Origin of the sequence: Rhizobium sp. YTUHZ045 (assembly GCF_051124255.1) — a bacterium.
Classification (GTDB): domain Bacteria; phylum Pseudomonadota; class Alphaproteobacteria; order Rhizobiales; family Rhizobiaceae; genus Rhizobium.
The window spans coordinates 4,094,645-4,152,315 of the sequence record NZ_CP101432.1 but is presented as its reverse complement, the minus strand read 5'-3'; the positions used below and the strand labels follow the sequence as shown (position 1 = coordinate 4,152,315).

Genomic DNA, 57,671 nt, shown 5'->3' with positions numbered 1-57,671 from the left:
TCGGTCTCTTCGGCAATGATGTCGAGACGGCTTGCGACCTCGCTCGCCAATGCCTGCGCTCTTGCCTGATCGCTGACGAACTCGGCATTGAGCGCGCCGGCGATCGCCGCCTGTTCGACGACGGCGCGATTGTAGCGCGAATGGAGATTGTCGAGCAGGGCGCGCATACGCAGCGCATCGAGGATGACTTCGCGCAGGTCCTGTCCGGTGCGGACCTCACCGCTGCCGAGCCTCAACGCGGCATCCTCCAGACCCTGGGCGATGAGATATTCCTCGAGCGCCTTCTCATCCTTCAGATACTGCACCGACTTGCCGCGCGCGACCTTATAGAGCGGCGGCTGAGCGATGTAGAGATGGCCGCGCTCGATCAGTTCCGGCATCTGGCGGAAGAAGAAGGTGAGCAGCAGGGTGCGGATGTGGGCGCCGTCGACATCGGCGTCCGTCATGATGATGATCTTGTGATATCGCAGCTTTTCGGCGTTGAACTCGTCCTTGCCGATGCCGGTGCCGAGCGCGGTGATCAGCGTGCCGATTTCCTGGCTCGACAGCATCTTGTCGAAACGGGCCCGTTCCACATTCAGGATCTTGCCGCGCAGCGGCAGGATCGCCTGGTTTTCGCGCGACCGGCCCTGCTTGGCCGACCCGCCGGCGGAATCGCCCTCGACCAGGAAGACTTCGGATTTGGCCGGATCGCGTTCGGAGCAGTCGGCGAGCTTGCCCGGTAGTGAGGCAATATCGAGCGCACCCTTGCGGCGGGTCAATTCACGGGCCTTGCGGGCCGCTTCGCGCGCAGCTGCCGCCTCGACGACCTTGCCGACAAGGATCTTGGCTTCGCTCGGATGCTCCTCGAACCAGGTGTTCAGCGCCTCATTAACGAGGCTTTCGACGACAGGGCGGACTTCCGAAGAAACGAGCTTGTCCTTCGTCTGCGACGAGAATTTCGGATCGGGCACCTTGACCGACAGCACCGCGGTCAAGCCTTCGCGGCAGTCTTCGCCCTGCAGCGTCACTTTTTCCTTTTTGGTGATGCCGGAATTGTCGGCATAGGAAACCACCTGACGGGTCAAGGCCGCGCGGAAGCCGGCCATATGGGTGCCGCCGTCACGCTGGGGAATGTTATTGGTGAAGCAGAGCACGTTCTCGTGATAGCTGTCGTTCCACCACATCGCCACTTCGACGGTGATGCCGTCCTTCTCGCCGCGGATGGCGACCGGTTTGTCGACGAGCGGCTTCTTGGCGCGGTCGAGATAGGAGACGAAGGCCTCGAGGCCGCCGTCATAGCGCATTTCTTCCTGCTTGATATCGGAATGACGCTTGTCGCTCAAAAGGATGCGCACGCCCGAATTCAGGAAGGCGAGTTCGCGCAGGCGGTGCTCCAGCGTACCGTAATCGAATTCGGTCATGGTGAAGGTTTCGCTGCTCGGCATAAAGCTGACTTCCGTGCCGGTCGAATCGGGGGCATCGCCCGTGACCTTCAGCGGTGCGTCGGCCACGCCATGGGTGAAGCTCATTTCATGGATCTTGCCATGGCGTCGGATCTTCAGCTTCAGCCAGACAGAGAGGGCGTTGACGACGGAAACGCCGACGCCATGCAGACCGCCTGAGACCTTGTAGGAATTCTGGTCGAATTTGCCGCCGGCATGCAGCTGCGTCATGATGACTTCGGCGGCCGACACGCCTTCGCCGCTATGAATGTCCGTTGGGATGCCGCGGCCGTTATCGGTGACCGTTACCGATCCATCCGGATTGAGGGTGACGGTGACGATGTCGGCATGACCGGCCAGCGCTTCGTCGATCGCGTTGTCGACGACCTCATAGACCATGTGATGCAGGCCGGAGCCGTCGTCGGTATCGCCGATATACATGCCGGGGCGCTTGCGCACGGCATCGAGGCCCTTCAGGACCTTGATGGAATCTGCGCCATATTCGGTGCTTACGCCGTTTTCCGTCGCGGATGTATCGCTCATTCTGTCGAGATTTTCCCTGTTGTCGTAAAGCGGCGGCGCGCCTTGCGAATCACCGGCTTTCTTTACTCTCGTATATAGGTTTTTTGAGCCCGGTTCCCAATGGCAAGTCCCCTGAACAAGCCATAAAACAGGGGATTATGACGCTTTTCCGTCACCTTTGCCGCCATTTTCGAGAACAGCCGATAACCGGGCGATCTCGGAGCTGTCAAGGTCGCGGATCCGCCGGGCCAGCCGGTTGGCCAATTCGGTGTATTCCTGCGGCAGGCCCGACGTGTCGATGACAACGCGCGGGTCAGAGGAACGGGCAAGCAGGAACAGTTCCTCGGCTTCGTCCCAGATGATGTTGAAGTAGCCGGCGATGCGCTGCAGCAGGTCGAATGTCGGCAGGCCGCGCTTGCCATGTTCGAGCGCCGAGAGATAGGCGGGGGAGACGTTCAGTGCTTGCGCCATCTCCTTCTGCGAGACGCCCTTTCGCGCCCTCAGCCTGCGAACCGCCTCTCCAAAGGGTGTCATGGCTTTTCCCCATGCCGCCGCGACAACCGGATATAGAGCGCTCCCTCACCGCCATGATGCTGTGCGGCTGGCTCATAGGAGGAGATCAGGTAGCGGAATTCCGGCTTCGAGAACCACAGGGGAACCGCTCTTTTCAAGGCACCTTCGCTCCCCAGCGAGCTGCCCTTACCGGTGATGACAAGCACATGGCGCATGCCGCGTTCGTGGGCGCGGATTAAAAAATCGAGCAGGATGACATGGGCCTCGCTCTGCACCAGGCCATGCAGGTCGATGCGCGCCTCGAGCGCCAGCCGGCCTTTGGCGATTTTGCGCTTCACCGGTCTTTCCAGCGGATGGTGCACCTTCGCCGGCTGTCTCGGCGTCGACGGTGGGGTCGGCTGTGCTGCCGTCGGCGCAACGGAGGTCTGCTTTTCGGCTGTCTGCCGTTCTGCCGCCGCTTCCGCTTCGGCCAGAAAGGCGTCAAGCTCGGTCAACTCGTTCGCTTTTCCGGGCATCGGCCGCGTGCTGCGCGCCACCTTGCCCCACAGGATCCTCTCATCGGCGCTGAGCTTGCGATCCCTGGCCATCAGTCGAAACGTCCGGCGGCGGCTTTGGGAATGAGGATGACGAAATCGGCATCGTTGCGGACGGCGCCGGCGCGCTCTCCGGCCAAGTCCCCCGAACCGGCGAAGATATCGCCGCGCGCCGGCCCGACGATCGCCGAGCCGGTGTCGAGCGCCAGCATCAGCCGGCGGAACGGGCGGCCTTGATCAAGATGGGTGAGGCTGTCGGCGCGGATGAAAATGGGGAAACCGAAGGTATGGATCAGCCGGTCGACCGCGAGCGAGCGCCCGGCGAGAAGCGGCACCTTGGCGGCGGCAATCGGACCCGCTTCAGGATCGGCAACCGCCGCTTCCCGGAAGAAAATATAGGAGCGGTTGTGCCATAGCACCTGGTCCACCCGCTCGGGATTGCGGGCTAGCCAGGCGCGGATCGACTGCATGGAAATCTCGGCGCGGTCGATCTCACCGCGGTCGATCAAGAGCTTGCCGATCGCCGAGAAGGGATGCCCTGCCTTTGCCGCGTAAGTGATGCGGCCGATACGCCCGTCGCGATAACGCAGGCGCGCGGCACCCTGCACATGCACGAAGAAGACATCGACCTTCGATTTCGCCCAGGCGATTTCCAGGCCGCGACCGGCGAGAAAGCCTTGATCGATCTCGCGGCGATCCGGATAAGCGCCAATGCGGCCATCATCATGCAAGCGGCCGAAAACATAGGATCCATCCAGTTCGGCCGGGCGATTGCCGTCATCGAGATCGATCAGATCGTTCGGGCGGCTGTAGAAGGGAAAACGGAAGAGCTCGTTTTGCCGATCCGATACCTCGACCTCCGGCTCGTAAAAGGCGGTGACGAAACCGGACTTGCCGTCCTTGCGGCGGATCAGAAATGGCCGGCAACGCGTCTCGAAAAAGGCGCGCGCCGCTGCAGGCGACGACGGCGTAAAATTTTCAGCGTCCAGCAGAAGTGGAAGCAGGTCCTCGGCGCTCAGGCCGAGCGAGCCAGTACGGTAGGGCTTTACGTCGGTGATCTGCCGGCGGCAGCGCCCCATCACTTCAAAAAGGCCGGAGGGATCATCATCCTTCCAGCCTTCCAAATTATCGAAGCTGATGGCCTGCAGGACGAAGTCCGATGCCTGATCACTCATGTTCCGATTCGGTCGCCACAAGTTTCCAGTTCGGATCACGCGAGCGGGTGTCGCGGGCGAAGGTCCAGAGATCGTTGACTTCGGCGACGTTTTCGGCGTCGCCCTCGATCAGGACGTCAGCCTTGTCGTAAGTCGCCGAGATCAGCTGGCTGACGATGCGCACGGTGATCTGCGCTTCGCTGCCCTTCGTCTCGGCATGGGTGATTTCGGCCTTGTCGATGCCGACGAAGGTGGACTTGACCTTTTCGCCGCGGGCTTCGCGCTCGGCAATCGCCGCCTCGAATCCGTCATAAACCTCACGGGACAAAAGGTTCTTAAGGGTTTTGCGATCGCCATCGGCATAGGCCATGACGATCATTTCGTAGGCCATGCGGGCACCGTTCAGAAACTCCTTCGGGCTGAAGGAGGAATCGGCCTTATTCAGGGCGCGCAGCGATTCGTTGAGCGGGGTCCCCGGCGCGGCAAAGGCGTCGATGGCAGAGAAGCGCTCATCGTCCTCGGCCGTCGCATCACGGCGCGGCAGCGTCACGACCTTGCCGGCGTCGGCAGCCTCAGCCGGAGCAGCATCCCTTGGCCTATAGAGATCGCGGGGCGGCTTCTCATTTCCTGTGCGGCGCCCGAGCACGGAGCGGAGCTGAAAGAAGATCAGCACCGCCGCCACCAGGAAGAATAATGTGATGAAGTCGTTCGAACTCATATCCTGTCGCAACCGCCGTTAACATCTCTGATTTGTACTCCCATATAGTCCGCCTATACAGATGATTCAAATGATGGCTGGCATCTTCGCCGGCGCCACGAGGAGACCGGCAAAAGCCGGGACATGACGACCATGCGTTTTTCAATTCTGCCGGCTTTCATTCTGTTGCTGCCGCTTGGCGAAATTGCCGGCTTCGTCATTGTCGGTCGCGCAATCGGCCTGGCGCTGACGCTTGCGCTCGTCATGGCGAGCCTCATCTTCGGCGTGGTCCTGCTGCGCCGGCAGGGGATCGGCATCCTGCGCCGGATGTCGAGCGAAGGGCGGAACGGCGTGATGCCCGGACGTGATCTGCTGAAGCCGGCAATGACGGTGATTGCCGCGCTGCTGCTGATCATTCCCGGTTTCCTCACGGATATCATCGCCATCCTCATTCTCATTCCGCCGGTGCGCGATCTCCTCTGGCGGTCGATCGCCAAACGCTTCGTCGTCGTCAACGCCACAAGCGGCTTTTCCAATGGCGCGAAACCCGACTTCCGCGATCGCAATTCAAATTCGAAGGTGGTCGATCTCGACGAGGAGGACTATCATAGGGAGCCGGATCGCAACTCGCCATGGTCCGGCAAACATCTCGGGGACTGAGGCTTTGCCGGTGATCGGGTGCGGCTTGCGCCCAGGGTTGTAAGCCCCTCCCCGAAATGTTAGATGGCGGCACCATTCCCATGCCCTTCGAGGAAAAGCCAATGGCAGACGATAACAACAGCAACGGTGCGACCAATCCGACCCTTTCGATCCTTGCGCAATATACCAAGGACCTCTCCTTCGAAAATCCGGGTGCGCCGCGTTCGCTGCAGGCCCGCGACAAGGCGCCAACGATCAACATCAATGTGAACGTCAACGCCAATCCGCTTTCCGACACGGATTTCGATGTCGTGCTGTCGCTGAATGCCGAAGCCAAGGATGGCGACAAGACGGTGTTCCATACGGAACTCGTCTATGGTGGCGTCTTCCGCGTTGCCGGTTTCCCGCAGGAGCACATGCTGCCGGTGCTCTTCATCGAGTGCCCGCGCATGCTCTTCCCCTTCGCCCGGCAGATCATCGCCGACGTGACCCGTAACGGCGGTTTCCCGCCGCTGATGATCGATCCGATCGACTTCACGCAGATGTTCGCTCAGCGCGTTGCCGAAGAACAGGCCCGCGCCAAGGTTCAGGCCGTTCCGAACTGATCGAATTCTTTGGATTCTGACATGCGGATGCCCGGGCCGGTCCCGGGCATTTTCAATTCGGGCGGGCGTATTTCGCCCAGATGCCCTTTTCGCCGAGCTTGGCGACCAGCGCCTCATGCGCCTGCGCTTCGGACTGGCTGAGCCGGGAGCCAAGCGGACGAGGGCGTTCGAGCGCCGCGGCAAACGCCATATCATCTTCCACGGCCATTTCACCGCGGGCCGCCTGGCCCGGCTGGCCCGATATGCTCAGGCCGAACGCAGCCTGTCTGCCGCCGATCATCTCAATATAGACTTCGGCCAATAGTTCGGAGTCGAGCAGCGCCCCGTGTTTGGTACGGTGCGAGTTGTCGATGCCGTAACGCCGGCAGAGCGCGTCGAGCGAATTCGGTCCCATCGGGTGCTTGCGCCGCGCCATCGACAGCGTATCGATGACCTTGTCCGGCAGGATCGGCGGCAAACCAATGCGCGCGAATTCAGCGTTGATGAAGCCCATATCGAAAGTGGCGTTATGGGCGATCCATTTGCCGTCGCCGAAGAAGGCGAGGATTTCCTCGGCCACCTCGGCGAAAGGCTTCTTGTCCTTCAGGAATTCATCGGTGATTCCGTGCACCGCAAGTGCATCCGGATGAACCTTCTGATCTCCCGGATTGATGTAGATATGCAGCGTGTTGCCGGTCGGAAAATGGTTGAAGAGCTCGATGCCGCCGATTTCGATGATACGGTCGGCGCGGTTGTCGAGGCCGGTGGTTTCCGTATCGAAGATGATCTCACGCATTCCGGAAATCTCCATTGGCAATCCGCATTTTCAGCTCGGCGACGATCTCAAGCACCCGCGCCCTGGTCTCCGCAATGCTGTGGCTGGTGTCGACCAGATAATCGGCGCGGCGCCGTTTTTCCGCATCCGGCGTCTGGCGAGAGAGAATCATATCGAATTTTTCTTCCGTCATGTCGTCGCGCGCAAGCACCCTCTGACGCTGAATCTGTGGATCGGTGCTGACGACAACGATGACGTCCACTCTCTCCCAGGCGCCGGTTTCGAAGAGCAGCGGAATATCGAGCAGGACCATATCGGCGCCGGCTGCCTGCTGCCGCTCCAGAAATTCCGTTTCCCGTTTGCGCACCAGCGGATGGACGATCCCTTCGAGGCGCTTGAAACCTTCGGGATCGAGCGCGAGCTGGCGGCCCAGCTCCTGCCGGTCAACCGCTCCATCCTTCATCGTGCCGGGGAAAGCGGCATCCACAAGCGGTGCTGCCTCGCCGGCGTAGAGGTCATGGACCACGGCGTCGGAGTCATTCAAGGGGATTCCGGCCTCGGCGAAGAGTTTGCCGACCGTCGATTTTCCCATTCCGATTGAGCCGGTGAGTCCGATCTTCAGCATCAATGGACTTCCATGTCGGCGATAATCAAAGCGCGCAGCGCCGCGTCGACGACCGGACGCTTGCCGAACCATTTTTCGAAACCGGGAACAGCCTGGTGCAGCAGCATGCCGAGACCGTCGACGACCGACAGTCCCTGCTCTTCCGCCTGTCTCAGGATCGGTGTCTTCAAGGGGATGTAGACGATATCGGTGACGACGGCACCCGTTGCGAGCGGCGCAAAATCGATCGACGGCGCCGCTTCGCCATCCATGCCGAGCGAGGTCGTGTTGATGAAGAGGCCAGCACCATGCATGACTTCGGCAAGCGCGCCCACCGGATGGGCTCGAACTCTCGGACCGAAGCGATCGGCCAGCTCTCGCGCACGTTCGACGGTGCGGTTGACGACGTGGATTTCCCTGAAGCCACGGTCGCGGACGGCTTGGATGATCGCCCGACTCGCGCCGCCGGCACCGAAGACCACGGCCGTATCATGACGGTCCCAGCCGGAATGGCGCTCGTCGAGATTGGCGGTGAAGCCGCGGCCGTCGGTATTGGTGGCATGCAGGAGACCATCCTCCAACCAGAGCGTATTCGAGGCGCCGAGTTCATGCGCCAGATCGTCCGGCTTGTCGGCGAGCCGGAAGGCAAGTTCCTTGTGGGGGATGGTGACATTGCCTCCGATAAAGCCGGAGCTGCCATCCTTCAGCGAGGCAATGAAATCGGGAAAGGCATCGGGTGTCACCTCGTGGGCGCGATAGCTGCCCGGGAGGCCAAGCGTCTTCAGCCAGTATCCATGTATCAGCGGTGAGCGCGAATGCTTGATGGGAAAGCCCGTGACAAATGCATTCGGCCCCAGTGTTTCACGTGAATCATCCATCGATCGCCCCGAATTCTCGCAATTTTCCCAGGAGCGGAAGCATCGGCAGCCCGAGTATGGTGAAATAGTCGCCCTCGATCTTCTCGAAGAGTTGAACGCCCTCACCTTCCAGCTGATAGGCGCCGACGCTGGAAAGCGCCCGTTTGCCCACCCGCGCCAGGTGTCTGGCGATGAAATCTTCCGTCAAGGATCGCATTGTCAGTTCGGCATGGCCGATATGCTCCCACAAGACGGCGCCGTCGCGGACGATCGCGATGGCGCTGTTCAGCCGGTGGGTGGTGCCCGACAGAGCGCGAAGGTGGTTCGCGGCGTCGGCCATGTCCTTCGGTTTGTGAAAAACGCGGTCGCCGAGCGACATCGTCTGATCCGAACCGATGACGAGAGCCTCGGGGAAACGGGCGCTGACATCTTCGGCTTTAGCCTTGGCCAGGATGCAGGCGACGGTGTCCGGCTTCGCACCGGCTTTTTCGAGCGGCGCCTCAACCGCCCTTTCGTCGATCTCCGCGGGATGTGCCTCAAAGGAGAGACCGGCATTTTCCATCAGCATCCGCCGAAAAGGGCTCGACGATGCAAGGATGAGTTTCGGTGTCATGGTTTCTCCCACTCGCGGCTTTTTGTCAGCGCTTAACGCAGCTTCGGGCGGAGGGCAACAATGGCGGCCGCCGTTTCCTCGATTGAGCGGCGCGTAACGTCGATCAGCGGCCATCCGTGGCGGGCGCAGAGGGAGCGGGCATATTTCAGCTCTTCCGAGATCGTGGCTCGATCGGTGTAGTGCTCGCGGTCGAAACCTTGCGTCGTCCCGAGCACCCGATTTTCCCGGACTTGGGAAATGCGGTCGGTGGTGGCGATCAGGCAGACGATCAGCGGTTTTGTCGCTACGAGCAGGCTCTCCGGCAGGGGCACGCCGTAGACGATCGGGATGTTCGCCGTCTTGATGCCGCGATTGGCGAGATAGATGCTGGTCGGCGTCTTCGATGTCCGGCTGATGCCGATGATGACAACATCCGCGTCGTTGTAATCGTCCGGCATCTGGCCGTCGTCATGATCCATGGTGAAGTTCAACGCCTCGATGCGGGCGAAGTAGCCGGCATTCATCACATGCTGGGCCCCGACCCGGCGGCGAGACGGGGCGCCCAGATAGATCTGGAACGCATTCATGACCGGCTCCAGCACATTGACCGAGGCGACACCCATCTCGACGCAGCGTTCGTCGATCAGGTTCGCCAGATCGCGGTCGACAATGGTGTAGAGCACGATCCCCGGCGCGTCATCGATCGCCTGCAAAACCGGCAGCAGCTGTTTGCGATTGCGGATCAGCGGATAGACATGTTCGATCGGCTGGGCGGATCTGAACTGCGCCGAAGCGGCGCGACCGGCGGAGATGAGAGTCTCTCCGGTCGAGTCAGAAATCAGGTGCAGATGAAAGAAGTTCGTTCTGTTCTCCACGTTATTTTCCGCTGCCTGTTGAAAAGACTGGATGATGGAGAGCTAAGGCGGTGAGGCTGTCTCGGGCAAGGGAAAACATGCCTGCTTATCCACATTTCGAATTTTCCGGACCGGTTTCGGCCGCTTCTGTGGAGGCTGGGGATGAAATCGACTTGTCGTCCAGCGGCCCACAGTCTATCCACAGGCACGAAAAAAATCGTCCTCTGGCAAGGATTTGGAATCGCTTTCGGATTCGGATTCTCCCCGGAATTTGACAGGAATGGAGAAATTCTTTCGAGTTCGTCGTCGAACGCGCGACAAATGGCATCGGCGGTGGATGGATTTTAATCCTTGATAGACACCGACTCTAAGAAATAGAAACCTTTTAAAATATCTTTGATTTTTTATAGGGAAGACGCGCTTGAGCGATAGGCGGCGAAAGATCATGAGGGTTCTCGACGGCGAAAGCGTTTTTCCTCCTCCTCTCTGGCTGATGAGACAGGCAGGACGCTATCTGCCGGAATATAGGGAGACCCGGGCAAAGGCCGGAAGCTTCCTCGATCTCTGCTACACGCCCGATCACGCCGTCGAAGTGACATTGCAGCCGATCCGCCGCTATGGCTTTGATGCAGCGATCCTGTTTTCCGACATCCTCGTCATTCCCGACGCGATGAAGCGGAATGTTCGTTTCACTGAAGGCCATGGACCGGAAATGGATCCGATCGATGAAGCAGGCATCGGCAGATTGAATGGCGACGAGGTTGTCGATTACCTCAGACCGGTGCTGGAAACGGTACGGCGGTTGCGGGAGGAATTGCCTGAAGAGACGACTCTGCTCGGTTTCTGTGGCGCGCCTTGGACGGTTGCGACCTATATGATCGCCGGCCATGGCACCCCGGATCAGGCCCCTGCCCGTCTCTTCGCCTATAAACATCCCCGCGCCTTCGAGCAGCTGCTGATGCTGCTTGCCGACGTTTCGGCCGATTATCTCGTGGCGCAGATCGATGCCGGCGCCGATGCCGTGCAGATTTTCGATTCCTGGGCGGGTGTTCTCGGCGAGAAAGAGTTCGACGCCTTCGCTGTCAAGCCGGTTGCACGGATGATTGCCTCGATCAAGGCGCGGCGGCCGCAGGCGCGCATCATCGCCTTCGCCAAGGGTGCGGGCTATCAGTTGAAAACCTATCGTCAGAAGACCGGAGCGGATGCGATCGGTCTCGACTGGTCGGTCCCATTGGCCTTTGCGGCCGAACTTCAGAAGGATGGTCCGGTTCAGGGCAATCTCGACCCGATGCGCGTCGTTGCCGGCGGCCGGGCGCTGGAAGAGGGTATCGACGATATTCTGAATCATCTCGGCAATGGGCCGCTTATCTTCAATCTCGGTCACGGCATCACGCCGCAGGCCGACCCTGAACATGTGCGTTTGCTGGTTGAACGCGTGCGGGGTTCACGGATGGCCCAGACGTGACGATGGAAAAACAGACGGACCGTAGAGCCGGCGCTTACGCACGGCGCCGCGCGCATTTTGCGCTGGTCTTCTTCGCGCTGATCGCGGTTGGGCTGTTCGCCTGGAATCCCGACAATCTCTATCTCTGGATCAAGGCGCTTCATATCATCGCGGTCATCTCCTGGATGGCAGGACTGTTCTATATGCCGCGGTTGTTCATCTACCATACCGACGCCGAACCAGGCTCGGTGCAGTCGGAAACCTTCAAGGTAATGGAGCGCCGGCTGCTTCGCATCATCATGACGCCGGCGATGATGCTGACCTGGATCTTCGGTCTATATCTCGCCTGGTCGGTCTACGGGTTCCAGGGCGGCTGGCTGCATGCAAAAATCGGGCTTGTCGTGCTGCTGACCGGGATCCATATGTTCTTCAGCAGCGCCGTGCGCGCCTTCGAGCGGGACGAAAATCACCGTTCCGCGCGCTACTGGAGGTTCATGAACGAGGCGCCGACTTTGCTGATGATCGCGATCGTGATCCTCGTCGTGGTGAAGCCATTCTGACGAGAAATCCTCCCTCAGGTTAAATTTGCTTCATTTTAAGCAGCCCCCTTGCGGCGGCGATAACGAGTCGCTATTTTCCGCGCATCTCATCTACGTGGCATGTGTGTAGATTTCAGTCGTCTGCGAGCCCCTTTCGCAGTACCGAATACGACCCAACATCGCCTTTCCCCTTCGAAATTGAAAAGAGTATTGGTCACTTCATGGCTGAAATGAAGCTTCAGGAACTTAAGAGCAAATCCCCGACGGATCTTCTGGCTTTCGCCGAATCGCTCGAGGTCGAGAATGCAAGCACGATGCGCAAGCAGGAGCTGATGTTTGCGATCCTCAAAATGCTTGCCAGCCAGGATGTGGAAATCATCGGCGAAGGGGTCGTCGAGGTGCTGCAGGACGGCTTCGGCTTCCTGCGTTCGGCGAATGCAAACTACCTGCCCGGTCCCGACGACATCTACATCTCGCCGTCACAGATCCGCCGTTTCTCGTTGAAAACCGGCGACACGGTCGAGGGACCGATCCGCGGGCCAAAGGAAGGCGAGCGTTATTTCGCGCTGCTCAAGGTCAACACCATCAATTTCGACGATCCGGAAAAGATTCGTCATAAGGTTCATTTCGACAACCTGACGCCGCTCTACCCGAATGAGCGCTTCAAGATGGAACTCGAGATCCCGACCTCCAAGGATCTGTCGCCGCGTGTGATCGACTTGGTGGCGCCGCTCGGCAAGGGCCAGCGCGGACTGATCGTCGCGCCTCCGCGCACCGGTAAGACCGTGCTTCTCCAGAACATCGCCCATTCGATCACGGCCAACCATCCGGAATGTTATCTCATCGTTCTTCTGATCGACGAGCGTCCCGAGGAAGTGACCGACATGCAGCGCTCGGTCCGCGGCGAGGTTATCTCCTCGACCTTCGACGAACCGGCAGTGCGTCACGTCCAGGTGGCCGAAATGGTCATCGAAAAAGCAAAGCGTCTGGTCGAGCACGGGCGCGACGTCGTCATCCTGCTCGATTCGATTACACGCCTTGGCCGCGCCTATAACACGGTCGTTCCCTCCTCCGGCAAGGTTCTGACGGGCGGCGTGGACGCCAACGCGCTGCAGCGGCCTAAGCGCTTCTTCGGCGCCGCGCGCAATATCGAGGAAGGCGGTTCCCTGACGATCATCGCGACTGCGTTGATCGATACCGGCAGCCGCATGGACGAAGTCATCTTTGAAGAGTTCAAGGGTACCGGCAACTCCGAAATCGTCCTTGACCGCAAGGTTGCCGACAAGCGCATCTTCCCGGCGATGGATATTCTGAAGTCCGGCACGCGTAAGGAAGACCTTCTTGTTCCGCGCCAGGATCTGCAGAAGATCTTCGTTCTGCGTCGTATTCTCGCGCCGATGGGCACTACCGACGCGATCGAATTCCTGATCGACAAACTCAAACAGACTAAGAACAATTCGGACTTCTTCGACTCGATGAACACCTGATCCTTAGCCGGATTCCGCTGATGAGAGCTGGCGCATCGTCTCGATGTCGCCAGCTTTTTGTTTAAGGGACTCGATTCGGACTCGAACAGAAAAACCGGACCGCATGGCCATGTCGAATGATACAATCTATGCGCTTTCGAGCGGTCCTCCGCCCTCGGGTGTTTCGGTCGTCCGCATCAGCGGTCCGCTGACCAGAGATATATTGATCCGGCTGGCTGGACCCGTACCGGTTGACCGAGCGGCGTCCTACCGAACGATTCGGACTCGTAACAACGAACCGATCGACAATGGCCTAGTGCTGTTTTTTCCCGCCCCGCATTCTTTCACCGGCGACGATGTGGCCGAGTTGCAGATCCACGGCAGTAAGGCCGTGTTGGCGGCATTGTTCTCCGAACTTGGCGGTATTCCAGGTGTTCGTATGGCCCATGAAGGCGAGTTTTCGCGGCGGGCCTTCGAAAATGGTAAGCTTGATCTTGTCGAGGTTGAGGGGCTCGCCGATTTGATCGGCGCCGAAACCGAGATGCAGCGCCGTCTTGCCGTGGAGCAGAGCGCCGGCGGCGTCTCGGCGATTTACGATTCGTGGGCGGAACGATTAACCCGGGCTCGGGCCCTGATCGAGGCGGAGCTCGATTTTCCCGACGAAGACGACGTTCCAGGCTCCGTCTCGGACATGGTGTGGGCCGATATGAAGGTGCTTCGCGACGATATCGGCCTTCATCTCAAATCGGCCTCAGCGGGCGAAATCATCAGGGACGGCTTTAAAGTGGTGATCGCGGGCGCTCCGAATGCCGGAAAATCAAGCCTGTTGAACGCCTTGGCCCGGCGTGACGTTGCGATCGTCACCGACATTGCCGGAACGACCCGCGATGTGCTGCAGGTCGATCTCGATATTGACGGCTATCTTGTCAAACTCTATGACACCGCCGGTCTGCGCCAGGCGGACGACCGGGTGGAAATGGAGGGCGTGCGGCGCGCGCGTGTTGCGCTTCGTGATGCCGATCTTGCGCTGCTGTTGGTCGACATGAGCAATCCGACGATTCCCGGCGACTTGGAGCAGACTTTGCCCCATGTTACTGTCGGAACGAAGAAGGATCTCGTTGAGACTGGGTCGGATCGCTATGACCTGCAGATTTCGACGCTGACCGGTGACGGTCTGTCGGAGTTGCGCCAGCTGATCGGCCGCATTGTCGCCGAGCGTTTCAGTGGTCTGTCTCTGGCCATCCCCAGCCGGCAGCGGCATAGGGATTCGCTGACGAAATGTTTGGCAGCACTCGACGCGGCAATCTCGGAGATTGACGCAGACCTTGAACTGCGCACCGAACAGCTTCGGCTTGCGGCTGAATACCTGGGACGAATTACCGGGCGGGTGGACGTCGAACAGCTGCTCGACGTGATCTTCTCGGAGTTTTGCATCGGCAAGTGATTCACGTGAAACCTTTACCGGCGGCGCGCCCTCAGGTTCACGTGAAGTCTTGCTGTTTTGGAGTTTTGATATGACCGACAGTGGCTATGATGTGATCGTCATCGGCGGCGGCCATGCAGGGACCGAGGCGGCCAGCGCGGCTGCGCGCCTCGGTGCGAAAACTGCGCTCGTTACCCATAGGCGAGACACGATTGGGGTCATGTCCTGCAATCCGGCGATCGGGGGGCTCGGAAAGGGACATTTGGTTCGTGAGATCGACGCGATGGATGGCCTAATGGGCCGGATTGCCGATGTTGCTGGCATCCAGTTCCGAATGCTGAACCGCAAAAAGGGTGCGGCCGTGCGGGGTCCACGGACCCAGGCAGATCGAAAGCTTTACCGGCTGGCGATGCTCGCCGCAATCGAAGCGACGGCAGGCTTGGACATTATCGAGGGCGACGCATTTGATCTCGATGTGTTCGATGGCCGTGTTGCTGGGGTCATCATGAAAGACGGCCGACGGCTGCAGGCGCCGGCCGTGGTCCTGACAACCGGCACCTTCCTGCGCGGCCTCATTCATATCGGCTCTGAAAAGACGCCCGCTGGTCGTGTCGGCGAAGCGCCGTCGATCGGCCTGTCTGCCACCCTGGCGCGGTTGGGGCTCCGGCTCGGACGGCTGAAAACCGGAACGCCGGCCCGGCTGGATGGCAAGACGATCGACTGGCAATCCGTCGGCCGACAGGGTGCGGATGAGGAACTTGTGCCTTTTTCCTTCATGACCGATACGATCACCACACGGCAGGTTGAATGCGGTGTCACCAGGACCACCGAGGCGACACACCGCATCATTGTCGAAAATATCGAGCGCTCGGCGATGTATTCCGGCCAGATTGAAGGCGTCGGTCCACGTTACTGCCCGTCGATCGAAGACAAGCTTGTGAAGTTCGGAGAGCGCGACGGGCATCAGATCTTTCTTGAACCGGAAGGGCTGGATGACGACACCGTTTATCCGAACGGCATTTCGACGTCGCTGCCGGCCGAAGTTCAAGCCGCTTTTATCAAGACCATTCCGGGCCTCGAAGCGGCTAGGATACTGCAGCCAGGTTATGCCATCGAGTATGATCACGTCGATCCAAGAGAGCTTACTCCGTCCCTTGAGGTCAAGCGACTGCGAGGCCTGTTCCTCGCGGGACAGATCAATGGCACCACCGGTTATGAAGAGGCAGCGGCCCAGGGATTGGCAGCCGGATTGAATGCCGCCTTGCGGAGTTCCGATTCGGAACCGTTCCATTTTAGCCGCACAAGCTCCTATATCGGCGTGATGATCGACGACCTGACGTCGCGTGGTGTTACGGAACCGTATCGAATGTTTACGTCGCGTGCAGAGTATCGCCTGACCTTGCGTGCCGACAACGCCGATATGCGGCTGACACCACTGGCTATGGAGCTTGGATGTGTGGGCGCCGAGCGCGCCGAGCGCTTCACGGCCTATCAGTCTGAGATTGACGCTGGTCGCGACCGGCTGATGGCGCTGACGCTGACGCCAAATGAGGCGAGACGGGCGGGCTTGAACATCAACCTCGATGGCCAGCGCCGGACGGCCTACGATCTCTTGTCCTATCCGGCCTATGATTTCGCCGCGCTTCGACAGGTCTGGCCGGAGGATCTAGATAGGCTCCGGCCAAAAGTCGCGGAGGCGCTCGAAATTGAGGCGGGCTACTCGGTCTACCTCGATCGGCAGGCGGCGGCGATTGCTGATCAGCAGCGCGACGAGGAGCGGCTAATACCAGCGAATTTTGATTATGATGCGCTCTCGGGCCTTTCGAACGAACTAAAGGCGAAGCTCAGCGCTGCTCGTCCGTTTAACGTTGCGCAGGCAGCAATTGTCGAGGGTATGACACCCGCCGCCATCGCGCTGCTGCTCGTGCACCTGCGTCGGCAACACGGAATCGCGCGGCAGAGCGCCTGACCCAAGATTTGAAAGTCCCTGAGAATGGAACTGAACGGTTTGCGTGTTTCACGTGAAACACAGGAACGACTTCAACATTTCGCGACGCTATTTCAGAAATGGGCAAAAGCGATCAATCTGGTGGCGCCATCAACACTCGATGCGCTGTGGCGCCGCCATATTGCCGACAGCAGTCAGATCTTTCAGATCTACCCGCAGCCCGTCACTTGGGTCGACCTCGGCAGTGGTGGCGGCTTTCCCGGCGTTATCACCGCCATCTTTCTGGCAGAACTGCAAGCGGGATGGGTACATCTTGTCGAGAGCAATCATAAGAAGGCTGCGTTTTTGCGAACGGCCCTGCGGGAAACAGATGCCCGAGGGAGCGTTCACGCCAGTCGAATCGAAGACGCTTATAGCGAGATCGGCGATTGCGACGCGATTTCGGCGCGAGCTCTTGCCGATCTTGATGGGCTGATCGGCTATTCGGCCCCTTGGATGCTCGACAAAGAAAATTGTCGGAGCTTTTTTCACAAAGGCCGGGATTACCTGAGGGAAATAGCCGAAGCCCGTGGCCGGTGGCAATTCGATCTGGTAGAACACAAGAGCGCCGTTGAGCAAGAATCTGTGATTTTGGAAATATCGAATCTCCGGCGCTTGGTTTAACAGATCGGATATTGCAGCAATGGCTGGCGAACGACATCGGATAATAACCATCGCAAATCAGAAAGGTGGCGTTGGCAAGACGACCACGGCAATCAATCTGGCAACGGCGCTGGCCGCTATTGGCGAGCGGGTTCTGATCGTCGATCTGGATCCTCAGGGCAATGCCAGCACCGGCCTCGGTATCGACCGCCGCGATCGAAAGCTCTCCTCCTACGATCTGATGGTCGGTGAGCGCGGGATCAGCGACGTGACGCTGGAAACAGCCGTTCCCAACCTCTTCATCGTTCCTTCGACCATGGATCTGCTCGGTATCGAGATGGAAATCTCGCAGCAGAGCGATCGGGTTTTTAAATTGCGGAAGGCCCTGTCATCTCCCGAGGCTATGGCATTCTCCTATATTCTTCTCGATTGCCCGCCCTCTTTCAATCTGCTGACGATGAATGCCATGGCTGCCGCCCATTCGGTGCTGGTGCCGCTGCAATGCGAATTCTTCGCGTTGGAGGGGTTGAGCCAGCTGCTCGAAACCGTCAGCCAGGTTCGTCGGACAGTAAATCCGCGGCTGGATATCCAGGGCATCGTCCTGACGATGTTCGATGCGCGCAACAATTTGGCCCAGCAGGTGGTGAATGATGTGCGGACGCATCTCGGGGAAAAGGTTTATCATACGTTAATCCCCCGAAACGTCCGGGTGTCCGAGGCGCCGTCTTACGGCAAGCCCGCTATTCTCTATGATCTGAAATGCGCGGGTAGCCAGGCCTATCTGCAACTGGCCTCCGAGGTCATTCAGCGTGAGCGGCAGAGATTGGCCGCGTAAGATCATTTCCGGGGTGTAGGTGAGTGTAGATTATGAATGACGATGTATCGAAAAGACGACTGGGTCGCGGCCTTGCAGCATTGATTGGTGAAATGGATCAGCCTGTTCCGGTTGAAGCTGAACGCACTGTCAGCGCCGACCGAATGATTCCGATCGAATTCGTCAGCCGTAACCCGCGCAATCCGCGCCGTTTCTTCGATGACACCGAACTGCACGATCTTGCGAGTTCCATCCGTCAGCACGGTATCGTTCAGCCGATCGTGGTGCGGACGATGTCACAAGACAGATATGAAATCATCGCCGGGGAGCGGCGCTGGCGGGCGGCGCAACTCGCTGGCCTGATCGAAATCCCGGTCATTATTCGTGACGTTGACGACAAGACCGCCCTTGAGATTGCGATCGTCGAAAACGTGCAGCGAGCGGATCTCAATCCTCTCGAAGAGGCGTTGGGCTATGAGCAGCTGATCGCCGAATATGGCTACACGCAAAATGATCTTGGCGAGATCATCGGTAAAAGCCGCAGTCATGTCGCCAACTCGCTGCGTTTGCTGAAATTGCCCGATCCGGTTCGCGATCTTCTTGCCGCCGGCAGTCTTTCCGCCGGTCATGCACGCGCACTTGTTTCGACGCCCGATCCGGCAAGCCTTGCCCGCACCATCGTCGCCAAGGGCATGTCGGTGCGTGATGCCGAGAAGTTGGCGCAGAACAATATCAAGGCGCAATCGGAGCCGCAGCAGCCGGCCTTGCGTCGCGATCAGAAGGATTCCGATACGCTGGCGCTGGAGCGCACGCTTTCCGATGCCCTCGGTCTTGATGTTTCAATCAATCACAAGAACGGCGGCGGCCAGATCAAAATATCGTATAAGTCGCTGGAACAGCTCGAGGAAATCTGCCGCCTGCTGGAAAGGCGATGATCAGCCGGATTTGCGGCCGGATTGTAGAGTGGTGGAGAGAAGTGTTTGCATCGCAACGCTGTCTTCCAGCACCTGCCGTCGCCGGCTCTGGAGGATCGCTGCCTGCAGGCGATTAGATTCACGCGCGATGCTGTCCGCCGACCAGTGGCGGAGCGCCTGCTCGATGATCGGCTTGCGGCGAAAATGCAGATGCCGACCCATCGTCTGCATGACCTGAGGCGCCTGCACCCTTTTTTCTTCCATTTCGGCGAGCATCATGTCCAGAAGCTGGAATTGCTTCAGGCAGGCCTGCAGCACCAGAAAGATAGCGGTTTTTGAACTGCTGATCTTTTGCATGGCATGCAGGAATCCGTTGAGGTCACCGCTGAGGATGGCATCGACGGCGTCATCGACGGAGATCGCGCTGGCGTCGCCAATTATTTCGGCAACGTGATGTTCCTCAACCGTATTGAGTCCGCTGCAATAAAGGGCGAGCTTGCGCACTTCGTTACGGGAAGCGATGCGATCACCGCCGATCAGTGAGATCAGCGCCTGACGGGCCGCCGGGGTAATGCCAAGCTTCTCCGCGCCGAGTTCAGCATCGATCAAGCCGTTCAGAGCGCGGCTGTCGTCGGCGTAGGAGGGGATCGTCATGACGGATCGTGCGGCTTCCGCGGTCTTGCGAAGCAGGGATCCTTTTTTCAGATCGCCGGCCTCGACGATCAGGTAGGCGGCTTCGAGCGGTTTTTCGGCCAGCACCGCCAGGGAATCGACGAGGTATTTTTCGTTGGCTGCACCGCGGATCCAGATGAGTTTCTCGCCGCCGAACAACCCGATAGACTGAGCCTCGTCAACCAAGCGTCCGGGATCCTTCTGCAGATCCCCGATGTCGAGTTTGGTCAGGGAGAAAGGATCGTCGGTCGCGACGCCGGTCTTGCCGGCGATCTGGCCGGCCCGTTCGGAAACCAGGCCGCGATCCGGCCCGTAAATGACGAAAATCCGGTAGTTCCCCGCCGATTTGTGCAGGAAAGTCTCGAATTCATGGGACTTGATTTCGGCCACCTCCCCGGCCCTCAGCGGCTGAGGGCAGCGGCGAGATCGGCTCCTACGAATTCTGCCGCCTGATCCGCCGCGCGGTTCTCGGCATCGCGGATCGCCCTTTGCTTGGCAAACTCCTGCTCGGAGAAATCCACCAGAGCAGTCGCTTGTCGGCTACCGGCCTTGATCACGTGACCGTCGGCTACGGCGCTCAGAGTATAGGTTACGGTGACAGTGACGCGGCCTGCGCGCGATGTATCGCCGGATTGACGCAGCAGCGTATCGGCGACGCTCGAGGTAGCGCGCATTTGGACGTGATATTGTGGATTTGTCGCTTCGCCGGCGCCGCGCGATGCCAAGAAGATCAGGCGATTGCGCACCTGCTGTTCGACGCGGCCTGATGCATCGGAAAAGCCGACCGACGACAACTTTTCGACGACGCCGGAACTCTCGGAATAAAGCGGCCGGACCTGGCAGGCCGAAAGAAATGCCGAGGCGGCAAGGATCATGGCGATGCCGGCGTTGCGGATGATATCAGACGACAATGTTCACAATCCTTTGGGGAACCACGATGATCTTCTTCGGCGCCTGACCGTTCAGCACGTTCTTCACCGCATCCAGTTCCAGCACGGCGTTGGTGACGGCATTCTGATCCGCATCGCGAGAAATTGTCAATTCGGCGCGCTTCTTGCCGTTGACCTGCACGGGCAGAACGACGTCATTCTCCATGACCAGCGCTTCCACGTAACGCGGCCAGTCCGTGCGGGCGAGCAGCCCGGCATTGCCGAGCGTAGCCCAGCACTCCTCGGCAAGATGCGGTGTCATCGGTGCGACGAGCTGGATCAGGATCTCGGCAGCGTCACGCACGGCGGCACGATAGGCGATGTCGCCTTCACCCGCCGCAACCCTCGTCAGCGGCGCGGCGAGGGCATTGACGAGCTCGTAGATGCGGGCTACGGCCTTGTTGAACCACAGCTTGTCGTAGTCGTTCTGAACGGCCTTCAGCGTCTTGTGCGCCGCCTGCGAGATTGCCAGAGCCTCCCCTTCGCTTGCCGGTGCGGGGGCAACGGTCGACAGGCCGCCGGCCGCTTCGGAAATCAGCCGCCATAGGCGCTGAGTGAAACGATGGGCACCTTCGACGCCGGCTTCCGACCAGATGACGTCACGCTCCGGCGGGGAGTCGGAGAGAACGAAGAAACGCGCGGTATCGGCGCCATAGGAGGCGATAATATCGTCCGGATCGACAACGTTCTTCTTTGATTTCGACATCTTCTCGATCGAGCCGATGGCGATTTCTTCATCTGACGCCAGCAAGAAGGCACGGCGTTTACCGTCGATCTCTTCGATGCGGATATCGGCGGGAGCCACCCACTCGCGGCCGGCGCCGGAACCGCGGCTGTAGGTTTCATGGACCACCATGCCCTGGGTAAAAAGACCCTTGAAGGGTTCGGTGGCCGCGACATGGCCGGTCTCGCGCATGGCGCGGGTGAAAAAACGGGAATAAAGCAGATGCAAAATCGCGTGCTCGATGCCGCCAATATATTGATCGACCGGCAGCCAGCGATTAGCCGCCTCAGGATCGGTCGGCTTGGCTTCCCAAGGCGCGGTAAAGCGAGTGAAATACCAGCTTGAATCGACGAAGGTGTCCATCGTATCCGTCTCGCGGCGTGCGTCCTTGCCGCAGTTCGGGCAGGCGACATGCCGCCAGGTCGGATGACGATCGAGCGGATTGCCGGGCTGGTCGAAGGTTACATCCTCCGGCAGCTTGACCGGCAGGTCCTTCTTCGGCACCGGCACAACGCCGCAGGCGTCGCAATGGATGACCGGGATCGGGCAGCCCCAATAGCGCTGGCGCGAAATGCCCCAGTCGCGCAGGCGAAAATTGATCTTCCGCTCGCCCTGCGGCGCATTGCCGAGGGAAGCCGCCGACAGCCGGTCGGCAACGATATTGAAGGCTTCCTCCGTCGTCTTGCCGTCGAGGAAACGCGAATTGATCATCACTCCGTCGCCGTCATAGGCGGTGTCGCCGACGGAAAAGCTTGCGGCGTCACCATCCCGCGGCATGACGACCGGCACAACCGGCAAGCCATATTTCCGGGCAAAGTCGAGGTCGCGCTGGTCCCCCGACGGGCAGCCGAAGATCGCACCCGTGCCGTAATCCATCAAAACGAAATTGGCGATGTAGACAGGCAGTTCCCAGGAGGGATCGAGCGGATGCCTGACGCGGATGCCGGTATCCATGCCCTTCTTTTCGGCGGTCTCGAGCGCGGCAAGTGAGGTGCCGGCGCGGCGGCACTCCTCACAGAAGGCTTCGATCTCAACATTCTTCGCGGCCGCATCCTTGGCCAGCGGATGATCGGCTGAGATCGCCAGGAAGGAGGCGCCGAACAACGTGTCTGGACGTGTCGTATAGACCGTGATTTCGGTCTCGCCGGCAGGCGCTGTCTCCGGCACGATCTCCCAGCGGACCGTCAGGCCCTCGGAACGGCCGATCCAGTTCTTTTGCATCAGGCGCACTTTTTCCGGCCACTGGTCGAGCGTATCCAGCGCGTCCAGCAGGTCCTGGCTGAAATCGGTGATCTTGAAGAACCATTGCGTCAGTTCGCGCTGTTCGACCAGCGCACCGGAGCGCCAGCCGCGGCCGTCGATCACCTGTTCGTTGGCAAGAACGGTATTGTCGACCGGATCCCAGTTTACCTTCGACTGCTTGCGGTAGACCAGACCCTTTTCCAGGAAGTCCAGGAACAGGTGCTGCTGGTGCTGATAATAGTCGACGTCGCAGGTGGCGAATTCGCGGCTCCAATCCAGCGACAGCCCCATCGCCTTCAGCTGCGATTTCATCGAAGCGATGTTCTGGTAGGTCCAGGATGCGGGGTGGACACCGCGCTCCATGGCGGCGTTTTCCGCCGGCATGCCGAAGGCGTCCCAGCCCATCGGATGCAGAACGTTATAACCGCGGGCGCGCTTGTAACGGGCAACCACGTCGCCCATGGCGTAATTGCGGACATGGCCCATATGAATGCGCCCCGAGGGATAGGGAAACATTTCGAGGACATAATATTTTTCGCGCGGATCCGAATTGTCGGTCTCGAAGACCTTGTCTTCGTTCCATTTCTGCTGCCAGCGGGGCTCGGCGTCGCGCGGATTATAACGTTCGGTGGCCATGGTATTCGAAATTCCGGAAAATCAGGGGAGTTGGCCGAGACCTTCACCATGAAACCACGATAGCGTCAAGTTTTGCGGGCGCTGCAAGCGTCCGATCTTCATGCCGCCGAAGCGATTTCGCCGGTGCGGGTCTTGGCAAGCACGGAATGGCTGGCTAGTTCATGCCAATTCTTTTCACGTTGATATGTCGAGGCAGAACGATGGAACTTCAAGAGCGGTTGAACGACGTGCGCTCGCGGATCGCGGCGGCGGAACGCCAGGCAGGTCGTCCGGCCGGTTCCGTTCAGCTCATCGCCGTATCGAAGACGTTCGAGGCGCATGCGATCCGTCCGGCTATCGACGCGGGGCAGCGGGTGTTCGGCGAGAACCGGGTACAGGAAAGCCAAGGCAAATGGCCCGATCTGAAGGCCGAGTATCCTGAGATCGAACTGCATCTGATCGGGCCGCTGCAATCGAATAAGGCGGCGGATGCGGTGGCGCTCTTCGATGTCATCGAGACGGTGGACCGCGAAAAGATCGCCCGCGCCCTCGCCGAGGAGATGAAGCGGCACGGCAGGACGCCGCGGCTCTACGTCCAGGTCAATACCGGGCTGGAACCGCAGAAGGCCGGCATCCCTCCCCAGGATGCGCCTGATTTCGTCGCCCTCTGCCGCGATCAACTCGGCCTGTGCATCGAGGGGTTGATGTGCATCCCGCCGGCCGAGGAAAATCCCGGGCCGCATTTCGCCCTGCTCGCAAAGCTCGCCGCCAAATGCAGCGTCGAAAAACTTTCCATGGGCATGTCGGGTGATTACGAGACGGCGATTGCTTTCGGCGCCACCAGTGTGCGCGTCGGATCGGCGATTTTCGGCGCGCGCTGATACCTGCTTTCGTCGGGCTTTCCGTCCTCCTCGGCCCGGCCTAAATTGATATCGAGGCTTGCATGTCCTGGGGAGGAGCAGATGCAAAACGGCTATCATCAGGTCTATGCGGCCTGGAAAAAGGATCCCGAAGGCTTCTGGAGCGAAGCCGCCGCCGATATCGACTGGTTCAAGCCTCCGGAGCGGATCTTTTCACCCGATAATGGCGTCTATGGCCGGTGGTTTTCAGGGGCAGAGACCAATACTTGCCACAATTGCCTGGATCGACATGTCGCAGCTGGACGCGGTGGCGAGACGGCGATCCTCTTCGACAGCGCCATGACCGGCGAGAAGCGCCGTTTCACCTATGATGAGGCGCTTGGTGAGGTGAAGGCGATCGCAGCAACACTGCTCGAGATCGGCATCGGCAAAGGCGACCGCGTGATCCTTTATATGCCGATGGTGCCGGAGGCGGTGTTTTCCATGCTCGCCTGCGCTCGCATCGGTGCGGTTCATTCCGTCGTTTTCGGCGGCTTTGCCGCCAGCGAACTTGCCGCGCGCATCGACGACAGCGGCGCCAAGCTGGTGATCACCGCAAGCTGCGGCCTCGAGCCCGGTCGCGTCATCGCCTATAAGCCGCTGGTCGATCAAGCCATCGAGCTTGCGCGGATGAAGCCGGAGCGCTGCCTGGTGCTGCAGCGGCCGCAGCTTCCGGCAGAGCTCGCCGGTGGCCGCGACCAGGATTTCGAGGCGGCGGTGGCGGCCCATCGCAGCGCAGAGGTGGCCTGTGTTCCCGTCAAGGCGACCGATCCGCTCTATATCCTCTACACCTCGGGCACCACGGGCCAACCGAAGGGCGTAGTCCGCGACAATGGCGGCCATATGGTCGCGCTTAACTGGTCGATGCGGAATGTCTACGGCCTGAAGCCGGGCGAGGTGTTCTGGACGGCGTCCGATATCGGCTGGGTCGTCGGCCATTCCTATATCGTCTATGCCCCGCTGATCGCGGGCGTGACCACGCTGATCTATGAGGGAAAGCCGGTCGGCACCCCGGATGCCGGCGTCTTCTGGCGGATCGTCTCGGAATACAAGGTGCGTGTGCTTTTCACGGCGCCGACCGCATTCCGCGCCATCCGGCGGGAGGATGGTGAGGGCGAACTGCTGCGCAAATATCCGATGCCGGATTTCCGGGCGCTGTTTCTGGCTGGAGAGAGGGCGGACCCTGAAACGCTGAAATGGGCGGAGCGCATGTTCGGCGTGCCGGTCATCGATCACTGGTGGCAGACGGAGACCGGCTGGCCGATCGCCGCCAATCCCCTTGGTCTTGGCGCCCTCCCCGTCAAGCATGGCTCACCGACATTGCCGATGCCCGGTTATGACATCGCGGTGCTCGACGATGCCGGTCACCCGGTCGAGGCGGGAACGCTCGGCAATATCGTCATAAAGCTGCCCTTGCCGCCGGGTTGCCTGCCGACCCTCTGGAAGGCCGACGATCGCTTCCGGTCGGCTTACCTCGATGAATTTCCTGGCTACTACAAGACCGCCGATGCCGGCTGTGTCGACGAGGACGGTTATCTTTTCGTCATGTCGCGCACTGATGACATCATCAATTGCGCTGGTCACCGGCTTTCCACCGGGGCGATGGAGGAGGTCTGCGCGCGCCATCCCGATGTCGCCGAGTGCGCGGTCATCGGTGTGACCGATGCGGTGAAGGGTCAGGTTCCCTGTGGTTTCCTGGTGCTGAAACGCGATGTTTCCCGTGAAACGCCGGCGATCGAATCGGAGGTCGTGGCGATGATCCGCCAGTCGATCGGCCCAGTCGCGGCCTTCAAAACGGCCATCACCGTTAACCGATTGCCGAAAACGCGCTCCGGCAAAATCCTGCGCGGAACCATGCAGAAGATCGCTGACGGCATACCCTGGAAAATGCCGGCAACCATCGATGATCCGGCGATACTGGAAGAGATCGCAGAGGCACTGCGAAAGCGTGGTTTTGGCTCCCTGCCGATGTGAAATCAGCGGGAAGGCTGCCGGAAGGTCAGCATATTGCTCGGCCTTGTGTGAGATGCTCTACAGCAACGCCAATGAAAAACCCCGCCTTTTCGGCGGGGTTTTTGCATGAGAAGGCTGATGTCTCAGTACTGCTCGTCCTCGTCTTCGTCCTTCGGGGCCGAGCGCAGCGAGCTCAGCTTGCGGAAAACGGCGTCGGCGTCGATTTCCTTTTCCTCTTCGCGCTCGTAGCTCGGGGTCAGGCGCTCGGTCTCCTGCGCCGATTGCAGCGTTGCGCCCAGCTCGGCGGCGGTCGGCAGGGGACGACCCTTGGCGGCCTTTTCCACTTCCATGTCGAGGTCGATCTGGCTGCAGAGGCCGAGCGTGACCGGATCCATCGGCGCCAGGTTGGCGGAGTTCCAGTGGGTGCGCTCGCGGATCTGCTCGATCGTCGATTTCGTCGTGCCGACGAGGCGCGAAATCTGCGCGTCCTTCAGCTCCGGATGGTTGCGGACGAGCCAGAGAATGGCGTTCGGGCGGTCTTGACGCTTGGAGACCGGCGTGTAACGCGGGCCGCGGCGCTTGGATTCCGGCACGCGCACCTTCGGTTCGGAAAGCTTCAGCTTGTGGTTCGGGTTGGCTTCGGCACGAGCAATCTCATCGCGGGAAAGCTGTCCCGTCGAGATCGGGTCGAGACCCTTGATGCCCTGCGCGGCTTCGCCGTCGGCGATGGCTTTGACTTCGAGCGGGTGCAGTTTGCAGAACTGCGCGATCTGATCGAAAGACAGCGCCGTGTTGTCGACAAGCCAGATGGCAGTCGCCTTCGGCATGAGCAATGTTTGAGCCATGGATATAGTCCTTCTATCGTCCGCGCCGGTCGCGGTCCGTGGATTGTCACCACAATGTCCGGGAAATATGGCGCTATATAACCGGACTGTCGCAGAATTGCAATTCTTCCGAAATCAAATGACCTTTGTCTAATTGCCGTGGCGATGCGAACTGCTATGAATCGCCGTGATTTGAAGTTCGGGCCCAGATAGCTCGCGGTCCGTCGCATGTCCCATGAGGAGGAGTACCATGTCGGAGAAGATCTATCCGGTCACGAAGCCGGTGAAGGCGCGCGCCCTGATCGATAAGGATAAGTACCTGAAATGGTACGAGGAAAGCATCGAAAATCCAGATAAGTTCTGGGGCAAGCACGGCAAGCGGATCGACTGGTTCAAACCTTATACCAAGGTCAAGAACACCTCCTTCACCGGCAAGGTCTCGATCAAATGGTTCGAAGACGGCCAGACGAACGTCTCCTACAATTGTATCGACCGCCATTTGAAGACGAATGGCGACCAGGTGGCGATCATCTGGGAAGGGGACAATCCCTATATCGACAAGAAGGTCACCTATAACGAACTCTACGAGCATGTTTGCCGCACAGCGAACGTGTTGAAGAAGCATGGTGTCAAGAAGGGCGATCGCGTCACCATCTACATGCCGATGATCCCCGAAGCAGCCTATGCGATGCTCGCCTGCGCCCGCATCGGCGCGGTGCATTCCGTCGTCTTCGGCGGCTTCTCGCCAGAGGCGCTGGCAGGGCGCATCGTCGATTGCGAATCCACCTTCGTCATCACCTGCGACGAAGGCGTGCGCGGCGGCAAGCCGGTACCGTTGAAGGATAATACCGATACGGCGATCCATATCGCCGCCCGTCAGCACGTCACTGTCAGCAAGGTGCTGGTCGTGCGCCGCACCGGCGGCAAGACCGGCTGGGCGCCCGGCCGCGACCTCTGGTATCACCAGGAGACCGCTACGGTGAAGCCGGAATGCCCGCCGGTGAAGATGAAGGCGGAAGATCCGCTGTTCATCCTCTACACCTCAGGTTCGACCGGCAAGCCGAAGGGCGTGCTGCACACGACCGGCGGTTACCTCGTCTATGCATCGATGACGCATGAATATGTCTTCGACTATCATCACGGCGATGTCTACTGGTGCACGGCCGATGTCGGCTGGGTCACCGGTCACTCCTATATTGTCTATGGGCCGCTCGCCAACTGCGCGACGACGCTGATGTTCGAGGGCGTGCCGAATTTCCCGGATCAGGGCCGTTTCTGGGAAGTGATCGACAAGCACAAGGTCAACATCTTCTACACGGCGCCGACGGCGATCCGCTCGCTGATGGGCGCCGGCGACGAATTCGTCACGCGCTCGTCGCGCTCCTCATTGCGCCTGCTCGGCACGGTCGGCGAGCCGATCAATCCCGAAGCCTGGGAATGGTATTACAATGTCGTCGGCGACAAGCGCTGCCCGGTGATCGATACCTGGTGGCAGACGGAAACCGGCGGCCACATGATCACGCCGCTGCCGGGCGCGACCGACCTCAAGCCGGGTTCGGCGACGACGCCGTTCTTCGGCGTCAAGCCTGAGCTGGTCGACAACGAAGGCAAGGTGCTGGAAGGAGCTGCCGACGGCAATCTCTGCATCGCCGATAGCTGGCCGGGCCAGATGCGCACGGTCTATGGCGACCATGACCGCTTCATCCAGACATATTTCTCCACCTACAAGGGCAAGTACTTCACCGGTGACGGCTGCCGGCGCGATGCGGACGGCTATTATTGGATCACCGGCCGCGTCGATGACGTGCTCAACGTCTCCGGCCACCGGCTCGGAACGGCGGAGGTTGAGTCTGCCCTCGTCTCGCACAATTTGGTTTCGGAAGCGGCGGTCGTCGGCTATCCCCATGCGATCAAGGGCCAGGGCATCTATTGCTATGTGACGCTGATGGCCGGTCACGATGGTTCGGACACGCTTCGCCAGGAACTGGTGAAACATGTGCGCGCCGAAATCGGCCCGATCGCCGCGCCCGACAAGATCCAGTTCGCGCCCGGCCTGCCGAAGACCCGCTCCGGCAAGATCATGCGCCGCATCCTGCGCAAGATCGCCGAGGACGATTTCGGTGCCCTCGGCGACACTTCGACGCTTGCCGATCCCGCCGTCGTCGACGATCTGATCGCCAACCGGCAGAACAAGGCGACCGCCTGATATAAAGAGCCGCTCCATCCGAGTCCCGGGGCGGCTCACTTTACTTGGCTGGCGAATTTGGACGGCCTGCACGAGGCCGGGATTCAGGCCCGATCTTAAAAATCGATCGCCCGGCCGTTGATCTCGTAATCGCCGAAGCGCGCAGGCTCGGCGCCGCCGCGGCCGCCGATCTCAGGTGGCAGCTCCAGCGGCTTCCGGTTCTTCCGTCGTTCTTCAGCCTCGGCAAGCGCACGTTGGGCCGCCGGGGACAGCACCTTGCGCGGCGGCTCCGATCCCTCGGCCGTCGGCGTTTGGCTATTGTCGTTATCGGCTTCCTGCATAGCCTTCTCCTGCCGGAAATATTGAAAATGGCGGGTGGATAACCAAATCATAATGCGCGGTCGCCGGGATTGAAAGCTTGCGACGCCGAAATCGGAGTTGGAGATTCGCAATGAACCTCGTTCGCACTGCCATGTTGCTTGCCTTCATGACGGCGCTTTTCATGTTTGTCGGCTTTCTGATCGGCGGTCGGGGCGGCATGATGATCGCCTTTCTCATTGCCGCCGGCATGAATTTTTTCTCCTATTGGAACTCCGACCGCATGGTGCTTGCGGCTTATCGCGCGCAGGAGATCGATGAACGGAACGCACCGGAATTCTTTGCGATCGTGCGCGATCTCGCCCGTAATGCCGGCCTGCCGATGCCGAAGGTCTATCTCTACGACAGCCCGCAACCGAATGCCTTCGCCACCGGCCGCAATCCCGAAAATGCCGCCGTCGCCGCCTCGACCGGCCTGCTTGCTGCCTTGTCTCCCGAGGAGGTCGCAGGCGTGATGGCGCATGAGCTCGCCCATATCCAGAACCGCGACACGCTGACCATGACGATCACGGCAACGCTTGCCGGCGCGATCTCGATGCTCGGCAACTTCGCCTTCTTCTTCGGCGGCAACCGCGACAACAACAATAATCCGCTCGGTTTCATCGGCGTCCTCGTCGCCATGATCGTCGCACCGCTCGCCGCCATGCTGGTGCAGATGGCGATCAGCCGCACGCGCGAATATTCGGCCGATCGCCGCGGCGCCGAAATCTGCGGCAATCCGCTCTGGCTCGCTTCCGCACTTGGAAAGATCGCCCGCGGCGCGGCCCATGTGCCGAATGAGGATGCCGAGCGCAATCCGGCGACGGCCCATATGTTCATCATCAATCCGCTCTCCGGCGAACGCATGGACAATCTGTTTTCCACCCACCCGAACACGGAAAACCGTATTGCCGCGCTGCAGGAGATGGCGCAAAGCGGCATGACTATCTCGACGGGACCGGTGCGTGCTGCTAATCCGTCGCGCAAATCGCGCTCTGTTCCGAATACGGGTCGCGGTGGTTCGCAACCGCCAAAAGGTCCGTGGTCTTGAATTCAGACGGCACGAAAAAGCCATTCCGCAAACAGAAACCTTTCGCTGACCGATCGGCGCCAACCAAGCCGGGCCTGCAGGCCCGGGCGACGGCAGCAAAAATCTTGGCTGCCGTCGTCGACCGCAAGCTGCCGCTCGATGGCGCTCTCGACCATGAACATGGCAATCCGGCCTATAAGGCGCTTGGCGAGAGCGATCGCGCCCTTGTCCGCGCCATTCTGAATACGACGCTGCGCCATCTGCCGCGCATCGACGCTGCAATTGCCTCGCTGCTGGAATCGCCGCTACCGGAGGGCGCGCGCGCCTTGCATCATGTTCTGGCAATCGCGGCTGCTCAGATCCTCTATCTCGACGTGCCGGATCATTCGGCCGTCGATCTTGCCGTCGAGCAGGCCAACCAGGATCCGCGTAATCGCCGCTTTGCGAAGCTGGTCAACGCGGTGTTGCGCCGGCTCGGCCGTGAAAAGGACGAGGTGCTGGAGGAGATCGCCAAGGTGCCGCCGATGCCGGGCTGGTTCCTCACACGGCTGGAAAAGGCCTATGGCCGCGACGCGGCGCTGGCGATCTCGCAATCGCAGCTCGAGCCTGCGGCGATCGATTTGACCGTCAAATCCGACGCCGAAGCCTGGGCGAAAAGGCTGAACGGCGTTGCCCTGCCGACGGGCGGCGTGCGGCTTGCTGCCTTCGACGGCGGAATTCCTTCACTCGAGGGCTTCGACGACGGTGCGTGGTGGGTGCAGGATTCGGCGGCAAGCATCCCGGCCAGGCTTTTCGGCGATCTCTCGGGCAAACGTGTCGCCGATCTTTGTGCTGCGCCCGGCGGCAAGACAGCGCAGCTTATCCTTGCCGGCGGTGCGGTGACCGCACTCGATCAGTCGGAAAGCCGGCTAAAACGGCTGCGATCGAACCTCGATCGGCTTGGCCTGAAGGCAGAAACGGTTGCGACAGACCTGACGACATTCAAGCCGACGGAGGGCTTCGATGCGATCCTGCTCGACGCCCCCTGCTCTTCCACCGGCACGACGCGCCGGCACCCCGACGTGCTGTGGACCAAGGGGCCGGATGATATCGCGAGGCTGGCGGCGCTGCAGGAGCGGCTGCTGCGTCATGCGCTGACCTTGCTGAAGCCCGGCGGTACGCTGGTGTTTTCGAACTGCTCGCTCGATCCAGCCGAGGGCGAGGAGGTCGTCGCCCGCATTCTTGCCGATACGCAGGCGATCGAGCGCGTGCCGATCAGCGCGGGCGACTGGCCCGGCCTCGAAGCGGCGATCACGCCGCTCGGCGAATTCCGCACGCTTCCGACCATGCTGAAAATGCCGGAGGGCATCGCCTCCGGGCTCGACGGCTTTTACGCGGCCGTGCTGCGGCGAACGACCTGACTGAAACCCACACACGTCGTCCGAATCCCCGTCACTACATCCTCGCAGCGCGTCTGTCATTCTTTGCAAAACCGCCGGAATGTCCTCGAATGACATGCACTAATTTTCGCATATTCGAACGTTGTCACGAATTAATTCATTGTGGACGATGAAATCGGCTGCTTTTCACCTATTCTTAACCACGAGGGTCAATAGACAATAGAATATGCAGTCCGGTCGGCGTTTTGCGAGCATGTATGTTCGGGAAGCTTGGCGGCGCGCCTTGCGCCGCGTCGCGTTGCTGCGCCTGAAGCTCATTCGCCATTCGATCAAACCACCCGAGCGCCTGATCGTCGCCCCGACCGATCTTCGCGGCATCGATTCGCATGTGGCCGACGAAATTCTCAACGGACGTTTCCTTCTGGCCGGGCGCATGCTGGAAACGAACGGCAAATCGCCCTTCACCTTTACCCTGCCCTCGCGGCCCTTTGCGACCCGCTTGCACAGCTTCGGCTGGCTGCGGCACATGCGGGCGCACAAGACGGAACGCAGCGCGGCGGCTGCCCGCGCCATCGTCGACAGCTGGCTTTCCATCCATGCCGGCCGTATGGAAGGAATTGCCTGGGAGACCGACGTCACCGCCCAACGCGTCATCGCCTGGCTGTCGCATTCGCCTGTTGTGCTGCAGAACGCCGATCGTGGCTTTTATCGCCGGTTCATGAAGTCGCTGGCTTTCCAGGTCAGGTTCCTGCATCGCATGGCACCCTATACGCTCGGAGGCCTGGAGCTGTTCCGGCTGCGCATCGCGCTCGCCATGGCCTCCGTCGCCATGCCGGCTCGCGCATCCACGCTTCGGAGAGCGGCGCAGGCGCTCGACCGTCAGTTCGATAGCCAGATTCTGCCGGATGGCGGCCACATCTCGCGCAACCCGCGCATCGGCCTGGAACTGCTGCTCGACCTGCTGCCGCTGCGGCAGACTTACGTCAATCTCGGCCATGATCTGCCGCAGAAGCTGATCTCAGGCATCGACCGTATGTATCCGGCTTTGCGGTTCTTTCGGCATCAGGATGGGGATCTGGCGCTTTTCAACGGCGCAACCTCGACGCTCGCCAATGAGCTGATGTCGGTGCTCAGATATGACGAGACCGCCGGCCAGCCGTTCAAGGCTTTGCCGCAGTCGCGCTATCAGCGGCTTTCCGGTGGCAAGACCGTCATCATCGCCGATACCGGCACGCCGCCCTCGGGCGGCGCATTGCGCACCGCGCATGCCGGCAGCCTCTCCTTCGAAATGTCGTCCGGCCGTCATCGCTTCATCGTCAATTCCGGCTCGCCGAAATTTGCCGGGCACCGCTATGTGCAGATGGCGCGCACGACCGCGGCCCATTCGACCGTCATCCTCAACGACACCTCATCCAGCCGTTTTTCACACTCGCCTTTCCTCGATCACGCGATCACCGAGCCGGTGAAAACCGTGACGGTCGAACGTCTGGAAACGGAGGATGGGCGCGACAGCATCAAGCTCAGCCATGACGGTTATCTCAGGATATTCGGCGTGCTGCATGAGCGCGAGCTGACGCTCAATGCCGCAGGTTCGATAGTGACAGGCCACGACCGGCTCATACGGCGTGAAGGATATGAAAGTGACGAGGCCCTGAAGGCCGTCGCCCGTTTTCATGTTCATCCGTCCATCGTTCTGCACCAGAGCGATAGAGAATCCGTGCTGCTGACGGCGCCGGATGGCGAGAGCTGGCTATTTACCGCGCCCGGCAACGAAGTGCTGATTTCCGAGGACATCTTCTTCGCCGACAGTTCCGGCATCTGCGGCTCTGACCAGATCGAGATCGATTTCGATCTGGCCGAGAAGACGGAGATCCGCTGGTTCCTATCCCGTAAAGCTTAGTCTAGACGGGCCGGCCGGCTGGCCAAAATTCAAATCCTGGATTAAATCGAAAGGCAGAGCATCAGCGCTGTTTGCGTGGCGGCAAAGCTGTGCTAACGCGGCGCCCAACAAGAAACGTCCCTAAGGCAGCTCGTCCGAAAGCCGCGCATACTTTTCGGCCTCATGCTCTAGCGGATATCTCCCGAAGCCCGAACGGAGAAGGTTCATGGCCGTCATTTCCAAGAAGATCCCCGCCCCGGACAAGGTCGAAATCAAGACCGCGCTCCTCTCCGTCTTTGACAAGACCGGCATCGTCGAGCTCGCCCGGGCATTGTCCGAAAGAGGCGTGCGTCTGCTGTCGACCGGCGGCACCTACAAGGCTATCGCCGCCGCCGGTCTGGCGGTCACCGACGTCTCCGAGGTCACCGGCTTTCCCGAGATCATGGATGGGCGCGTGAAGACGCTGCATCCGACCGTGCATGGCGGCCTGCTGGCGATTCGCGACGATAGCGAGCATCAGGAAGCGATGAAGAAGCACGGCATCGAGGGCATCGATCTTGCCGTCATCAACCTCTATCCTTTCGAAGAGGTACGCGCGTCCGGCGGTGATTATCCGACGACCGTCGAAAATATTGACATCGGCGGTCCGGCGATGATCCGTGCATCGGCCAAGAACCATGCCTATGTAACCATCCTCACCGATCCCGACGATTATGCCGAGTTCAAGGAGCAGCTTTCGGCGGATGACGGCAAGACCGCCTATGCCTTCCGCCAGCGCATGGCCGCCAAGGCCTATGCCCGTACCTCGGCCTATGATGCTGCGATTTCCAACTGGTTCGCCGAAGCGCTGGCGATCGACACGCCGCGCCACCGCGTCATCGGCGGCGCGCTGAAGGAAGAGATGCGGTACGGCGAAAATCCGCACCAGAAGGCTGCCTTCTACGTCACGGGCGAGAAGCGGCCGGGTGTTTCGACGGCTGTCCTTCTACAGGGCAAGCAGCTCTCCTATAACAATATCAACGACACCGATGCCGCCTATGAACTCGTCGCCGAGTTCCTCCCGGAAAAAGCGCCCGCCTGCGCGATCATCAAACATGCCAATCCCTGTGGCGTCGCCACCGGTGCGAGCCTGGTCGAAGCCTATCAGCGGGCGCTCGCCTGCGATTCCGTTTCCGCCTTCGGCGGCATTATCGCGCTCAACCGGATATTGGACGCCGAAACGGCCGAGGAAATCGTCAAGCTCTTCACGGAGGTCATCATCGCCCCTGACGTAACGGAGGAGGCGAAGGCGATCGTCGCCCGCAAGCCGAACCTGCGGCTGCTATCCGCCGGCGGCCTGCCCGACCCGCGCGCCCCGGGCCTGACAGCGAAGACCGTTTCCGGCGGCCTGCTCGTCCAGAGCCGCGACAACGGCATGGTCGAGGATCTGGAGCTCAAGGTCGTCACCAAGCGCGCGCCGACGGCGCAGGAGCTTGATGATATGAAGTTTGCCTTCAAGGTCGGCAAGCATGTCAAATCGAACGCCGTCGTCTATGCCAAGGACGGCCAGACTGCCGGAATCGGCGCCGGCCAGATGAGCCGGGTGGATTCCGCCCGCATCGCGGCGCTGAAGGCCGAAGAGGCCGCCAAGGCGCTCGGTCTCTCGGCGCCGATGACGCACGGCTCGGCGGTTGCTTCCGAAGCCTTCCTGCCATTTGCCGATGGTCTTCTGTCGATGATCGCCGCAGGGGCGACAGCCGTTATCCAGCCGGGCGGTTCGATGCGAGACCAGGAGGTCATCGACGCCGCCAACGAACACGGCGTGGCGATGGTCTTCGCCGGCATGCGCCATTTCCGGCACTGAGGCGCGCCGGAAAATTGTCAGGCGCGATCGGCCGGATAGGGCGTGCGGATCAGCAGCACCAGCCCGCCGGCGAGAAACAGGATCAGCGTTGCCATTCCGAGCCGCGCCGATCCGCTCAGGTAGGTCACCAGCGAGAAGAGCAGCGTCGCCATGAAGCTCGTGGCGCGTCCCGAAAGCGCGTAGATGCCGAAGTAGCGTCCGGCTTCCTCAAGGCTGACGCTGCGGGCGAGATACGAGCGCGACGAGGCCTGCACCGGCCCGAAGGCGAGCCCGATCAGCAGGCCGTAAAGGATATAGGCCTTTTCCGCGGCGGTGCCGAAGAGGCTGCCGGAATCGGCCGTCGGCAGCGGCATCAGGCCGAACAGGGTGTAACCGGGCCCGGTCGAGATGATGCCGATGGTGGCGAGAAGCAGCATGGTGAGGCTGATGACGACGGTTATCTTGGAGCCGACGCCCTTGTCGATCCGTCCGGCGATCAGGCAGCCGAAGATCGCAACGACGTTGAGGATGATGCCGTAGAGGCCGATCTCGATCGTCGCCCAGCCGAACATGCCGGCGGCGAAAACGCCGCCGAGGATCAACAGGCCGTTGACGCCGTCCTGGTAGATCATGCGGGCGATGAGGAATTTCAGGATGCCGCGGCGATCCCCGAGTTCACCGAGCGTGTTTCTCAGTTCCCGCAGGCCGGCGCGGATGGCGGTGCCGAAGGGCAGGCCTCTGCCGACATCGGGTGTGAACAAGAACATCGGCAGGATGAAAATCAGGTACCAGAGGGCCGAGATCGGCCCGGTGATGCGCGCGTCCTCGCCGGTCCTGGGGTCGAGGCCGAAAAGTGGATCGAGGCCGAGAAGGGTCTTGCCGCTTTCCGGGTCGGCCGCCAATAGCGTGACGACGGCAATCAGCACGATCATCCCGCCGAGATAGCCAAGCCCCCAGGCGGTATTGGAGAGCTTGCCCACCTCGTGCTTGGCGACCAGCCGCGGCATCATCGAATCATTGAAGACAATGGAAAACTCGGCCGAAATCGAGGCGAGGATCATGAAGATCACGGGGTAGAGGACAGGCGAACCCGGGGCTGCAAACCAAAGGCAGAAGAGGCTGACGATCTTTATGATGGCGAAGAACCCGATCCACGGTTTGCGCGCGCCGGACTGGTCGGCGATCGAGCCGAGAACGGGCGACAGCACGGCGATGATCACCGAGGAGATCGTCGCCATGTTGCTCCACGTCGTCTGGGCCGACACCGGATCATCGGTCAGGCGCGAAACGAAATAGGGCCCGAAAATGAAGGTGGTGACCACGGTGAAGAAAGGCTGCGCCGCCCAGTCGAAGAACATCCACCCCCAGATGCCCTTCTCCGTGGCTTTCGGCGGCTGCGTTCCTGTCCAGTCTATGCGATTCAACATCCGCTCCTTTTTCGCGGACTGTCTCACCTCGCCCGGTCGCGCGCAAGATCGGTCAGGATGCCTGCCGCCACGGTAATGCGCGCAAGATTGGGATCGCCGCTGTCACTGAGGCTCGAAAGCTCTTCAACGATGCGGTTGATGCGGATGCGATCCTGCGCATGCCAGGCCTGGACGGGCAGCTTCTCCTTGCTGTGATCGGAAAGCGCCGAGATGACAATGTCGCGCCGGGCGCTGGCGATCTGATCGATGCTGCGGGCAAGCGCCAGATTTTCGTAATGATCGGAGGTGAGAATCCGGCCGCCGGCCGCCAGCAACCGCGCGATCCGGAAAGTCTTTGACACGGCAAAATAATTTTCGGCCGCGCGCAGCAGCGGCTCGCCGGTACGCTCAGCGATCTGCATGATCTCCGGCACAAGCGCGAAGCTCTGGAGATTGGCGATTTCGGCCGCCAGCTTTTCGGGCACGCCGGCTTCGGCGTATTCCGCCAGGCGTGCGGCAGCATCGCTGGCCGCCTGTTCGGCGAAAGCAGGCCTCAACTTCTTCAGGGCCGCCTGCAGCCGGCTAATGACCTCGGCCATATCGGCTTTGGTCATTGCGGTTTTCAACAGCAGGCGCGTGAGCACGATAAAGCTGTGGCTGATTTCCTCGTAAATGCGGTTCTGCACCCCGCCCGATATCTTGCCGTCGAGCGCATCCGTCTCGGCCCAGAGCCGGTTGAGGTCGAAACCGTCGCGGGCGACGATTGCGGCACGCACCACCTCCGGCGCCGAAGCCGCCGTCGCATCCATCATTGCGACGACGAAGCTCGGCCCGCCGCGGTTGATCGCTTCATTGGCCAGCACGGTCGCGATGATTTCGCGCCTTAGGCGATGGCTTGATATGTCGCCGGCGTTCGACTTCTGCATCTTGACGGGGAAGTAATTCATCAGGGTCGCGGCAAAATAGGGGTCGTCGGGCAGGTCGCTCGCGGCGAGCGCATCGAAGAGCACGATCTTGGCGTAGGACAGCAGCACGCCGATTTCCGGCCGCGTCAGCGGCTTGCCGGCCGTGTAACGTTCGGCCAGCGTCTGGTCATCCGGCAAGGTCTCGACCTTGCGGTTCAGCTGGCCGGTGGTCTCGAGCACGCTCATGAAGCGGGCGAGTTCGAGGCCGTTTGCCGTGCCCTTGCGTTCGACGAGCGAGATCGCCAACGACTGGAGGTAATTATTGCGCAGGACCAGCGCCGCCACCTCACCGGTCATCGACGAAAGAAGCTGGTCGCGTTTTGGCCGCGTCAGCCGCCCGTCATGCATAGCGGCAGCCAGCGCGATCTTGATATTGACCTCGACGTCGGAGGTGTTGACGCCGGCCGAGTTGTCGATGGCGTCGGAGTTGCAGCGCCCGCCGCTAAGGCAGTAAGCGATGCGGCCCTTCTGGGTGACGCCGAGATTGGCGCCCTCGCCGATCACCTTGGCGCGCACCTCAGTCGCGGTGACGCGGATCGGATCGTTGGCGCGATCGCCGACTTCGGTGTCGGTTTCGGAGGGAGCCTTCACATAAGTGCCGATGCCGCCGAACCACAGCAGGTCGACCGGACTCTTCAGGATCGCCGTCATGATCTCGAATGGGGTCGCCACCGCTTTGTCGATGCCAATCGCGGCAACCGCTTCCGGCGTCAGCGTCACAGATTTCGCCGAACGTGAAATGATCATCGCGCCTTTCGAAAGAACGCTCTTATCGAAGTCCTGCCAGCTCGAGCGCGGCAGGTTGAAGAGCCGTTGGCGCTCGGCCAGTGTTTTTTCCATGTCGGGATCGGGATCGATGATGATGTCGCGGTGATCGAAAGCGGCAATGAGCCTGATCTTGGGAGAGAGCAGCATGCCGTTGCCGAAGACGTCGCCCGACATGTCGCCGACGCCGGCGACGGTGAAGGGCGTGGTCTGAATGTCGATGTCCATCTCGCGAAAATGGCGCTTTACGGTTTCCCATGCGCCGCGGGCGGTGATGCCCATCTTCTTGTGATCGTAACCGGCCGAGCCGCCGGAGGCAAAGGCGTCGTCCAGCCAGAAGCCAGCCTCCTGCGCCAAGGCATTGGCGGTGTCAGAGAAGGTCGCCGTGCCTTTGTCGGCGGCGACGACGAAATAGGGATCGTCACCATCGAGCCTCATCGTATCGGCCGGCGGAACGACCTCGGCGCCGGAGATATTGTCGGTGATCGAAAGCAGCGTGCGGATATAGGTCTTGTACGCCTCGCGGCCGGCATTGAAAATTTCGTCGCGGCTGCCGCCCACCGGCAGCTTCTTCGGGTAAAAGCCGCCTTTGGCGCCGACCGGCACGATGACGGCGTTCTTCACCTGCTGCGCTTTGACGAGGCCGAGCACCTCGGTGCGGTAATCCTCGGCACGATCAGACCAGCGCAGGCCGCCGCGCGCCACCTTGCCGAAGCGCAGGTGGACGCCTTCGACTTCGACGCCGTAGACGAACATCTCGCGGAAGGGTCTCGGTTGCGGCAGCCCGTCGACCAGGTGCGGATCGAGCTTGAAGGCCAGCATGGCTTTCGGCGACCCATCGGGGTTCTTCTGGAAATAGTTGGTGCGCAGCGTCGCGTCGACGATGTTGACGTAGCGGCGCAGAATGCGATCGTCGTCCAGGTTCGGCACGTCGGCAAGATCGGCCTCGATGGCCTGGTGCAGGTCGGCGATCTTCTTGAGGCGGGCCTTTTCGGAAAGCCTGGGATCGAGCGTGTCGTGGAACAGGCGGAAGATGGCGGCGGCTACACCAGGATATTTATCGAGCGTCGTTGCGATGTAATCCTGCGAATAGGCGATCCCGGCCTGGCGGAGGTATCGGGCATAGGCGCGCAATACATTGGTTTCGCGGGCCGAGAGCCCGGCCGAAAGGATCAGCCGGTTGAAACTGTCATTGTCGATCGTGCCGGCAAAGGCGGCGACGAAGGCTTCCTCGAGCGCAGCGCCATACCGATGGAGATCGATGTCGCTGCCGTTGCGGGTCTCGAGCTCCATATCGTGCAGCACGACGAGTTGGGTTGCGCCATCGCCGACCTGTACCCCAATGTCGAAGGTGCGTTCGCTGACGACATTGAAGCCGAGGTTCTCGAGGAGCGGCACGCGGCGTGACAAGGCCAGTTGGCCGCCGGCGTGGAAGATCTTCAGCGAGAGGATGCGGCCCTGTTCTTCCTGGCGGTGATAAAACTGGATTCGCAGCGGCTCGCCGGCGGCGCAGGCGCCGATATCGGCAAGGTCGGCGACGGTTTCTTCAGGGGTAAAGGAATCCTGGAAAGCTTGATCGACCGATAGTTTCGGCGACTTTGGTCCGGCAAGCGCTTCGAAACGGTCGTCCCAGCGGGCAGTGATTTCGCGGATCTTCTGCTCGAGCCTTGCCTGCGGTATGCGCGGCGTCTTGCCGCCGGAACGGCCGATGATGAAATGCACGCGGGCGACGCCGCCTTCGGGAAAAGCCGGATAATAGGCGGAGACACGGCCGTCATAGACGGTCTTCAGATAGGTGCCGATGCGCTCGCGCACGATCGAATCATATTCCTCACGCGGCACATAGACGATGACCGAGACGAAGCGGTCGAAATGGTCGATGCGCGGCAGGACGCGCACGCGCGGCCGGTCGGCGAGATCGTTGATCTGCTCGGCAAAGCTCGCAAGCAGCGTCGTGTCGATCTGGAATAGGTCGTCGCGCGGATAGGATTCCAGCGTGTTGTCGAGCATGCGGCCGGAATGGCTCATCGGGTCGAAGCCGAAATGCTCCTTCACCTTTTCGATCTTCGACCGCAGCAGCGGGATTTCGGAGGCGAGCGAGGTATAGGCCGTCGAGGTGAAGAGGCCGACGATGCGGAGTTCCCCGGTGACGTTGCCCTCGGCATCGAAACGTTTGACGCCGACATAATCCATATAGGCGCGGCGATGAACGATCGATTTCACATTCGCCTTGGTGACGATCAGGAAGTCGGGGCCGTCGAGGAAGGCGAGGATCTCTGGCGTGGTGGTCACAGCGTCCTTGCCGGTACGCAGTACGAGAACGTCCGGGTTGGAGAGGATGCCGAGGCCGGCGCCCTTGTCGCGCTCGACCTTGGCGTCGGCGCCCTTGCCGGAATAAATATACTCACGCATGCCGAGGAAAGTGAAATTCTCGTCGCGCAGCCAGGTCAGGAAGGCCACCGCCTCGGCATGTTCGGCCTTCCTGCGGCCGGCACCATTGGCCGACAGCTCGGCGATTACGCCATCGAGCTTGGCAAGCATCGGCTTCCAGTCCGAAACCGACAGACGGACCTGTTCGAGCACGGTCTGGACGCGTTTGACGAGGTCGGCAGCCTGGGTGGAATTCAAGGGGGCGATATGAAGCTGGATATGACTGACGCGTGCCGCGGGATCGCTCGGGTGGTCGGCGGAATAGAGCGTGGGGGCTCTGCCCTTTTCCATGACGAGGATTGGATGCACGGCCATGAACAGATCGCGGTAGGTGCTCGTCACTTCACCCATGACCGACTCATAAAGGAAAGGCATGTTTCGGTCGGTCACCGACAGCACCGAGACGGCGGTGCCGCCGGGTGTCACCTCTGCAAGTGTGTCGATGCTGACGCGGGGCGCCTTGCCGTTCCAGGCGGCAAGTTCCTTTGCCGAATGCACGGCAGAGCGCGCCAGCATGTCGGGCGTATAGAGTTCCAGATCGTCATTGCTCGCCCGGCCAAAGAGAATTTCCGGATCGAGATGCGCCTCGCTCATCGCCTTGGCGATCTTGCGCGCCGTTTCGATCTGCTTCTCCCGTTTCGGATTGTTTCTGGCAGCCATGGAACGCCTCCCCGCAATGGACTGATTTCTCGCAAGCTAGCAGAAGATTTCTCGAAAAAATCTTTAAAATAGACGCGTCAGGCACTGTTTTGATGCTTTTTTGCCGACGAAAATGGGAAATTGTCAGAGATTTTTGTGCTTTTGAGGCCGAAACACGTTGGTAAAGCCCCTCTTCCTGCTTTGCTTTCGCGGCACATTTCCATGCTCACGTGAAGAATGGTTGACAGCTCGCCGTCAAAAAGATCATCAAACGCCATCATCATTCGGACCTCGGTTTCATGTCGGAAAATACAGCGGGCGCAGTCATCGTTATTTCCAGCCATGTCGTGCGTGGCTCGGTTGGCAATCGGGCGGCGGTGTTTGCGCTGGAGACGCTCGGCCATCCGGTCTGGGCGCTGCCGACCGTCGTTCTGCCCTGGCATCCCGGCCATGGCCGTTCGACGCGGCTGACGTTTGCCGAAGCGGATTTCGACGCAGCGATCGACGATCTGATTTGCGCGCCCTGGATCGGTGAAGTCAGGGCTGTGCTTTCGGGCTATTTCGGCAATGCCGCCCAGGCACGCTCGGTCGCCCGGCTGATCGCTGCGCTCCGGCAAAACAATCCCGAACTGCTTTACGTCTGCGATCCGGTCATGGGCGATCTCGGCGGCCTCTACGTGCCGGAAGCGACGGCCGAGGCCATTCGTGATCATCTCATTCCGCTCGCCTCGGTCGCCACGCCGAACCGGTATGAGCTCGCCTGGCTGTCGGGAGCAGCGCTCGACGACAACGGCGCAATCATGGAGGCGGCGCTGGCGCTCGGGCCGTCACGCATGCTCGTCACCTCGGCAGTGCCAATGATGGCGGGCGGTACCGGCAATCTCTACCTTTCCGGCCGTCACGCGCTCCTTGCCGAGCACCGCGTCGTCGAAAACCCGCCGAATGGTCTCGGCGACCTGCTCGCCGCCGTTTTCCTGTCGCGCCTGCTGTCCGGCCTCGAGGATGAAAAGGCGTTGCAGCTTGCCACCGCCAGCGTGTTCGAAGTGCTTGCGCGGGCGGTCAAGCGCGGCAGCAACGAGTTGATGCTGGCCAGCGATGCGTCCAGCCTGTCGACGCCGATGGCGATGGTGCAGATGCGCCGGCTCGTGCACCCGGCGCAACGGCGGAAAAAATGATGCATTTTCCAATATGCTCATTTTGCGATGCAGCAGTTGATCTTGTCTTCCGCGCGCGCTAATCCAGACGCATGCAGCGTTTTCCAAACACCCTTCTGAACGGTTATCGCAACTTTATGAACGGGCGTTATGCCGACGCCCGTGACAGGTATCGGCAACTTGCCGAAAACGGCCAGAGTCCGAGCACGCTTGTCATTGCCTGTTCGGACTCGCGTGCGGCTCCCGAGCTGATCTTCGATGCCGGCCCGGGCGAGCTTTTCGTCATCCGCAACGTTGCCAACATGGTGCCCCCCTACGAGCCGGACGGTCATTTCCATTCGACGTCGGCCGCTCTTGAATTTGCCGTGCAGGCGCTGAAGGTTTCGGATATCGTCGTGATGGGCCATGGCCGCTGCGGCGGCATTCGGGCGGCACTCGATCCGAATGCCGAGCCATTGTCACCCGGGGATTTCATTGGCCGGTGGATGTCGCTGGTCAAACCCGCTGCCGAACAGATCCAGAGCAATGACGTGATGACGGAGGCCGAGCGGCAGACGGCGCTGGAGCGCGTCTCCATCCGCAATTCGATCAACAATCTCAGAACCTTTCCGGAAATCAAGGCGCTCGAGGACGCAGGAAAAATGCACCTTCATGGCGCCTGGTTCGATATCTCGACCGGCGAACTCTGGGTCATGGACGCCGAAACACGCGACTTCATTCGTCCCGAAATCTAGGAGCGTACGGGTTTATCAGTTTTTTAAGGATTGCTGTTAAGCTTCTAATCAGCTGCACATGACCGACATTTGATCACGTGGCGATTGGCGATGAAGTTCGAAACCATCAAAAAGGTTATCCTGGCCGCCATCCTGCTGCCCTTCGTCTTCATGCTCATTGAAGGCGTCTTCGTCCTCCGGACTTCCATCCTGCAATACAGGGATCTCGAGAAAGACCGGCAGTTCGCCGACGTACTTGCGCGTGGCGGGTCGATCGCGGCGACTGAAATCCTCAGTGAAATCGATGCCACTCGCCGCTATCTCGCGCATCCCAGCAGCGGGACTGCTGGCGACATGCAGCAAAGCCGGCTGACGCTGGATCGCGAACGCCGCGCTTTCTATGCCAGCTTGCCGCCTCACGATGCGCTCGATCAAGGGCTTGCAGGTGAATTGTCGGCCCTCAGCCTTGCCTATAGCCGCATCGTCGCCGCGCGAAGCGCCGTCGACCAGGGCCGTTACTCCGGCAGCAATCCCGGTTCCATCTACTGGTATGCGGCTCTCAAGCAGCTTGCGGTCGTCGACGCCCTTTCACCGCTGATTAGCGACCCGGTGCTGCTTGAAAAATCCAACCAGCTGATGGGCATCCTGCTGACCTACTACGGCGAAAGATTGATTACCGGAATCGGCACTCGTTACCTCGATCAAGATGTTTCTGCCAGATTTCCGGTCGAACTGTTCATTCAAGGAAAGACCATGCTCGGTGCCGGCATGGATCACATGGTTTTCCATTCCACCGCGCCGATCGTGCGCGACATCGTTGCTTATCTCGGTCGCGGCGATCAGGTGAAGGCGAATGCGATCACCGACGCCATTCTCGCCGGGTCGCGGCCGTCGCGCGCAATGGGCGACGCCTGGGCGGCCGTACAGCGCGAACGCATGGCTTTCCTTCAGCAAAAGATGGTCGAGGCTGCGAGCGATATTCACGAGACCGGCGAACAGTTTTCCACGCTCTCGCACATACACTTGACGCAGATTCTGGCGCTGTGCGCAGGCCTGCTGATCCTCGCCACGCTGGTGATGGTGCTGGCGGCAAGAGGGCTTCGGCTGATCGACAAGCTTACTCGGGACCGGGAGACTCTGGTTGGCGAGCTGCGAAACGCAGCTCAAACCGATCTTCTGACGGGGCTCTATAACAGGCGCGGCTTCGAGGTCGCCGCCTCGGCGCTCCTTACGCAGGCCGAGCACGGCTCGCACTGGATTTCCGTCGTCCTCTTCGACCTTGATCATTTCAAGAAAATCAATGATGTCCATGGCCATGACGCCGGCGACGCCGTGCTTCGGCACGTCGCCGGCGTTGCGCGCCAGAATTTTCGTTCCTTCGATCTCCTGGTGCGCCATGGGGGCGAAGAGTTCCTGGCGCTTTTGCCGGATTCGACGCCCGACGAGGCCGCAATCGTCGCCGAGCGCGTGCGACGGGCGATAGAAGCGGCGGAAATTCCTCTTGCGAGTGGCGATCTCCTCAAGGTCACGGCGAGCTTCGGATGCGCCGGCCGGGCGAACGCCGCCGCCAACCGGAACTTCGAGGATCTGGTCAAACGCGCCGATCTGGCGCTTTACGCCGCCAAGGCCTCCGGCCGCAATTGCGTCGTGTCGGGCCCGGTGGTGCCGACTGCACCGCAGGAGGAGCGACGCAAGCAAGACGGGATCGGGCGGCGGTTTTGATTCCCACATATGAAAAACGCCGCATTCGCAGCGGCGTTTCCAGAAGCTTTTCCGGGTTAGACCGGTAAAGATCCAGGTATCATTGTCAATGAAGGCTTATCTGCCGCCATCGATCTGCTGGCCGATATAGGCGATCGCCTGCTGATAGACGCTGGCGGCGTTCCAGCCCTGGATGGCAGCGAAATTCGGCTCTCCCGGCTGATAGCCGGCGCCGGCACGCCAGCCGTGGCCCTTGAGGAAATTTGCGGTCGAGGCCAGCGCATCGGCGCGAGAACCAACCATGTCGACCCGGCCGTCGCCATCGCCGTCGGCGCCGAAGCGCACGACGTTGCGCGGCAGAAACTGCGTCTGGCCGATTTCACCATGGGCTGCACCCTTGGCCTGCGGGCTCAGATAACCCTCGGAGACCAGCTGGAGCGCAGCATAGAGCTGGTCGGTGAAATAGTCCGAACGACGGCAGTCATAAGCAAGGGTCGACACCGCCGATAGCGTATGCTGGTTGCCCATATAGCTGCCAAAACCGGTCTCCATGCCCCAGATTGCGATCAGCGGACCGGCGGGAACGCCGAAGCGGCGTTCGATCGAGGCAAAAAGGGCCTGGTTGGCCGCTTTCATCGAACGGCCGCGGGAAATGACGGCGGCACCGCCGCGCTTCTGCATGAAGGCGTCGAAGGAGAGTTTGAAGCTTTTCTGGCCGCGATCGGCGGCGATCGTCGGCTTGTTGTAGTTGACGTTAGCGAAGGCACGGCTGAGCACCGATTGGCTGACGCCATTAGCCGCTGCCGTCTGCTTGAAATCGGCGACCCAGGCGTCGAAGCCGGCGCTGGTATTGCCACATTGAAGTCCTTGCGCGAACGCCGGTACCGCGTTGAGGACGCCCATTGCCGCAGCGGCCGCCAGAAACAACTTTGTCATGCGCATTGAGAAACCCCGCTCTCGATCTGCATAGTTTTTAAGCGGGCAAGAGAATGCCAGCCACTCGCGATTTTGTCACGATCGTTTAGCGAGCGCTTATACAGTCGTATTTGCCCCGGAAAAAGCCCCGCTCAACGAGCAGGGCTTTAACATTTTATGGTTTACAAATGGTATCAGGCTGCCTGCTTGCGCGGCTTGACCAGGCCGCGATTGACGAGCAGCTCGGCGATCTGGATGGCGTTCAGCGCCGCGCCCTTGCGCAGGTTGTCGGAGACCACCCACATATTGAGGCCGTTTTCAACCGTCGCGTCCTCGCGGATGCGTGAGATATAGGTTGCATCTTCGCCGGCGGATTCATAAGGCGTGATGTAGCCGCCGTTCTCGCGCTTGTCGATGACGAGGCAGCCTGGGGCATCGCGCAGGATATCGCGGGCCTGGTCGGCGGTGATCTCGTTCTCGAATTCGATGTTGACCGATTCCGAATGGCCGATGAAGACGGGCACACGCACTGCCGTGCAGGTCACCTTGATCTTCGGATCGAGCATCTTCTTCGTCTCGGCCAGCACCTTCCATTCTTCCTTGGTGTAGCCGTCTTCCATGAAGCTATCGATGTGGGGAATGACGTTGAAGGCGATGCGCTTGGTGAACTTTTTGTTCTCGATCGGATCGGCAACGAAGACGGCACGCGTCTGATTGAAGAGCTCGTCCATGCCGTCCTTGCCGGCGCCGGAGACCGACTGATAAGTGGAGACGACGACGCGCTTGATCTTGGCGAAGTCGTGCAGCGGCTTCAGCGCCACCACCAGCTGCGCGGTCGAGCAGTTCGGATTGGCAATGATGTTGCGCTTGGTGAACTGCGTGACGGCGTCCGGGTTCACTTCCGGCACGATCAGCGGCACGTCGGCGTCATAGCGCCAGGCCGAGGAATTGTCGATGACCACGCAACCCTGCTGGCCGATCTTGGGAGAGAACTTTTTGGAGACCTCGCCGCCGGCCGACATCAGGCAGATGTCGGTATCGGAGAAATCGTAATTCTCCAGATTGGAAACCTTCAGCGTCCGGTCGCCGTAGGATACTTCGGTGCCCTGCGAACGAGCCGAGGCGAGCGCCACGACCTCATCGGCGGGGAAGCCGCGTTCGGAGAGGATGTTGAGCATCTCCCGGCCGACATTTCCGGTCGCTCCCGCAACTGCTACTTTGAAACCCATTTCTCAAGCTCTCTTTCTCTTCTCTCCTCTGTCCGGTGAGGGGAAAGGCGCGAATAATCGCGTCTTCCTGTCCCCAGCCGAGCCGGGGAGAGAGCGGCAGGCCAGAGACGTCAGACGGTTTTCGTCGTCGTTTTGGCCTTGGTTTTGGAAGAAACCGGAACGGCAATATCCACCCCGGCAACCCGTGCCCGGTCATTGCATGCGGCAATGGCGTGTTCGTCGCGAACCATGGAGATTCCTTTTCCGCTGTTGCTCTTAGAAGGTTTTCCACAGGAGTCAAGGTTTTTGCGCTCGGAGGCGGAAGGCGAAAGCGGCGGCCGTCATGGTGCGACGTTTTGTCATGCCGCTGTCATCCTCGGGAGGTATCCCGGCCCGGTTGTCAATGTCTGCAACGAAAACGGGGGTTTTCCATGCGTACGCTTCTTGCCGCCTTTACGGCCACCACCATCCTTGCGGGCGCCGCCCAGGCGACGACGGTCTATCCGCTCGATCGCGCCACGATTCTTGCCGGTTCGCCGTTCGATTTCAAGGTCGAGATCAACAAGCAGGTCAAGCCGGAAGATGTGAAGATCACGGTCAACGGTCAGGATTACAAGACGGTTCTCGGGGGCGAAGCGCAGTTCATCGAGCTGGAAAAGGGCAAGGAAGACAAGGCCCTCGGTTCCGCTCTTCTGCTCCGCGGCCTGAAGATCTCCGCACCCGGCGCCTACAAGATCGAGGTCTCCGCCGGCGATGAGACGAAGTCGGTCACCTGGGACGTTTATGAAACAGCCGCTCAGCCGAAGGCCAAGAACATCATCTTCCTACTCGGCGACGGCCTTTCCGTTGCGCATCGCACCGCCGCCCGCATCATGTCCAAGGGCATGACCGAGGGCAAAGCGAACGGCCGCCTGAACATGGACGATCTCGATCATATGGCCTTCATCGGTACGTCAGCGACGAATGCCGTCGCCACGGATTCGGCCAACACCATGTCGGCCTTCATGACGGGGCACAAGACGGCCGTCAACGCGCTCGGCGTCTATGCGGATCGGACGCCGGCTCCGCTCGACGACCCGCGCGTCGAAACCTTTGGCGAGGCTGTTCGCCGCACGACGAAGAAGTCGATCGGCATTGTCGCGACCTCCGAAATCGAGGATGCGACGCCAGCTGCGGTCGTTTCCCATACCCGCAGCCGCAGCGAAAAGGCCGACATCGTCGGCATGCTGCTCGAAGTGAAGCCGGAAGTCATCCTTGGCGGCGGCTCGGCCTATTTCCTCGGCAAGGAAGTCGCCGGTTCCAAGCGCAAGGACAATCAGGATTACATCAAGCTGTTCCAGGACGCCGGCTACAAGCTCGCAACCGACAAGAACGAGCTCGCCGCCAATGCATCGGCTGACGGCAAGCTGCTCGGCCTCTTCCATACCGGCAATATGGACGTGACGCTCGATCGCGAGTTCCTGAAGAAGGGCACCGTCGACAAGTTCCCGAACCAGCCGGGTCTCGTCGAGATGACCAAGGTTGCGCTCGACCGCCTCTCGAAGAATGCTGACGGCTTCTTCCTGATGGTCGAAGGCTCCTCGATCGACAAGATGTCCCATCCGCTGGATTGGGATCGTGCGGTTATCGACACTATCGAATTCGACAAGGCGATCGGCGTTGCCCGCGAATTCCAGAAGGCCCATCCGGACACTCTGATCGTCGTCACCGGCGACCACACGCATGGCGTATCGATCATCGGCACAGTCGACGACGAGAAGCCCGGCACGGAGATGCGCGAAAAGGTCGGCACCTACGCCGAAGCCGGCTTCCCGAACTACAAGGATGAAAATGGCGACGGTTATCCCGACCAGGTCGACGTCAGCCGCCGCCTGTTCCTCAGTGCCAACAACGGCCCCGATCATTATGAGACCTTCCGTCCGAAGCTCGATGGTCCTTTCGTTCCGGCCGTCCAGAACGAGAAGAAGGAATATGTCGCCAACGAACAGTATAAGGATGTTCCCGGCGCCGTCTTCGTACAGGGCAATCTTCCGAAGAGCAGCGAGAGCGGCGTTCACGCCGTCGACGATGTCGTGCTGCAGTCGGCCGGTCCTGGTGCCGAAGGCTTCCATGGTTACATGGAACAGAGCGACGTCTACCGCGTGCTCGCCGACACCTTCGCTCTCGGCGCCAAGCAGACGAATTGATCGAAAGCCGATCTTGCAGGGCCGCTTGCCGGCCTTGCCTCTTTTGTCGATCATGGTCCCGGCCGATTACAGCGCCGCGCGTCTTTCAGACGCGCAAAAAGGACGCTGTAACACTTTGAAGCTGGCATCGTGCTTTCCGAAAATCGTTTCGACTTTCGGGCCGATGCCAGGGGCCGGGATCTACTTCTTGGAGGTCGCCATGGACATATTCTCTTCGCTGCATCTCAGCCGCCGCCGGCTGATCGGCGCTGCCATTGCGTTTCCCTTTGCTGCTTGTGCTGCGCGCGCGGCCGGCGCTTCGCTTTCGTTCGACGAGCTCTATGGCAAGTTCGGCGTGCTCGGCCTCGAATTCTCCGACAAGGTGAAGCGCCTTGCCGGCCAGGAAATCAGCATGAAGGGTTTCATGGCGCCGCCACTGAAGGCAGAGGCGCAGTTCTTCGTACTCACCGAAGTGCCGATGTCGCTCTGCCCCTTCTGCTCTTCGGATGCGGACTGGCCCGACAATATCGTCGTGGTTTATCTCTCGGAAAAGCAGACCTTCGTGCAGCCGCGCCAGACGATCGAAGTGCGCGGCACGCTGGAATACGGCTCCTGGACCGATCCGGAAACCGGCTTCGTCAGCCTATTGCGGATCCGCCAAGCCGAATATTTTGCTGTTTAAACCGACATGCTCGCACTCGATATCGAAAACCTTGATGTCACCTTTCCGGGCCTCAGCTCGCCGGCGCTGGCAATCGGCCGCCTGTCGATCGAGGCCGGCAGCAGGGTCGCCATCACGGGAGCATCAGGCTCCGGCAAGAGCACCTTCGTCAATGTCGTCACCGGCCTTGAGCGGACGCGGCAGGGCCAGATCCGCTGGAACGGTGAGGATATCGCCGCTTTTTCGGAAAGCCGGCGAGACCGGTTCCGCGCCGTCAATATCGGCCTGGTCATGCAGGAATTCCACCTTTTCCCCGGCCTGTCGGCACTCGAAAACGTGCTTCTGCCTGCCCGGCTTGCCGGTGCCGCGACGGCCGCCGTCGTCGAGCGGGCGCATGTGCTTTTGAACACGGTCAACCTGTCCCGGCCCGGCCAGAAGATCGAGACCATGTCGCGCGGCGAGATGCAGCGCGTGGCGATCGCCCGCGCGCTGTTGCGCAAGCCTGGTGTCATCATTGCCGATGAGCCGACCGCGAGCCTTGACGCCGAAAGCGGTGAGGCCGTCGGCGATCTCCTCCTCGATCTTGCCAATGCCGAAGGCAGCACGCTGATCGTCGTTTCCCATGACCAGCGGCTCGCCGACCGTCTCGACCGGCGTATCACGCTCAGTTCCGGCCGGATCAGCGAGGATTCCATTGCCGCTGCGGGGGAGGCTGCATGATCCGCTTCATTTGTGCCGATCTTCGCCGCCTGTGGGCGGGATCGCTGGTTGTCGTGCTCCTGGTGGCGCTTGCGACCGCGCTCGGCGTCTCCGTGGTGCTGCAGGAGCGGGCGCTTCGCCTCGGCAGCGCGCGCGCCGCCGATAAGTTCGACCTCGTCATCGGCGCCGGCGGCAGCGAGACACAGCTCGTGCTCTCCTCCGTCTTCCTGCAGCCCTCGCCCCTGCCGCTGATGCCGGGCGAGGTGCTGGCAAAACTTGCCGCCGACCCCCGGGTCGACTGGGCGGCGCCGATCGGCTTCGGCGATTTCTTCTCCAGTTACCCGATCGTCGGTACGACAACAAAGATGTCGAACAAGCTGTCCGGCGATCTTGCCGAAGGCAAGGCTTTCACCCACGAAGGAGAGGCAGTGATCGGCTCCGCGGTCAGGCTTTCGCTCGGCGATGAAATCAAGCCGATGCACGGTTCGGCGGAAGAAGGGGGCGAGACCCACACCGAACTCGCTTATCATGTCGTCGGTCGCCTGCGGCCGACGGATACTGCCTGGGACCGGGCGATTCTCGTTCCTATTCAGGCGGTCTGGCACATTCACGGGCTGGAGGCGGAGGAGCATGCGGGAGACGCCGAAGAGGACGGACACGATCATGATCATGCCGGCGCCGATCGTGACGCGCACGATCATCATGGAAAGATCGATCCGGAAGCCGTGCTGAAGGAGACCTGGGCCGCAGATGCTCCAGGCCTTCCGGCTATCCTCGTCAAGCGGAAAACGATCGCCGATGCCTATAAGCTTCGACGGGATTATCGCAACGGCAATACCATCGCCGTCTTCCCCGGCGAGGTGCTGACAAATCTTTACGCCACGCTGGGCGACGCCAAGCAGATCCTTGTTGTGGTCGCTTCCGGCGCACAGGCTCTTGTCGCGGCCTCACTGGTGCTGGTCACGGTCATTCATATCGGCCAGCGCCGCCGCCAGATCGGCGCGCTCAGAGCCTTCGGCGCCCCGCGCGGCGCGATCTTCGGCATCGTCTTCCTGGAATTCTTCTTTCTGGTGGCAGTCGGCATAGCACTTGGATTTGCGCTCGGTTTCGCCGCGGCGCTGACCTTGTCCGGCATGCTCTCGCAGACCAGCGGCATCGCCATGCCGGTTGGCTTCGCCCGGGAAGATGCCGAGCTTACGGGGGTGTTGCTCGCCTTTGCCGGTATTCTCGCCGCATTGCCGGCGGTGCTTGCCTACCGGCAATCGCCGGCGCAGGCGCTGAGGGCTTAACAGGTCCCCTTTCGCAAACCGGCTGAAACCGTCCCTCCGCCAAATGCCATCGCCAGGCAGGAGGGCTGAGCAACGCTCCGATGCGAGTGATGGGACGGCCTCGTTAGACTAAAGTCATAATCCCAAAGCATCTCTCTTTGCGGCCTGTCTTTTCTGGCACACTCTCGTCAGGCGTGTCGCGGCCCGGGGTATGCTTTGAGGAGAGTCGGCCGCGCCCGTTGCTCATCACTCTGTGGAGGACAGACAATGGCAAATGTCACAAGCATCGACGGCGCGAAGGCCGGTCCGATGACAGGCGAGGAGAAGAAGGTCATCTTCGCCTCTTCGCTCGGCACCGTTTTCGAATGGTATGATTTCTATCTTTACGGTTCGCTCGCTACCTATATCGGTGCGACCTACTTCACCCAATATCCCGAGGCGACGCGCAATATCTTTACGCTGCTCGCCTTTGCCGCCGGCTTCCTGGTGCGTCCGTTCGGCGCGCTCGTTTTCGGCCGTCTCGGTGATCTCGTCGGCCGAAAATACACCTTCCTGGTGACGATCCTGATCATGGGTATGTCGACCTTCCTCGTCGGTATCCTGCCGGGTGCGGCCAGCATCGGCATCGCAGCCCCGATCATTCTTATCGGTCTTCGCCTGCTCCAGGGTCTGGCGCTCGGCGGTGAATATGGTGGTGCTGCAACCTATGTTGCCGAACATGCGCCGAACGGACGGCGCGGCTACTTCACCTCATGGATCCAGACGACGGCGACGCTCGGCCTGTTCCTGTCGCTGATCGTCATCATCCTGGTCCAGTCGCTGATGGGTCCGGTTCAATTCGCAGCCTGGGGCTGGCGCATTCCGTTCCTGGTCTCGGTCGTGCTGCTCGGCATTTCCGTCTGGATCCGTCTGAAGATGAATGAATCGCCGGCGTTCCAGCGCATGAAGGCAGAAGGCAAGGGCTCCAAAGCGCCGCTGACCGAAGCCTTCGGGCAATGGAAGAATGCCAAGATCGCGCTCATCGCCCTTCTCGGCGCCACCATGGGCCAGGCAGTAGTCTGGTACGGTGGCCAGTTCTATGCGCTGTTCTTCTTGCAGAACGTGCTGAAGGTCGATCTGTTTTCGGCCAATGTCATGGTCGCTATTGCGCTCTTCCTCGGCACCCCATTCTTTGTCATTTTCGGCGGTCTTTCCGACAAGATCGGCCGCAAGCCGATCATCATGGCAGGCCTCCTACTTGCAGCAGTGACCTATCAGCCGCTGTTCAAGGCAATGACCTGGATGGCGAATCCCGCACTTGCCGAAGCGCAGGCGTCGATCCGCGCAACGGTCACGGCCGATCCGGCGGATTGCAAATTCCAGTTCAACCCGACGGGTACGTCGAAATTCACCAGCTCATGCGACGTGGCGACAGCATTTCTGACGAAGAACTCGGTGCCATATGACGTCGTGCCGGGTCCCGCCGGACAACCGGCGACGGTGAAGGTCGGTAACGGTACGATTACCAGCTTCGACGTCGTTGCTGCCGGCGACAAGGCGAAGGGCATGACCGCCGCCTTCGAAAAAGGCGTCAACATTGCGCTCCATGATGCCGGCTATCCGCTGAAGCGGGCCGCCGCCAAGGTTCCGGATAGCAAGCTCGATGCCTTCATCGCCGCCAATCCGGAACTGGCGCTCACTGCCGATGCGGTGCGCGCCGGCGACAAGGAAACCATGCCGGCAGCCAAGCTGGTAGAAGGCAAGCTTTTGACGGCGGACGAGGCCAATGGGGTCACCGACATGGCGGTCTACAACATCGCCAATGGCGGCAGCTATGCCATGGTTGCCGATCCGACCCGCGTCAACTGGGTCGGCACGATCGCCATCCTCTTCGTCCTCGTCATCTATGTGACGATGGTCTATGGCCCGATCGCGGCCCTTCTGGTCGAACTCTTCCCGACCCGCATCCGCTACACCGGCATGTCGCTGCCCTATCATATCGGCAACGGCTGGTTCGGCGGCCTGCTGCCAGCGACGGCCTTCGCGATGAGCGCTGCCGCGGGTGATATCTATTACGGTCTCTGGTACCCGATCGTCTTTGCGGCGATCACGCTGGTGATCGGCCTGATCTTCCTGCCGGAAACGAAGAACAGGGATATCCACGCCATGGATTGATGACGCGTCCGCGTCTGACATGCTCGAAAAACGGCCCGGCGCTCACAAGGCGCCGGGCTTTTTCGCGTCGGGGAACAGGCGCTTGGCGAGCGGCCAGCCATCCGGCGCCAGTTTGAAGAGCAGGCCACAACGGGCATAGACGATCGCCGTCAGCAGTGAGAACCAGCCGCCGAAAGCAAGACCGGCGATAACGTCGCTTGGATAATGGGCGCCTACCATGACCCGCGTCATGGCGAGCCAGATGGCGCAGGCGATAAAGGCAACACGGTAGCGCGGAAACAGCAACGCGAAAGCGGCAAAGAAGGCGCCGACCGTGGTGGAATGGCCGGAGGGAAAACTTTCGAAAGCGGCATGACCCGAAAAGGGCGTGAAGGAGAACATCCCGTAATCATGAAAGTGATCGGGGCGCGCCCTTCCAATCGCCCGTTTCAACAGATTGGCGAGAAGCCCAGAGCAAACAACCGTGGTGAAGAGATAGGCGCCGATCCAGCTGACATAGAGCGCCTGCGCCTTGGCGCGCGCCGATTTCAGGAGCTTGTATCCCGCCCTGCCCTGGAAGAACAGAAGGACGCTGGTGTAGATCAGCCAGGCGGAATCGCCGAAGCCCGTCAGCAGTTCGCCGAGGTGCTTTACAGCTGCAGGAGGCTCGCTGGCGCCGATCGGCGCGTCGAAGAGCAGCATGGAAAGGATGACGGCATTGATCGTGATGAAGAGACAAGCCTGCCAGCGCAAAGGCGGCATCGCAGTGTCGCTCCGGCGCCAGCGCCTGTCCAGGGAAGCCCAAAATGCCCGCATGCCGTCGTCCGTTCGAATTAGCCTTCGAGCGCCGCGCGTGCGGCAGGCGCTCTTTCACTTTGAACTGGCGCATAGACCGGAAATCGTTTCCAACTTCCAAAATATGCGGAGGTGAAATCCGGCGCAAAAATACACGAGATTGTGGCCGAGGATAGTCCGTTTCGGTTAATTCGATCGAGTCCGGCGGGTTTTGTCTATCTCTGAAAAGCCCCCCGCATCCGTGATGCGAAGGGCGGGAACTGTTTCACGTGAAATATATCAGGCCGAAAGCGCCTTGAATTCGGCGAGGATTGCATCGCCCATCTCGACCGTGCCGACCTGCCGGCAGCCGTCGGCCATGATGTCGCCGGTGCGGATGCCCTTGTCGAGCACGTTGGCGATCGCCTTTTCCAGGTCATCGGCTTCCTTGACCATATTGAAGGAATAACGCAGGCACATGGCGAAGGAGGCGATCATGGCAATCGGGTTGGCAATGCCCTTGCCGGCGATGTCGGGGGCCGAGCCGTGCACCGGTTCATAGAGCGCCTTGCGCTTGCCGGTCTTACCATCCGGCGCGCCGAGCGAGGCCGAGGGCAGCATGCCGAGGGAACCGGTCAGCATGGCGGCGACGTCTGAAAGCATGTCGCCGAAGAGATTGTCGGTGACGATGACGTCGAACTGCTTGGGCTGACGCACCAGCTGCATGCCGCCGGCATCGGCCAGCATATGTTCGAGCTCGACGTCGGAATATTTCGCCTTATGCGTTTCGGTCACCACCTGGTTCCAGAGCACGCCCGACTTCATGACGTTGCGCTTTTCCATGGAGCAGACGCGGTTCTGCCTTGTGCGGGCCATTTCGAAGGCGACGCCGGCGATGCGCTCGATCTCGTAGGTATCGTAGACCTGCGTGTCGATGCCACGCTTCTGGCCATTGCCGAGGTCGATGATCTCCTTCGGTTCGCCGAAATAGACGCCGCCCGTCAGCTCGCGGATGATCAGGATGTCGAGGCCTTCGACCAGTTCCGGCTTCAGCGACGAGGCCGAGGCAAGCGCCGGATAGCAGATGGCGGGACGCAGGTTGGCGAAGAGCTGCAGGTCCTTGCGCAGGCGGAGCAGGCCTGCTTCCGGGCGCACTTCGTAAGGTACGCTATCCCATCTGGGACCACCGACCGCGCCGAAGAGAACGGCGTCGGCGGCAAGCGCCTTCTGCATGTCGGCTTCCGAGATCGCCGCGCCATGGGCATCGTAAGCGCAACCGCCGACAAGGCCTTCGTCGGTTACGAAACCGGCATTCATCGCCTCGTTCATATAGGCGATAATCTTGCGGACCTCGCCCATCGCCTCGGGACCGATGCCGTCACCCGGCAGCAGGAAAAGATTGCGCGCAGTCATGAAACCCTCCTGGAAAAACAAGTTGCGGCTTCTTAGACCCCGGAAATAGGCATTTCAAGCGAGAGAAGGGTTGAATCGGTACGCTTCAATCTCTGCGTCGGCCCGATTTTCGGCCGATTCAGAGATTGAAAGTATAACGGCGTCCCTTGCGCGTCTGAAAGCGCGGGCCTGTAGGTCAGGAAGGTTGCTCCTGTGCCGGCAAACGGATTAGAACCGTCGTCTCACTTATCTCTTGGATGTTTGCATGGCTTCAGCACCCCTCCATCTCGACACGCCCCTGGTTCGGACATCCCCCGGCTATAGCGCCAGCGGCAAACCGCTCTGGCTGAAGCTCGATGCGCTGCAGCCTTCCGGCAGCTTCAAGCTGCGCGGCGTCGGCCGGCTGTGCCAGCAGGAGGTGAAAGATGGTGCGCGCGAGATCTTCTGCGCCTCCGGCGGCAATGCCGGCATTGCCGCGGCCTATGCCGGCCGGGCGCTCGGCGTGCCGGTCACGATCGTCGTGCCGGAGACGACGGCGGCCGATGTTCGGCAGTCGATTGCCGCAATCGGCGCGAGTGTCCTCGTCCACGGAGGCGTTTTCGACGAAGCCAATGCCCACGCGGTCGAACTCGCCCGCAGCCGCAAGGCGACCTATGTGCACCCTTTTGACCATCCGCTTCTGTGGGATGGTCATGCCACGCTGATCGATGAGGTCGTTGCGAAGGGTGCGACATTCGATTGCGTCGTCACCAGCGTCGGCGGCGGCGGGCTGCTGGCCGGCATTGTCGAAGGGCTGAAGCGGAACGGCCTTTCCGGTGTCCCCGTCATCGCAGTCGAAACCGAAGGGGCGGCGTCACTTCACGCAAGCCTCAAGGTAAACGAGCGCGTTACCCTTCCCGCCATCACCTCGATTGCCACGTCGCTCGGTGCAAGGCAGGTGGCGCAGCATGTCTTCGATCTACCGAAGCAGCATCCGATCGAAAGCGTTGTCGTCAGCGACGCCGATGCCGTCGCCGCCTGCCTGAAATTTGCCGATGCGCATCGCATCCTCGTGGAGCCGGCCTGCGGTGCCGCCCTTGCCATTGCCGATGTGCATGCCGGGCTGCTTCAGCGCTTTGACAATCCGCTGATCGAAGTCTGCGGTGGCATCGGCGTGTCGCTCGAAAAGCTGAGGCTTTGGAAGAAGAAGTTTCTCTGATCGAGATCAAAGAAATGCCGAGCTAGGTTCGGTTCGT

47 protein-coding genes and 2 pseudogenes (1 of these 49 cut by a window edge) are annotated in these 57,671 nt (G+C 60.7%); 26 read left to right on the top strand and 23 right to left on the bottom strand.

Features of this window, described 5'->3' with window-relative positions; translation table 11 throughout:
• The 5 genes from gyrB to NMA58_RS20315 form a co-directional block, all read right to left on the bottom strand.
• Positions 1–1,967, bottom strand: the 5' portion of a protein-coding gene (gyrB, locus tag NMA58_RS20335; protein WP_221114433.1) for a DNA topoisomerase (ATP-hydrolyzing) subunit B. Its footprint begins 469 nt before the window's first position; only the first 1,967 of its 2,436 coding nucleotides appear in the window; it begins with the start codon at positions 1,965–1,967; its stop codon lies beyond the left edge, outside the window.
• Positions 1,968–2,102: 135 nt separating this feature from the next.
• Entirely contained in the window at positions 2,103–2,480 is a 378-nt protein-coding gene (locus NMA58_RS20330) for a helix-turn-helix domain-containing protein (RefSeq protein WP_221114434.1), read from the bottom strand.
• Positions 2,477–3,046, bottom strand: coding sequence for a Smr/MutS family protein (locus NMA58_RS20325; RefSeq protein ID WP_221114435.1), 570 nt, complete (start codon positions 3,044–3,046; stop codon positions 2,477–2,479). The genes NMA58_RS20330 and NMA58_RS20325 overlap by 4 nt, the downstream gene beginning before the upstream one ends.
• Positions 3,046–4,167: a murein transglycosylase A gene (gene mltA / locus NMA58_RS20320; RefSeq protein ID WP_434711721.1), complete on the bottom strand. Its 1,122-nt coding sequence runs from the start codon at positions 4,165–4,167 to the stop codon at positions 3,046–3,048. The genes NMA58_RS20325 and mltA overlap by 1 nt, the downstream gene beginning before the upstream one ends.
• The gene (locus NMA58_RS20315; RefSeq protein ID WP_085776427.1) at positions 4,160–4,864 is read right to left on the bottom strand and encodes a Tim44/TimA family putative adaptor protein; all 705 of its coding nucleotides are present in this window, start codon (positions 4,862–4,864) and stop codon (positions 4,160–4,162) included. The genes mltA and NMA58_RS20315 overlap by 8 nt, the downstream gene beginning before the upstream one ends.
• Positions 4,865–4,996: 132 nt before the next feature.
• Between NMA58_RS20315 and NMA58_RS20310 the strand changes: the two genes are divergently transcribed.
• Positions 4,997–5,503 (top strand): FxsA family protein, encoded by a 507-nt coding sequence (locus NMA58_RS20310; protein ID WP_434711720.1) that lies wholly within the window; start codon positions 4,997–4,999, stop codon positions 5,501–5,503.
• A gap of 101 nt (positions 5,504–5,604) precedes the next feature.
• Entirely contained in the window at positions 5,605–6,087 is a 483-nt protein-coding gene (gene secB / locus NMA58_RS20305) for a protein-export chaperone SecB (RefSeq protein ID WP_011423412.1), read from the top strand.
• Between the two features lie 52 nt (positions 6,088–6,139).
• Here secB and dnaQ read toward each other — a convergent pair whose 3' ends face one another.
• From dnaQ to NMA58_RS20280, 5 genes are read right to left on the bottom strand one after another with little or no spacing between them, the layout of a single operon-like run.
• The gene (gene dnaQ / locus NMA58_RS20300; protein ID WP_434711719.1) at positions 6,140–6,862 is read right to left on the bottom strand and encodes a DNA polymerase III subunit epsilon; all 723 of its coding nucleotides are present in this window, start codon (positions 6,860–6,862) and stop codon (positions 6,140–6,142) included.
• Complete coding sequence (coaE, locus tag NMA58_RS20295; RefSeq protein WP_434711718.1) at positions 6,855–7,466, bottom strand: dephospho-CoA kinase; 612 nt, start codon at positions 7,464–7,466, stop codon at positions 6,855–6,857. Before coaE ends, dnaQ begins: the two co-directional genes overlap by 8 nt.
• The gene (locus NMA58_RS20290) at positions 7,466–8,323 is read right to left on the bottom strand and encodes a shikimate dehydrogenase (protein WP_434711717.1); all 858 of its coding nucleotides are present in this window, start codon (positions 8,321–8,323) and stop codon (positions 7,466–7,468) included. Before NMA58_RS20290 ends, coaE begins: the two co-directional genes overlap by 1 nt.
• A complete protein-coding gene (locus NMA58_RS20285) occupies positions 8,316–8,915 on the bottom strand; it encodes a Maf-like protein (RefSeq protein WP_085776423.1) in 600 nt (199 codons plus the stop codon). Before NMA58_RS20285 ends, NMA58_RS20290 begins: the two co-directional genes overlap by 8 nt.
• Positions 8,916–8,947: 32 nt before the next feature.
• A complete protein-coding gene (locus NMA58_RS20280; protein ID WP_085776422.1) occupies positions 8,948–9,769 on the bottom strand; it encodes a pyruvate, water dikinase regulatory protein in 822 nt (273 codons plus the stop codon).
• A gap of 400 nt (positions 9,770–10,169) precedes the next feature.
• Between NMA58_RS20280 and hemE the strand changes: the two genes are divergently transcribed.
• The 8 genes from hemE to NMA58_RS20240 all read left to right on the top strand — a co-directional run bounded on the left by hemE (position 10,170) and on the right by NMA58_RS20240 (position 18,959).
• Positions 10,170–11,213, top strand: coding sequence for a uroporphyrinogen decarboxylase (gene hemE / locus NMA58_RS20275; RefSeq protein ID WP_183705835.1), 1,044 nt, complete (start codon positions 10,170–10,172; stop codon positions 11,211–11,213).
• Between the two features lie 2 nt (positions 11,214–11,215).
• Positions 11,216–11,752, top strand: a complete 537-nt coding sequence (hemJ, locus tag NMA58_RS20270; protein ID WP_097601307.1) for a protoporphyrinogen oxidase HemJ — start codon at positions 11,216–11,218, stop codon at positions 11,750–11,752.
• 200 nt (positions 11,753–11,952) lie between these two features.
• Complete coding sequence (rho, locus tag NMA58_RS20265) at positions 11,953–13,218, top strand: transcription termination factor Rho (RefSeq protein ID WP_003589536.1); 1,266 nt, start codon at positions 11,953–11,955, stop codon at positions 13,216–13,218.
• Positions 13,219–13,321: 103 nt separating this feature from the next.
• Positions 13,322–14,641: a tRNA uridine-5-carboxymethylaminomethyl(34) synthesis GTPase MnmE gene (mnmE, locus tag NMA58_RS20260; protein WP_434711716.1), complete on the top strand. Its 1,320-nt coding sequence runs from the start codon at positions 13,322–13,324 to the stop codon at positions 14,639–14,641.
• 70 nt (positions 14,642–14,711) lie between these two features.
• The gene (mnmG, locus tag NMA58_RS20255) at positions 14,712–16,589 is read left to right on the top strand and encodes a tRNA uridine-5-carboxymethylaminomethyl(34) synthesis enzyme MnmG (RefSeq protein WP_434711715.1); all 1,878 of its coding nucleotides are present in this window, start codon (positions 14,712–14,714) and stop codon (positions 16,587–16,589) included.
• A 24-nt stretch (positions 16,590–16,613) separates the two neighbouring features.
• On the top strand, positions 16,614–17,231 hold the full coding sequence (gene rsmG, locus NMA58_RS20250) for a 16S rRNA (guanine(527)-N(7))-methyltransferase RsmG (protein WP_085779903.1): 618 nt from the start codon (positions 16,614–16,616) through the stop codon (positions 17,229–17,231).
• A 19-nt stretch (positions 17,232–17,250) separates the two neighbouring features.
• Positions 17,251–18,045: a ParA family protein gene (locus tag NMA58_RS20245; protein WP_085779902.1), complete on the top strand. Its 795-nt coding sequence runs from the start codon at positions 17,251–17,253 to the stop codon at positions 18,043–18,045.
• A 32-nt stretch (positions 18,046–18,077) separates the two neighbouring features.
• Positions 18,078–18,959: a ParB/RepB/Spo0J family partition protein gene (locus NMA58_RS20240; RefSeq protein WP_097601302.1), complete on the top strand. Its 882-nt coding sequence runs from the start codon at positions 18,078–18,080 to the stop codon at positions 18,957–18,959.
• Here NMA58_RS20240 and holA read toward each other — a convergent pair whose 3' ends face one another.
• From holA to leuS, 3 genes are read right to left on the bottom strand one after another with little or no spacing between them, the layout of a single operon-like run.
• Positions 18,960–20,000 carry a DNA polymerase III subunit delta gene (gene holA / locus NMA58_RS20235; RefSeq protein WP_434711714.1) on the bottom strand — a complete coding sequence of 347 codons (1,041 nt, stop codon included), beginning with the start codon at positions 19,998–20,000 and terminating at the stop codon, positions 18,960–18,962.
• A gap of 11 nt (positions 20,001–20,011) precedes the next feature.
• Positions 20,012–20,521 carry an LPS assembly lipoprotein LptE gene (lptE, locus tag NMA58_RS20230; RefSeq protein ID WP_434711713.1) on the bottom strand — a complete coding sequence of 170 codons (510 nt, stop codon included), beginning with the start codon at positions 20,519–20,521 and terminating at the stop codon, positions 20,012–20,014.
• Positions 20,511–23,141, bottom strand: a complete 2,631-nt coding sequence (leuS, locus tag NMA58_RS20225; protein ID WP_430959711.1) for a leucine--tRNA ligase — start codon at positions 23,139–23,141, stop codon at positions 20,511–20,513. Before leuS ends, lptE begins: the two co-directional genes overlap by 11 nt.
• Positions 23,142–23,341: 200 nt before the next feature.
• Here leuS and NMA58_RS20220 point away from each other — a divergent pair, with 200 nt between their 5' ends.
• Together NMA58_RS20220 and NMA58_RS20215 are read left to right on the top strand one after the other, a co-directional pair.
• Positions 23,342–24,001, top strand: a complete 660-nt coding sequence (locus NMA58_RS20220; RefSeq protein ID WP_434711712.1) for a YggS family pyridoxal phosphate-dependent enzyme — start codon at positions 23,342–23,344, stop codon at positions 23,999–24,001.
• An 81-nt stretch (positions 24,002–24,082) separates the two neighbouring features.
• Positions 24,083–25,993, top strand: coding sequence for a propionyl-CoA synthetase (locus NMA58_RS20215; protein ID WP_434711711.1), 1,911 nt, complete (start codon positions 24,083–24,085; stop codon positions 25,991–25,993).
• Positions 25,994–26,115: 122 nt separating this feature from the next.
• On the opposite strand, the gene NMA58_RS20210 is transcribed toward NMA58_RS20215, so the two are convergent.
• Positions 26,116–26,817 carry a DUF1013 domain-containing protein gene (locus NMA58_RS20210; RefSeq protein ID WP_097601297.1) on the bottom strand — a complete coding sequence of 234 codons (702 nt, stop codon included), beginning with the start codon at positions 26,815–26,817 and terminating at the stop codon, positions 26,116–26,118.
• A 229-nt stretch (positions 26,818–27,046) separates the two neighbouring features.
• Here NMA58_RS20210 and acs point away from each other — a divergent pair, with 229 nt between their 5' ends.
• The gene (acs, locus tag NMA58_RS20205) at positions 27,047–29,002 is read left to right on the top strand and encodes an acetate--CoA ligase (RefSeq protein ID WP_434711710.1); all 1,956 of its coding nucleotides are present in this window, start codon (positions 27,047–27,049) and stop codon (positions 29,000–29,002) included.
• Positions 29,003–29,097: 95 nt separating this feature from the next.
• Here acs and NMA58_RS20200 read toward each other — a convergent pair whose 3' ends face one another.
• The gene (locus tag NMA58_RS20200) at positions 29,098–29,322 is read right to left on the bottom strand and encodes a DUF1674 domain-containing protein (protein WP_085779893.1); all 225 of its coding nucleotides are present in this window, start codon (positions 29,320–29,322) and stop codon (positions 29,098–29,100) included.
• 110 nt (positions 29,323–29,432) lie between these two features.
• Here NMA58_RS20200 and htpX point away from each other — a divergent pair, with 110 nt between their 5' ends.
• From htpX to purH, 4 genes are all read left to right on the top strand, one after another.
• Positions 29,433–30,389 (top strand): zinc metalloprotease HtpX, encoded by a 957-nt coding sequence (gene htpX, locus NMA58_RS20195; protein ID WP_434711709.1) that lies wholly within the window; start codon positions 29,433–29,435, stop codon positions 30,387–30,389.
• Positions 30,380–31,768, top strand: a complete 1,389-nt coding sequence (locus tag NMA58_RS20190; RefSeq protein WP_430959717.1) for an RsmB/NOP family class I SAM-dependent RNA methyltransferase — start codon at positions 30,380–30,382, stop codon at positions 31,766–31,768. Before htpX ends, NMA58_RS20190 begins: the two co-directional genes overlap by 10 nt.
• Positions 31,769–31,973: 205 nt before the next feature.
• Positions 31,974–33,647, top strand: coding sequence for a heparinase II/III family protein (locus tag NMA58_RS20185; protein ID WP_430959718.1), 1,674 nt, complete (start codon positions 31,974–31,976; stop codon positions 33,645–33,647).
• Positions 33,648–33,852: 205 nt separating this feature from the next.
• Complete coding sequence (purH, locus tag NMA58_RS20180) at positions 33,853–35,469, top strand: bifunctional phosphoribosylaminoimidazolecarboxamide formyltransferase/IMP cyclohydrolase (protein WP_434711708.1); 1,617 nt, start codon at positions 33,853–33,855, stop codon at positions 35,467–35,469.
• A gap of 17 nt (positions 35,470–35,486) precedes the next feature.
• Here the strand turns inward: purH and NMA58_RS20175 are convergent, their stop codons facing one another.
• From NMA58_RS20175 to NMA58_RS20165, 3 genes are all read right to left on the bottom strand, one after another.
• Complete coding sequence (locus tag NMA58_RS20175) at positions 35,487–36,875, bottom strand: MFS transporter (RefSeq protein WP_434711707.1); 1,389 nt, start codon at positions 36,873–36,875, stop codon at positions 35,487–35,489.
• 23 nt (positions 36,876–36,898) lie between these two features.
• A complete protein-coding gene (locus tag NMA58_RS20170; RefSeq protein ID WP_434711706.1) occupies positions 36,899–41,674 on the bottom strand; it encodes an NAD-glutamate dehydrogenase in 4,776 nt (1,591 codons plus the stop codon).
• A gap of 77 nt (positions 41,675–41,751) precedes the next feature.
• On the bottom strand, positions 41,752–41,937 hold the full coding sequence (locus NMA58_RS20165) for a hypothetical protein (RefSeq protein ID WP_430959722.1): 186 nt from the start codon (positions 41,935–41,937) through the stop codon (positions 41,752–41,754).
• A gap of 15 nt (positions 41,938–41,952) precedes the next feature.
• On the opposite strand from NMA58_RS20165, the gene pdxY reads away from it, so the two are divergent.
• The 3 genes and pseudogenes from pdxY to NMA58_RS20150 all read left to right on the top strand — a co-directional run bounded on the left by pdxY (position 41,953) and on the right by NMA58_RS20150 (position 45,255).
• A complete protein-coding gene (pdxY, locus tag NMA58_RS20160) occupies positions 41,953–42,828 on the top strand; it encodes a pyridoxal kinase PdxY (RefSeq protein WP_434711705.1) in 876 nt (291 codons plus the stop codon).
• Between the two features lie 71 nt (positions 42,829–42,899).
• The gene (locus NMA58_RS20155) at positions 42,900–43,541 is read left to right on the top strand and encodes a carbonic anhydrase (protein ID WP_430959724.1); all 642 of its coding nucleotides are present in this window, start codon (positions 42,900–42,902) and stop codon (positions 43,539–43,541) included.
• A gap of 90 nt (positions 43,542–43,631) precedes the next feature.
• Positions 43,632–45,255 (top strand): annotated as a pseudogene (locus NMA58_RS20150) (GGDEF domain-containing protein).
• A gap of 83 nt (positions 45,256–45,338) precedes the next feature.
• On the opposite strand, the gene NMA58_RS20145 reads toward NMA58_RS20150, so the two are convergent.
• From NMA58_RS20145 to NMA58_RS20135, 3 genes and pseudogenes are all read right to left on the bottom strand, one after another.
• On the bottom strand, positions 45,339–46,163 hold the full coding sequence (locus NMA58_RS20145; protein ID WP_430959725.1) for a lytic murein transglycosylase: 825 nt from the start codon (positions 46,161–46,163) through the stop codon (positions 45,339–45,341).
• A 167-nt stretch (positions 46,164–46,330) separates the two neighbouring features.
• Positions 46,331–47,365, bottom strand: a complete 1,035-nt coding sequence (locus tag NMA58_RS20140) for an aspartate-semialdehyde dehydrogenase (RefSeq protein ID WP_020922622.1) — start codon at positions 47,363–47,365, stop codon at positions 46,331–46,333.
• 110 nt (positions 47,366–47,475) lie between these two features.
• Positions 47,476–47,685: pseudogene (locus NMA58_RS20135) on the bottom strand (hypothetical protein); the annotation flags it as partial.
• 90 nt (positions 47,686–47,775) lie between these two features.
• Here NMA58_RS20135 and NMA58_RS20130 point away from each other — a divergent pair.
• The 5 genes from NMA58_RS20130 (at position 47,776) to NMA58_RS20110 (ending at position 54,291) form a co-directional block, all read left to right on the top strand.
• Entirely contained in the window at positions 47,776–49,530 is a 1,755-nt protein-coding gene (locus NMA58_RS20130) for an alkaline phosphatase (protein WP_434711704.1), read from the top strand.
• Positions 49,531–49,729: 199 nt separating this feature from the next.
• Positions 49,730–50,191, top strand: a complete 462-nt coding sequence (locus NMA58_RS20125) for a hypothetical protein (RefSeq protein WP_097598335.1) — start codon at positions 49,730–49,732, stop codon at positions 50,189–50,191.
• A 6-nt stretch (positions 50,192–50,197) separates the two neighbouring features.
• On the top strand, positions 50,198–50,890 hold the full coding sequence (locus NMA58_RS20120; RefSeq protein WP_434711703.1) for an ABC transporter ATP-binding protein: 693 nt from the start codon (positions 50,198–50,200) through the stop codon (positions 50,888–50,890).
• A complete protein-coding gene (locus NMA58_RS20115) occupies positions 50,887–52,158 on the top strand; it encodes an ABC transporter permease (RefSeq protein WP_434711702.1) in 1,272 nt (423 codons plus the stop codon). Before NMA58_RS20120 ends, NMA58_RS20115 begins: the two co-directional genes overlap by 4 nt.
• 246 nt (positions 52,159–52,404) lie before the next feature.
• Positions 52,405–54,291 carry an MFS transporter gene (locus tag NMA58_RS20110; RefSeq protein WP_097598307.1) on the top strand — a complete coding sequence of 629 codons (1,887 nt, stop codon included), beginning with the start codon at positions 52,405–52,407 and terminating at the stop codon, positions 54,289–54,291.
• Positions 54,292–54,333: 42 nt separating this feature from the next.
• Here NMA58_RS20110 and lpxE read toward each other — a convergent pair whose 3' ends face one another.
• Both lpxE and leuB read right to left on the bottom strand, forming a co-directional pair.
• A complete protein-coding gene (gene lpxE / locus NMA58_RS20105) occupies positions 54,334–55,086 on the bottom strand; it encodes a lipid A 1-phosphatase LpxE (RefSeq protein ID WP_434711701.1) in 753 nt (250 codons plus the stop codon).
• 258 nt (positions 55,087–55,344) lie between these two features.
• A complete protein-coding gene (gene leuB / locus NMA58_RS20100) occupies positions 55,345–56,457 on the bottom strand; it encodes a 3-isopropylmalate dehydrogenase (protein WP_085779877.1) in 1,113 nt (370 codons plus the stop codon).
• A gap of 244 nt (positions 56,458–56,701) precedes the next feature.
• On the opposite strand from leuB, the gene NMA58_RS20095 reads away from it, so the two are divergent.
• Positions 56,702–57,634, top strand: a complete 933-nt coding sequence (locus NMA58_RS20095; protein ID WP_434711700.1) for a pyridoxal-phosphate dependent enzyme — start codon at positions 56,702–56,704, stop codon at positions 57,632–57,634.
• Positions 57,635–57,671: the final 37 nt, after the last annotated feature.

Excerpts from the sequence above, each read along its gene's own strand:
- NMA58_RS20285 (WP_085776423.1), bottom strand. The coding sequence starts at position 8,915 with ATGACACCGAAACTCATCCTTGCATCGTCGAGCCCTTTTCGGCGGATG.
- NMA58_RS20325 (WP_221114435.1), bottom strand. The coding sequence starts at position 3,046 with ATGGCCAGGGATCGCAAGCTCAGCGCCGATGAGAGGATCCTGTGGGGC.
- NMA58_RS20165 (WP_430959722.1), bottom strand. The coding sequence starts at position 41,937 with ATGATGATGGCGTTTGATGATCTTTTTGACGGCGAGCTGTCAACCATT.
- NMA58_RS20330 (WP_221114434.1), bottom strand. The coding sequence starts at position 2,480 with ATGACACCCTTTGGAGAGGCGGTTCGCAGGCTGAGGGCGCGAAAGGGC.
- purH (WP_434711708.1), top strand. The coding sequence starts at position 33,853 with ATGGCCGTCATTTCCAAGAAGATCCCCGCCCCGGACAAGGTCGAAATC.
- NMA58_RS20310 (WP_434711720.1), top strand. The coding sequence starts at position 4,997 with ATGCGTTTTTCAATTCTGCCGGCTTTCATTCTGTTGCTGCCGCTTGGC.
- NMA58_RS20220 (WP_434711712.1), top strand. The coding sequence starts at position 23,342 with ATGGAACTTCAAGAGCGGTTGAACGACGTGCGCTCGCGGATCGCGGCG.
- leuS (WP_430959711.1), bottom strand. The coding sequence starts at position 23,141 with ATGGCCACCGAACGTTATAATCCGCGCGACGCCGAGCCCCGCTGGCAG.
- mltA (WP_434711721.1), bottom strand. The coding sequence starts at position 4,167 with ATGAGTGATCAGGCATCGGACTTCGTCCTGCAGGCCATCAGCTTCGAT.
- NMA58_RS20125 (WP_097598335.1), top strand. The coding sequence starts at position 49,730 with ATGGACATATTCTCTTCGCTGCATCTCAGCCGCCGCCGGCTGATCGGC.
- NMA58_RS20290 (WP_434711717.1), bottom strand. The coding sequence starts at position 8,323 with ATGGATGATTCACGTGAAACACTGGGGCCGAATGCATTTGTCACGGGC.
- NMA58_RS20145 (WP_430959725.1), bottom strand. The coding sequence starts at position 46,163 with ATGCGCATGACAAAGTTGTTTCTGGCGGCCGCTGCGGCAATGGGCGTC.
- dnaQ (WP_434711719.1), bottom strand. The coding sequence starts at position 6,862 with ATGCGTGAGATCATCTTCGATACGGAAACCACCGGCCTCGACAACCGC.
- NMA58_RS20240 (WP_097601302.1), top strand. The coding sequence starts at position 18,078 with ATGAATGACGATGTATCGAAAAGACGACTGGGTCGCGGCCTTGCAGCA.
- NMA58_RS20095 (WP_434711700.1), top strand. The coding sequence starts at position 56,702 with ATGGCTTCAGCACCCCTCCATCTCGACACGCCCCTGGTTCGGACATCC.
- rsmG (WP_085779903.1), top strand. The coding sequence starts at position 16,614 with ATGGAACTGAACGGTTTGCGTGTTTCACGTGAAACACAGGAACGACTT.
- coaE (WP_434711718.1), bottom strand. The coding sequence starts at position 7,466 with ATGCTGAAGATCGGACTCACCGGCTCAATCGGAATGGGAAAATCGACG.
- NMA58_RS20175 (WP_434711707.1), bottom strand. The coding sequence starts at position 36,875 with ATGTTGAATCGCATAGACTGGACAGGAACGCAGCCGCCGAAAGCCACG.
- pdxY (WP_434711705.1), top strand. The coding sequence starts at position 41,953 with ATGTCGGAAAATACAGCGGGCGCAGTCATCGTTATTTCCAGCCATGTC.
- NMA58_RS20115 (WP_434711702.1), top strand. The coding sequence starts at position 50,887 with ATGATCCGCTTCATTTGTGCCGATCTTCGCCGCCTGTGGGCGGGATCG.
- NMA58_RS20245 (WP_085779902.1), top strand. The coding sequence starts at position 17,251 with ATGGCTGGCGAACGACATCGGATAATAACCATCGCAAATCAGAAAGGT.
- mnmE (WP_434711716.1), top strand. The coding sequence starts at position 13,322 with ATGGCCATGTCGAATGATACAATCTATGCGCTTTCGAGCGGTCCTCCG.
- mnmG (WP_434711715.1), top strand. The coding sequence starts at position 14,712 with ATGACCGACAGTGGCTATGATGTGATCGTCATCGGCGGCGGCCATGCA.
- NMA58_RS20110 (WP_097598307.1), top strand. The coding sequence starts at position 52,405 with ATGGCAAATGTCACAAGCATCGACGGCGCGAAGGCCGGTCCGATGACA.
- NMA58_RS20170 (WP_434711706.1), bottom strand. The coding sequence starts at position 41,674 with ATGGCTGCCAGAAACAATCCGAAACGGGAGAAGCAGATCGAAACGGCG.
- hemJ (WP_097601307.1), top strand. The coding sequence starts at position 11,216 with ATGGAAAAACAGACGGACCGTAGAGCCGGCGCTTACGCACGGCGCCGC.
- htpX (WP_434711709.1), top strand. The coding sequence starts at position 29,433 with ATGAACCTCGTTCGCACTGCCATGTTGCTTGCCTTCATGACGGCGCTT.
- NMA58_RS20210 (WP_097601297.1), bottom strand. The coding sequence starts at position 26,817 with ATGGCTCAAACATTGCTCATGCCGAAGGCGACTGCCATCTGGCTTGTC.
- leuB (WP_085779877.1), bottom strand. The coding sequence starts at position 56,457 with ATGACTGCGCGCAATCTTTTCCTGCTGCCGGGTGACGGCATCGGTCCC.
- NMA58_RS20215 (WP_434711711.1), top strand. The coding sequence starts at position 24,083 with ATGCAAAACGGCTATCATCAGGTCTATGCGGCCTGGAAAAAGGATCCC.
- NMA58_RS20130 (WP_434711704.1), top strand. The coding sequence starts at position 47,776 with ATGCGTACGCTTCTTGCCGCCTTTACGGCCACCACCATCCTTGCGGGC.
- lpxE (WP_434711701.1), bottom strand. The coding sequence starts at position 55,086 with ATGCGGGCATTTTGGGCTTCCCTGGACAGGCGCTGGCGCCGGAGCGAC.
- NMA58_RS20185 (WP_430959718.1), top strand. The coding sequence starts at position 31,974 with ATGCAGTCCGGTCGGCGTTTTGCGAGCATGTATGTTCGGGAAGCTTGG.
- NMA58_RS20120 (WP_434711703.1), top strand. The coding sequence starts at position 50,198 with ATGCTCGCACTCGATATCGAAAACCTTGATGTCACCTTTCCGGGCCTC.
- secB (WP_011423412.1), top strand. The coding sequence starts at position 5,605 with ATGGCAGACGATAACAACAGCAACGGTGCGACCAATCCGACCCTTTCG.
- acs (WP_434711710.1), top strand. The coding sequence starts at position 27,047 with ATGTCGGAGAAGATCTATCCGGTCACGAAGCCGGTGAAGGCGCGCGCC.
- NMA58_RS20200 (WP_085779893.1), bottom strand. The coding sequence starts at position 29,322 with ATGCAGGAAGCCGATAACGACAATAGCCAAACGCCGACGGCCGAGGGA.
- NMA58_RS20140 (WP_020922622.1), bottom strand. The coding sequence starts at position 47,365 with ATGGGTTTCAAAGTAGCAGTTGCGGGAGCGACCGGAAATGTCGGCCGG.
- NMA58_RS20155 (WP_430959724.1), top strand. The coding sequence starts at position 42,900 with ATGCAGCGTTTTCCAAACACCCTTCTGAACGGTTATCGCAACTTTATG.
- rho (WP_003589536.1), top strand. The coding sequence starts at position 11,953 with ATGGCTGAAATGAAGCTTCAGGAACTTAAGAGCAAATCCCCGACGGAT.
- NMA58_RS20315 (WP_085776427.1), bottom strand. The coding sequence starts at position 4,864 with ATGAGTTCGAACGACTTCATCACATTATTCTTCCTGGTGGCGGCGGTG.